The organism is Ekhidna sp. (assembly GCF_965221965.1).
Taxonomy (GTDB): domain Bacteria; phylum Bacteroidota; class Bacteroidia; order Cytophagales; family Cyclobacteriaceae; genus Ekhidna.
The window spans coordinates 3,858,089-3,915,759 of sequence record NZ_OZ244926.1 but is presented as its reverse complement, the minus strand read 5'-3'; the positions used below and the strand labels follow the sequence as shown (position 1 = coordinate 3,915,759).

The window sequence follows — 57,671 nt, the reverse complement described above, 5'->3', positions numbered from 1 at the left end:
TTGGAAAGCCTATTTTGCCGGAAACATTTACGCGTGATCGATCGGATATGAAATGGGCTCAGTGGGTTAAAGGAGAAGTTTATAAATTAAGGGAGTGAATGATTCTGCCTTTTTAAATTCCTCCCTTGAGGCGGTCCGACGAGTCGGAGGTTAGGAGGGTGTTTCAGTAAAGAAGTTGATCAAAAACACCCCTGTAGTCTCGTAACGACGGACCGCCTCAAGGGGACATTTATACAAAAAACATAATGCAGAAAAGTAAAGAAATCATGGCACCCATAGACCGGGACCTGATCGAGCAGGAGCTCAATGAGGAACGGTTTGTGCGCGATACCAACAAGGGCGGAAACAAGATATTCATCCTTAATCACCACAATGCGCCCAATGTGATGCGTGAGATCGGACGCTTGCGTGAGGTGTCTTTCCGATATGCCGGAGGTGGAACAGGCGAGGAGCTGGACATTGATGCGGCAGATACTAAGGAGCGTTGCTATGAGCAGTTGGTCGTTTACAATCCGGAAGACCGGGAGATCATCGGTGGCTACCGGTTTATTACCGGGGAGAGAGCCCGCAACCCCGAAACAGGTGAATTCGAGCTCTCCACTGCTCACTATTTCGATTTCTCCGACCGGATGAAAGAAGAATTTCTGCCCTACTCCATTGAGTTGGGACGATCATGGGTACAGCCGGACTACCAGCCGGCCAACAACCCAAGAAAAGGCCTCTTCGCCCTGATGAATATCTGGGACGGACTGGGCTGCCTGGTGACGCAATACCCTGAGATCAAATACTTCTTCGGTAAGGTGACCATGTACACAAGCTATAATGCTGAGGCACGAAACATCTTGTTGTCCTTTATGGCGCATTACTTCCCCAACCGTCTGGGGCTTTGCGAGCCGAAGAAAGAACTCTTTGCCGGATTTGATGATGCCTTATTCAAAAAGCACTTTGACAAAGACCTTAGTTTTCAGGAAGGATTTAAGCTGCTAAATAAGCTGCTGAAAGAGCGGGGCGAGTTTGTCCCGCCACTAATCAATATCTACATGAGTCTCTCAGACACCATGATGACGTTTGGTACGGCTCAAAACCCTGACTTTGGGGATGTGGAAGAAACAGCCATCCTAGTCACCATCGATGACATCCACCAGGAGGTGAAGGACCGGCATATTAATTATTAGTGTACAAATCATTTTTTTTAATACTCACATTGTTTTAAATTTGTAACCTGATACGTAACGATTAACAAAAAACTGAAATCAACAATGAACAAACCACATGGTAAGGGGAAACCCTAGAACAAATTTATTGACATGATTGAAACGTTTAAGAATAAAGAACTTGAGAAGTTCTTTAAAACGGGTGATGGTTCTAAGTTGAATCAGGCAAATCTGAAAAGAATAAGGAGGATTCTATTCGTTCTGAACAACGCTAAGATATTGGAAGATATAAATCTTCCCGGCTGGAGGTTGCATTCATTGAAAGGAAAAATGAAAGGGCATTATGCAGTTGATGTTAGCGGAAACTTCAGGATCATTTTCAGGTTTAATAATAGTAAAGTAACAGATGTAGACTATCTGGATTATCATTAAACAGAAAGAAAGGAACAAAATGATAATGTTTAATCCACCACATCCTGGTGAGATATTAAGAGAAGAATTCGTTGAGCCAAAGAATTTGTCAGTAACGAGGTTGGCAGAGATATTAGGGGTTTCAAGAAAAAACTTATCAACAATTCTTAATGAAAAGACCGGCATTAGTGCTGAAATGGCTATCCGCTTGTCTAAGGCTTTTGGCACTACACCTGATTTATGGATTGGGATGCAAAAAGAGTATGAGCTTTTTCGCGCACTTCAAAACGAAAAGAATATTCACGTTGAGAAGGTAGCATAGTTTAAAAGAAAAAGAGCTTGAATTTGGTATTGCAAATTTCAATGGTTCATATAAATTTGCAGTCCTTTTCAAAGTAAGAGGATGAGCGAGAGTAGCTCTCCCGATAGTTATCGGGAGGTAGAGCACAACAAAATGCTCACTACTTCTCATCAAGCGAGAGTAGCTCAGCTGGTAGAGCACAACCTTGCCAAGGTTGGGGTCGCGGGTTCGAATCCCGTCTCCCGCTCAAAGGGCCGCACTAGTTGCGGCTTCTTTATTTCACGCCCTGTCTGCCGACAGGCAGGCTCGGTGGTGGAACCACACGCCTCGGTGGTGGAATTGGTAGACACGCAGGACTTAAAATCCTGTGGACATTGCGTCCGTACGGGTTCAAGTCCCGTCCGAGGTACTCATAAGCCTGATAGTCGATTGATTGTCAGGCTTTTTTTGTTTGGATTCAAAGAAGATTCGGTACTCAGGCTTTTGCATCTGAGTTCAGGCTTCACCCGTAACAACCTTTTTTATTTTTGACGGCAATTGCTTAGATTTGCTTAAGCCGCGAGAAAAAATAAACCACTCTTAGGCTGTATCCCGAGACTTAAAAAGTTTTAGTGCAGGTCGTTTGATCATGTACTTAAGTTGGATATGGCAAATATTCATGATTGGTTTATTTGCTTACACTCAAACTTAATTTAATCCAACTTTAGTATCAACCATTGCCTGCATCAAGTTTTTGCTGTAGAACTAAACGTTGTATTATGAATATGCAAGCTATACTGAGCAATAAATATTTTCGCACCAAAACCCATCCTAATCATGGCTTTCAGGAGGGGTGATAAGGTATTAGTCGTAGATGTCTGGAAAGATGAATCTGGATCAATTCAGAGAAAGGATAGACCCGCAATAATCTATGATGTAATTGGTGACGACCATTATAGTATATTACTATATGGCAAAGATCGAACAGGCAAAATACCCGGGTTAAAAGTAGATCAATTTTCTGAAGAGGGTCAAAAGCTTCAGCTACAGAAAGATTCTTTTCTAAACCTCTCTAAAATCATACCACTAAAACGATACGCAATTGTTAGATTATTACGTGGGAATTGTTCCGAAAAGTTATTTGAGATGATTGAGAAAGTAATTGAACAGGAAGGAGTCAAAAAACCTTAAACTCTTTCAAAACCATCATAGGCAACAAGTAGCTCATTGATTTGTTCTTCTGACAATTCCTTGTCTCTATTTGGATAAACCCTGTTGTTTATTTTTTCAATTGCTTGGTCGGTTAAGGAAAGACATTTATCCAAGCCGGACCCAAAAAATACTAAGAAATAAAACCTGCTGACTTTCCCACCTTCATTGATGCTTCTTTTAGCCTTATGCATATAGTTGCTCAACTCTTCAAGAGATATAATAGATTCCATTAATTCCCTTTCGTCTGCATTATCAATTTTAGGTATAGAATTCTTTAATGATTTTGCTGCTTGAATAAAAGCAATTCTTGAGATTACTGTAGTGAAAGCAACAAGCAATAATGCAAATGGAGCGAGTAATATTAACGCAAATATTCCTAGAAAGAACCTTGATAAGGTTCTTAAAAAGCGACCAAAACTTCTATTAAGTTGATCACCGTACCTTGCCAAGGAAAAGAATTGATTATCCTCTAAATAGATGTGACCCCCGTTTTGCATAGCAATAATGAAACGAAAAAATTAATATTTTGATTTAAATATTAGTACAAATATATGTTAATAGCCAGAACATGATCAAATTAACCAATTGATATCAAATTAGTTCGTTAACAATGTAACCAACTGAAAACACTACCCCAAATTCCGACAAACTGCAACATATTTCGCTGACTGGTCGGTTCGGATCGATGAAATGCACGCTTTGATCGAGGGCTCAAATCCCGCAAAAAACGGCTAGTAATATTGCTTAATTCAATATCGAGATTTACACACGCAGAATCCGCACTTCTACTGTTCATCTTTGTATTGTCGCTAATGACAAAAAATACAAACCACTCTAAAAAGATACCATTATGTTGAACGAAGAACTTGATATGACGCTAGAATGTGCTGTTAAAATCAGAAAGCATTTGGTGAGACTACTGGACGGAAGAAGCGATGAGGCGTTAGAGTCCAAACTTCAATATGTAAACAGCCTGATCATGGAAGCTGATTCCATGCAATACGAAGTGATGGCGGTGGCTTAATTGCCTTTCAGCACATCCTTTAACTCATTCAACTTTAGCAGGGCCTCCACCGGGGAGGTCGTATTCACATCAATGTTTCGAAGGATATCCAGCATGCGCTCCATGCGAGGGTCCGCTTCGAACAAATTCATCTGGAACTGCTGCGTAGGCAGTTCTTCCAGCTTCTGGCGGTCACTGTCCGTCAGCTTTTCTTTCTCCAGGTGTTTTAAGATCTCATTCGCACGGATCACAATCTCATTCGGCATGCCGGCCATCTGCGCCACATGAATTCCGAAGCTGTGCTCACTGCCTCCCTCGACCAGCTTCCGCATAAAGATCACTTTGTTATCAAGCTCCTTCACGGACACATTGAAGTTCTTCACTCGAGGTAAATCTTTCGCCAGCTCATTCAGCTCATGGTAGTGTGTCGCAAACAGGGTCTTGGCTTTCGCTTTCGGGTGATTGTGTAGATGCTCCACAATGGACCAGGCTATCGAAATCCCGTCATATGTACTTGTTCCCCGACCGATCTCATCCATCAGCACCAATGAACGATCGCTGAGGTTGTTCAGGATACTGGCGGTCTCTGTCATCTCCACCATGAAGGTGGATTCTCCACGTGAGAGGTTATCGGAAGCTCCTACACGGGTAAAAACCTTGTCCACCAACCCGATCTTGGCATAACCAGCCGGCACAAAAGAACCCATCTGAGCCATCAAGGTAATCAGTGCCGTTTGCCTCAATAGTGCCGACTTCCCTGCCATGTTTGGTCCGGTTATGATCATGACCTGCTGAGATTCCGTATCCAGGTATAGATCGTTAGCGATGTAGTCTTCCCCATCTGCAAGGTTTCGCTCAATCACCGGATGACGACCTTCTTTGATGTCGATGATCTTTTCCTCAGAGATGTTCGGGCGACAATAATTGTAGGACTGTGATTGCTGTGCAAAACAAGACAGGCAGTCAAGCTGCGCTACAACCTTGGCATTCTGCTGGATCGCATCGATGTAGGAGTGCGCAAAGACGACCAACTCCGAATACAGCTTTTGCTCCAATACACCAATCTGAGACTCGGCATTCAGAATTTTTTCTTCGTATTGTTTAAGCTCTTCCGTGATGTAACGCTCCGCATTTACAAGCGTCTGCTTCCGGATCCACTCTTCCGGCACTTTGTCTTTATGGGCGTTTGAAACCTCCAGGTAGTAGCCGAATACTTTGTTGTAAGCGATCTTCAACGAGCTGATTCCGGTTCGCTCAATCTCACGATCCCGAATCCCGGACAGAAAATCCTTACCTGAAGTGGAGATGGCTCGCAGCTCATCCAGATCTGCATTTACTCCTTTTTTAATGACGCCTCCCTGATGAAGCTGAAGCGGTGCATCGTCATTGAGGTCACTCGTGAGTTTCTCAATGAGTTTTTCACACGGGTTCAGTAGGTCATAAAACGCATTCAGCGCTTTCTTCCCTTTGATCAGTTCACGGATCGGCTCCAGTTGAAGCAGGCTCTTTTTGAGTTGGAGCAGCTCCCGTGGATTGACCCGGCTAGTCGCTACTTTTCCTACCAGTCGTTCCAGGTCGCCAATTTTTTCCAGGTGCTCGCGCAGCACATCCTGCAGTTCCTCCTCTTGTGTCAACGTTTCCACCACATCCAGTCGCTGGTCGATCTCGGGCTTGCTTTTCAGCGGTAGTACCAACCACTTTCGCAGCAGCCGTCCACCCATCGGTGTGAGTGTTTGGTTGATGGTTTCGATCAGTGAAATGCCATCAGGCTGGGCAGACTGGATCAACTCCAGGTTTCGGATGGTGAAGCGGTCCAGCCACACGTACTTGTTCTCATCAATTCGGGAGATCGACTTGATGTGATTGGTTTCTTTATGCTCCGTTTCATCGAGGTAGTAAAGAATCGCACCGGCAGCTAAAATGCCTTCTGATAATTCTTCAATGCCATACCCTTTAAGGTTCGGCACATTGAAATGTGTGGTCAGTTTTTCGTACCCGTATTCCTTGCTGAAAATCCATTCTTCCAGCGCGAACGAAGCAAAGTGCTCCCCGTAACGCTGACCGTACCAGTCACGGTTGGGTTTAGGGTAGATGATCTCCGAAGGTTGAAATCCACGAATGAGTTTGTCTGCATAATCCTCCGTTCCGGAAGAGACCATAAACTCCCCGGTAGACAAATCGAGGAATGCGACACCACATTTATCCTTACTGGGATAAACCGAAGCAAGGAAATTATTTTTTCGTTGGTCTAATACATTATCGTTGAGCGAAAGGCCGGGTGTCACGAGCTCCGTTACACCTCGTTTTACAATGCCTTTAACCGACTTAGGGTCTTCCAGCTGATCACAGATCGCTACGCGGTATCCGGCGCGTACCAGTTTGGGCAGGTAGCTGTCCATGGCGTGGTGAGGAAATCCGGCAAGCTCCATCTCGGAGGCCGCTCCATTGGATCGCTTGGTAAGGACGATATCCAGCGTTTTGCTGGCTTTGACTGCATCTTCGCCGAAGGTTTCGTAGAAATCGCCCACCCGGAACAACAGCAACGCACCGGGGTACTTGCTCTTGATCTGATTGTATTGTTTCATCAGAGGGGTTTCCTTACCTGCCTTACTTCCGGCCATGAAGTTGTAGTGTTTAATTTTGGACTTCCAAAAGCAATATTAATAGTTAGTAAGTGACTAATAATGACTTTATAAAAAAGTCTTCAATCTAAAAATGAAGAAATTAAAAAACGAAGAGCTGGGCCGTTTATCCCCAGAGGAATTTAAAAATGCAGAAAAAATACCTGCGGTATTGGTCCTGGATGATGTCCGTAGTGCGATGAATGTCGGATCGGCATTTCGCACCTCTGATGCGTTTCGTATCAAAAAAATCTATTTGTGTGGGATCACTGCTAAGCCGCCCCATCGGGAGATCAACAAGACAGCATTAGGCGCACAGGATTCTGTGGATTGGGAACATGTAGAAACCATTTCAGAATGCGTTGATGAACTAAAGAAAAACGGATACCAGATCGTGGCAGTGGAGCAGGCAGGTGAGAGTACTTCCCTGCTTGATTTTCAAGTTGAAGGTGAAAAGAAGTATGCGTTTGTTTTTGGAAACGAAGTGTTTGGGGTGAATGACAAGGTGGTGGAAACAGCGGACACGGTTTTAGAAATTCCGCAGTATGGTACCAAGCACTCGCTAAATATCTCGGTAAGTATTGGGGTGGTGCTATGGGATTTTGTGAGTAAACAAAAAAAGCTTCCCTGATAGAGAAGCTTTTCAGTTTTCTTTTCTTGTCATTCCCAGCGAATGCGAGGAATCCTTTTTCTCAATTGGTATAGACTTCTACCTCCGGTCGAAATGACACTAAAGGTGAAGCTTTACCCTTCGTCGTATTCGATATCCAGAATACGTTCTTCGAACATACCTAAGGCAATCTTATCCTCACCAAGAACATCGAATAGCTCGAGCGCTCTTCTAGCCACATATTCTTCTTCGATCTGCTCTTGAACGAACCATCGCATGAACTCTTCTGTGGCAATATCATTGTACTTTCTGCACTCTCCAACAATTTCATGAATGGCATCAGAAACAGCGATCTCATGCTCCAAAGCTTTTTCGAATACTTCTCTTAGTGATCCGAAATCATGCTGACTTTCGCCTACTGTCGGTGAAACAGCATCGCATTCCATGTCGCATAGGTAATGGAATAATTTCAGCTGGTGCTTTCGCTCCTCATCCGATTGCTTAAAGAAAAATTCAGCACTGTTATCGTACCCACGCACGTCACACCAGGCAGCCATCGCGAGGTAGGAAGCTGAAGAATGTGCTTCCATTTTAATTTGTCTGTTTAGTACATCAACAATCTCGTCTTTGAGTACGTGATGTCTTCTCAGAATATCTTTCATATTGATGAATTTTCGGTTTTAAGTCTTAACTAACTAACCGATCAAAAGTTGAATACGTTCTTTCGCAAAATCTTCTGAACGGCACTGTTTAGTGCTAAGGTATCAAACGTTCCGTTTAGAAGCTCTCTAAATTCAAGTATCTCACGGAGCGAAAGAACAAGGAAACGATCACAGTGCGGAAGGTGCACGACCTCCACGTCAGGAGATGAACTTTCCAGTAGTTCGATGATATCAAATGACATGATCTTTTTGCGGAATGCATACAGGTCGCACAGCTTGAAGCTGATCTCTTCCTGATCAAACTGCAGCAAAAACGAGTCTGTAAGCCCGCATTGGGCTATTTTCGCACTTTTTGTTTTATAGATCTCTTCCTGCATGTTGGCACATTGCGTGTAATGTTGGACAAGATTTACAGTATTTACCTTTTTTCTTCATGTACTTAAAACAACACTCCGCCTTCAATTTTTTCCCCTTCTTTTTTTTCTTCAGAAGGTGCTCTTCATAGAGCCGGGAAGTCGGAAGTGATAAAGGAATACTGCTCATCGATCAAAATTCTTATTTAGATAGATTCTAAATAGAATGCAAACGTAATTCCGAATCAGAAATGTTCCAAGGTTATTTAGAATTATTCTAAATGATTTTTGTCAGTTTCTACATCCACTCAAAGATCGAAATTCGCAACCGTGAAAATCAATTGAAACATTCTTTATTTAGATTGATTCTTAATAGTAACTTTGTCGCCTGTGCAGACATAACATAAACTGTGCAACCCCGGAAAAATGAGCAGACTATCTTCGGTACAATCCAACATTCAGCACACCATTGATAGAATCGATGAAAGCGATGTGAAAGATCGATTGTATGAAATGGGGATCTACCCTGATCAAACCATTCAAATTGTTCGAAAAGCCCCATTTGGAGACCCGCTGATTGTGAAGGTTGGCGGTCAGGAGATCATGCTCCGGATAAATGAAGCAGACTTAATCACCATCAAGGAAAATTAGTACGTTGATCAGGAAGATAGCATTAGTAGGGAACCCAAACGTTGGTAAAAGCACCATCTTCAACTTATTAACAGGTCTGAACCAGAAGGTGGGCAACTACCCTGGAGTTACCGTAGACAAAAAGTACGGATCATTTAAGCTGGATCAACAAACAGTGGATGTGGTTGATCTTCCGGGCACTTACAGTTTACATCCCAAAACAGAAGATGAGCAGGTCGTTCGCAATTATCTAACCGGGGAAACAACTCCTGATGTGGTTGTCGTAATCGCAGATGCGATTAATCTCCATCGGAACCTGTTGCTATTTTCACAGGTATATGATTTGAAAATCCCCGTTATCCTAGTACTCAATCGCATCGACCTGAGTCAGAAAGACAAGGAAAACATATCCACTGAAAAGCTAAGTTCATTGCTTGGTGGCGTGCCAGTCATCCCATTGAATGCTCGACAGGGGAACGTCGACGCTTTGAAATCCGCAATCGCCTCTTTCAAAGCCAATGACAACTGGCAGCCTTTCTACCAAAGTAACAATGGCGTTGACTACCTGAAGGAAACAGAAGCAAGACATCAGAAAATTCATAAGCTGATGAAGTTTCTGAACAAGGGCGATAAAAAGACTGATACTTTCTCAAGCAAGCTGGATAAGCTACTTCTACACAAAGTGTGGGGTTACGCCATCTTTTTGGCTATCCTGTTTGTGATCTTTCAGTTTATCTACGTTTTCGCAAACGTCCCGATGGACCTGATTGATAATTTCTTCATTAGCTCGAGCTCTTTTCTATCGGAAAAACTTCCTGTAGGACCCCTGAGCTCGCTGGTTACCGAAGGTATTATCCCGGGTGTTGGCGGAGTGGTTATTTTCATTCCCCAAATCGCTTTCTTGTTCTTGTTTCTCACCGTGCTGGAAGAGACCGGATATATGACAAGGGTGGTCTTTCTAATGGACAAAATCATGCGTCCGTTTGGACTGCATGGCAAAAGTGTGGTGCCATTGATCTCCGGGGTTGCCTGTGCAATTCCAGCCATCATGTCCAGCCGTTCCATTGATCAACCCAAAGAACGATTGATCACGATATTAGTCACACCACTCATGAGCTGCTCGGCTCGGCTGCCTGTATACATCCTGCTTATCGCGCTGACTGTACCTGACAAACTGGTAGCAGGTTTCATCAACATGCAGGGATTGGTACTGTTTGGCATGTACATGTTGGGGATTATTGCGGCTTTGGTTTTTGCCATCATTTTTAAAGCGATTCTTCTGACCAAATCGAAGAGCTTTTTGATCATGGAAATGCCACGTTATCAGCTGCCCAAATTTCGAAACGTGGTTTACAATGTATACGAAAAAAGTAAAGCGTTTGTCTGGGGTGCAGGGCGTATCATCCTGGCCATTTCGATTATCCTTTGGGTGCTGGGGTCATACGGGCCTGATTCATTCACATCTACTAAGGAAACAGAGGAAATCCTTCCTCAAACAACATTAGAAACTTCATTTATTGGTATTCTGGGAAAACAGATCGAGCCGGCAATCAAGCCTTTGGGATACGACTGGAAGATCGGTATTTCTTTAATTACCTCATTTGCGGCCAGGGAAGTATTCGTAGGTACGATGGCCACCATTTACAGCATTGATGAATCAGATTCAGAAGCTTCATTGTTGGAAAGGATGAACCAGGAAATCAATCCGGATACGGGGGAGCGAGTTTATGGGCTTGCGACCGGCATTTCTTTGATGATTTTCTATGCGTTTGCCATGCAATGCATGAGTACACTGGCTGTGACTAAGCGTGAAACCAAAAGCTGGAAATGGCCGTTGGTGCAGCTCGGTTACATGACGGTGCTTGCATATGTTAGTTCACTTATAGCTTATCAAATACTCGTATGATCCAATTGATAATAGTAAGTATTCTTTTTCTCTCATCGTGCTACTTTCTGGTTCGGTCATTCTTCGGACCAAGTTACAAGCAACCTGCTTGTGAGAAGTGCGGGAAGTGAGTTGAATAAATATAGGAATCTACTCCTCCCTTGAGGGAGGTTAGGAGGGTGTTCCATCACACTTAGGTGGTGTTCAAAAACACCCCTATAATCCCCTCAAGGGGATATTTACACACCTCAAAACTTAACCTGCAAAGTCAGATAATAATTCCTCGGCTCGGAAGGGATAATGCCTGGGCCCGGATACCCTGTCGCTCTTCGGGTGAAATACTTTTCATCCAGCAGGTTGTTTATTCCGGTCTCGATCTTAAATCGACTGATGACATATGAAAAAGATAGGTCCATGATGCTGTAAGCAGGAATAGTCCCTATGATGCCATTTCGGTTATTGGTCTCATCCGGAATAGCAGAATTCTCCACATCCGTATATTGCTCGGAAAGATGGGTGAATTGAAAGCTTCCAAGCAGATTTTTGTAGCCAAATCGTATGCCCGTTTTTACATTGAGAAGTGGGATAAACTCCACTTTCTTTCCTTCTACATTGTTGTCATCGGATTGAAGGTATTCTGATTCAGTAACTGCCCCATTGACAAACCAATTTAGCTTGTAGGTATCTGCTGAAAGTTGAAATGATTTAGCAAGATTCCAGTCCGTGAAAAACTCGAGACCAATGATCAAGGCATCTCCAATATTTCCTCTCACACGTTTTGCCCGATCATCAAAAACTACACCTATGCGATCCTCATAAAGCAAGCTAAAAAATCCTACATCATATGAAATCAGTTCTCGCCATTTTCCTCTCATCCCAAAATCAAATGTGTAGCCTCTTTCGTCAGTAATGTTTGGGTCTACAGAAAAAGTAGGGTTTGTAATTCTGATATCTGAAAAAGTGACTGACCGATAGTTCTCAGAAATATTTCCATACAGCTCAAACTCATCCGAAGGCGCATAGCTCAGACCAATGCCTAATAGAACAAAAGATCGCTGAAAGGTGCGATTGTCTGTGCTATCGCCCAGGGCGGTTACGTTTCTGGCAAGATCTATATCCTCCACGTTGTATGTACCTCTGCTAGCTGTCCTAATAAATTCATACCTGAAACCTGGAGTAATAGAAAGTTGATCATTGATAAAAATGATGTTTTCACCAAAGAATGCGAGGTTCCTGTTTGGAAACTCAAAGTCCGATTGATTGACATAGTCAGGGTTTTCATTTAGTGCAAAAGAAAAATCAGCACCCGTTCCCCGACTACCAGGTCCCTGTCGACTTGTATTATTTGCATGATAGTATTTTGAACCGATCAGGAAAACCGCATCTTTTCCAGCCATGGCATACCGTGTTAGGAAGCGAGCTTCAGCTCCCCAGTTGTTAAACTGGCCTTTGATCAAATCCCGAGAGAATGTGTAATTCCCATCCGTCTCCTGCTCGTCATTCTGAGTAATTGGATTTGCATTTAGCTCACGTGGATCACCTCTAAACCCAATCGCGTTTCGCTCAGCATCCAACCCAAACAATGTCACACTCAAATCGGATCGGGTGGAAAGTTTATGTTCTAATTTCAATGCATACAGTTTCCAGTCTACCTCAAACCAATTCCTTGATCGATTACTTACTGTGTAGGCAGAATCCGACCGGAACCATGGGTCAGTCAGCCCACCTGGCTGCTGTGCGAGGTAGTCAAGCGAAGTAAATTCGAATGTGGCGGAGGTCCTTTCTGAAAAATCATATTTAAAACTCCCAAAGAAATTTTTGGAGTCGAACCCGGAATTAGGTCTGAAGCCATCGCCCCGCTTAAGGTTAAAATAGGTGTAATACGAGAATTTCCCTACCGTACCACTTAGCGAGTTAAAGGAATTAAGTAATCCGAATGACCCAACGGATTGACGAGTTACTAATTCAATTGGTTTGTTTGCCGGTTGTTTCATTTTGAAATTAATCAGTCCACCAAACTGCGTCCCGTATTGCAAAGATGCAGCTCCTCGCACCACCTGGATTTCACTCAAAGCTTCGGCAGGGGGTGTGTAGTAGCTCTCCGGATAGCCCAGCACATCCGCGCTGATGTCGTATCCATTTTGGCGGGTATTGAAATTTGAGGTTCGATTTGGATCCAACCCTCTGCCTCCGACATTGAGCTGCAACCCGGCATCTATGCTCTCATAGATATTCAGCCCCACGACCTGGGAATAGATTTGACGGGCGTTGTTGGTGGCCGCATTACCTACCATCTGATCCAGTAAAACCACTTCGGATTTTTTGCCGGCGTAAATAGCCGTCCCCTCCACTGGCTGCAGTCGATTAAGGGCAAAGATTTCTTCTCGCTTCCTGCTGATAACCACTTCTGAAAGCTCTTGCTGAAAGGCTTCCATACGAATGGTAATCTGTTCATCGTCCTGAAGTTCAACCTGAAGTTCTTGTGTCTGAAATTCCAGCGATAGTACCACGATGCTATGGGTTTCCCCTTCCAGATTACTGAGCTCAAAATAACCTTTGCTATTTGTGTTCGTCAACTGACTGGAGTTTCGATCATAGACCTCCGCATTCGGTATTGGTTTACCGGTCTCAGCATCCATGACGTTCCCGGACAGGGTGAACTGTGCCATTATGGGCGCGACCAAAAGCATTATTATGCATGTAAACCATGCACGTGTTTTTATTCCAAGTGGTCGTACGACTTTCTGATCATCAGAAAACTCTCCTTTCACCATTCGGTTATTTGAACTACACCAGTCGTCCGACCACTTCACGTTATATCCCTTTAATCTCATCTTTGAATGGCAGTATCCAGTTTTTATGTTTGAATGAATCTTTTTGTTTGGTCAGGTCAACTGACGGGTCGATATAAGGTTGACTTCTTCGCCCGTTTAATGCAACAAAGCTCTCCACGTATATTTCTACTTCCTTACCTTGAGAAGCAAAATGATCTTGAAGGTGATGAGCATACTCCAGAATAAAGTCCGGCTGAAAGGACATTTGCTTTTCCTGAAATGACGTCAGAAAGTCGGTATTGTCAATGTAAAACGTCTCATCATTGGTTCGATCTACAATTTTGAAATTGGCATAGCCCGCCTTTTCCATTAGCATCACGCGCCAGGAAAATCGAAAGCCTTCCTCAGTCCAGAAAAGCTCATCGGGGTACAAGAGGTAGCGCCATGGGAGTAAGAGTTGAATGGTGAAGAAGATGGTTAGGAGGGTGAGTTTCCACTTTGGAGTCTTCGAATTCTCTCTGCTTGTCATCTTGAGCCTGCCTGACCGGTAGGCAGACGTAGCGAAAGATCTATCCTCCTTATTGGTAGAATCTTTCTTATCGAGAAGATTTCTCACTGCGTTCGAAATGACACTAATAATTTTGTTAATGGTTTTCAGGATTCGCTCATGCAGGTTGGAGTCAAAAAAGATCAGTGCGCTCACGATCATAATGTAAGGGAACATGCCAATCGGAAATAACACGCGGGTGAGCACATGGAAGACCACCACCAGAGCAAAGGCAATCAACCTTGTTCTTCTCCAAAGCAGAAGGAACGGAATACATAAATCGTAAATAGCCCCTCCCCAGCTGAAGGCATAAATGATCCATTCCTGATGTAGAAAATCGCCCAGAATGGGAATGTCGTATTTTCCTGGCAGCCATATTTTAAGCGGCATGGCTCGAAACAGCCAGTCAGAGTTGAGCTTGGCTAATCCCGCATAGAAATAAACGATTCCAAGCAAAAGCTTGATGCTATCAAGGCTCCATTTTGGCACATAATCCTGTGAACCATTTCTTCTAGCATCCACAGAAAAGCATTGACCTGCCGGTAAAAAGATCATCAAAAAACTAAGCAGGCTGATGAAATAGTAGTGGTTCAGATAGGTCGTTTTATCCATCAGCTCGATATAAGTGAAGCTGAGGAAGAAAGCGATGATCGATAGCCTGTATCGAAAACCCACCATGACAGCCAATGCAGAAAGGCCACAAATGATAAAAAGCAGATAGGTATAATTTCCAAGTGGCTTCACCCACTCAAACCCATAGTATGAAAAGAAAAAAGACGGCTCGATATACAGCTTTTCGATCCAGCCATTGGCCCAGAACCGGATGATGCTTGCGCACATCATCAAGCCAAAGAAAATACGAAAGACTGCCAGTGGAGCAGCCTTTGTGGTTTGGTTAAAAAAACTATTTATCATCGTCATTCTGAACTTGTTTCAGAATCTATTTCGACTTGTTCCAGACCCTGAAATAAATTCAGGGTGACACCTATACTTTGAATGATTTTAATCTCCATCGGCATCTACATAGTCGACACGGATATTAAGTGCCTGGAGCATATCCACCTTCATGTTTATGACATTTTCCTGAAGTTTTTCATAGACCTGAACCATCTTCAAATAATCATTTTCCACCTGTGTAGAGAAGCTATCAGGTAAAGTTTCAGCCTCGGTTCTGGCCTGGTCAAATTGGGCATTGATTAATGTCCCTAAATCTTCTCCCTCGCTTATGTCTTGCACAAAATCGAGATAGGTCTTGAGCCCTTCTCCTTCCACTGTGAGGTTGGAGTCTGCTGACCTGCCGTTGAAGAAAGCCTGCATAGCATCTAAGGATGCATTAAAAAGAACTTTCGATTTTCCACTATAGTAACCCTCTACTTTTTCCGGGGCAATAGACCCTGAAAATACCCCTGATGGAATGCCGACTTTACCTGCCCGAAGATGCTTTTCATAATAAAAAATATAATCGTTAACCAGCTTATTAACCGATGATGTTGCTTCAGATCCATCATTATTCACAAACGTGTCTCTATAGCCATTCTTCCAGTCATCCAGTACAGATGTTGCAAGTGTTTCCAGTCTCTCGATCAGATCCAGCAAAAAGATTTTGTATGGGTGGTTTGCCATCTCTTGAGAATACAAATCAACGATCTCCTGATCTGTCTCTCTTACTCCATAAAGCAAATATTCAATGGCAGGGAAACCTTGCTCGTCTTGTTTGTTGACGGATGTCAAATCGTAATCACCAGACTCAATCGTATTTATGAGGTCGCTCGTATTTGTGGGGTAAATATTGGTGAAATTGATCAGTGTAATCGCCTCTGCTTTCCCGATCTCAAACATGCCCACTTTTTGCCAGGCTAGATTTGCATTCAACCACGCTTCTCTTAAGGCGGTCAGATTTTCACTTGAAGGGGAAGAAGTAAAGGTTTGAGCTGCCGTATTTAGAATCTCTAATTTGGATATATAAGATTCATAACCCGGAACAATAATGTTATCTGCCCAGTTTACAAGCATCGCTTTACGGTCAAAATTGTCGGTAGCAACACCCCCTTCATCATCTGAACATCCAATCAGCAAAATGCCCACCAAGGCAATTGAACCAAAAAACAAATGTGCTTTCTTCATTATTCCCATTTAGTTTTAAAAACGTAAAGGGGACTCTATCAGCCCCCTTTTATATTTTATCTATCAGCTTCCCGCTTCCTCCACAGTGAAAGAAAACCTCGCCGCTATTTCATTTGAAACTTCATCAAGTTTAGCTGGCGTCACATCCCAGAATCCATTTCCAGCCATCAGTTCATCTATCATCGCATTCACTTCCGCATTTGAAAAAAGCGGTAAATCACTACCCGGCAGTCTGGTAAACTGCAAGCTATAGATGAAACCATATCCTTCCGATAGATCGTGGAATACTGCTGCATAATCGATTGTACTGGCTTCCAAACCTGCTTTACCTTGTTGCAGATAGTAAACCGCTCGTATTCCAATGATCATGGAAATTTTCTCCCTGATGATCTCCGCTTGCGCATCACGTGTTTCATAATCACCTGACACGATTGCCGCTCTGCCTCGCTTGAATGCATTGTAGATGTCTGCTGCAATCCCTTCGAAATCAGCATCACCTTCTACTCTCCCGATGTATTTAAATAGGAAGCTGTCACCTTCTCCAAGTGTTGCATTTGGATCTGCCTCGTTGGCTGCTTTCGCATACGCATAGCCATACGCCTCGTCCCATTTATGCTCCATGTTTGTGTAGCTCTTTCCATCGGCCAAGATACCAGCATCATTGTCTTCTCTATTTGTTCCTGCATCAAGTACGGAAGTACTTACATAGTTATTGAGGATTTGATCCACCATGAGTGCTCCGATCAATCCTTTCCCGAATGCCTGGTTGTATTCAAGACCTTTCGCGTTAACATATCGAACTGAACCTCCGCCAGCTTCCTGTATTTGCCCTGCTACACCAGCACTCGCATCCGTCTCCCAATTAGGAAACACCTCAGTTATCTGGTTGGCAATCCAGCTATCAAAATCTGCTTTGATTTCAGCCGAAAGTGTCGCATTAGAAGAGAAAAAATCGGCCGAGGCAGCTGTCTTGCTTTTTACATTTTTATCAGAGGCATTAAGTCCAAAGTTGGTTTCATCCGCAAAATCGCTATCACCTTCTGCATGCGAAAACATTGCATCGATTTCAGCTTCAGTAAATGCCGTGTTACTAAGAGCACTGACAATTTCTTCAGCCATTAAGGTTCTTGTGGTCTGTCCACTAAATGATACAGTGGATTCTCCATCTCTTGTAAATGCATAAGTAGATGGTTCGTCAATAACGATACCCGGATCATCGTCACTCCCGCAGCTGGTTGAAAGTATTGTTATCCCTATCAAAAGGGAGAAAATGTTAAAGTTTTTATTCATCATGTTATCAAGGTTTGCAAAAATAGTTTTTGATCTACTGTTTAGAATCATTCTAAACAATGCAAAATTGAAAGTTGGACTCTTTTTGCACAATCGCTATCGATGGGGAAATTTTTTATCACTAGAAGTAGTGATATAGCTAGCTAGGAGTAGCTACCTAATAGCTAGTTCTAGCTAGCTTCTGCCTGACTTTTTACAATGCCAGATTCCAAAGCATACACAATAAGCTCGGCAGGAGAGTTCATATTGAGTTTGCGGAGAATATTCTTGCGGTGGGAGTTAATAGTATGAATGCTCAAGTGAAGCTCTTCGGCAATTTGAGCCGTCGTTTTTCCACGGGTAATTAGCTCAAGCACTTCGTATTCACGAGGAGTAAGATTAGTTGGATCACAATTCTCTTCTTTGTCCGGACCTTCCACCACGAGATCAAGGATGTTATTACAGAAAAAACGATTGCCTTGTGAAACTGCTCTCAAGCCATTAATGATTTCTTCCTCGCTGCAATTTTTGGTGAGGATTCCCTTAATTCCCATGGAAAGTAATTGCTGGATTGATTCCTTGGTCTGACTATTTGAAATGACTAAAAAGCTTGATGAAGTATTTTCTTTAAGTTGCTTCAGTTTTGGGATTAATTCCCGGTCCTTATCAGATATATCTATGACTACCAGTTTCGGTTGAGTTCCCTCTACTGTCTCTGTCAGCTGATTCGAAGAGTCAACCACCTTCACTAAATCGAATCCCGGCATGGCTTTAATCAAGGAAGCCATGCCCTGACGGGTCAAGTACTGAAAGTCTGCTAATAGGACGGTAGTTGCCAACTGGTCTTATTTAGAATAATTCTAAACAAAAGTAGGTCGGGAAATTTGATTACACAAAAACTGGTTATTTGAAATTCAAAAGGGGCTGCCCTTGTTAGATTTGTATCGATAAAATTCAAGACATGGAATACCGCATAGAACATGATACCATGGGCGAAGTAAAAGTGCCCGCAGATAAATATTGGGGAGCGCAAACTCAGCGATCCCGAGACAACTTCAAAATAGGTGGTGAAAAAAACCAAATGCCGATGGAAATCATCCGTGCATTTGCCATTTTGAAAAAATCAGCGGCCGAGACCAATATGGAACTCGGTGTTTTGCCAAAGGAAAAAGCAGAACTCATTGGCAAAGTGTGTGATGAAATTCTGGAAGGAAAACTGGATGATCAGTTTCCATTGGTCGTATGGCAGACTGGTTCCGGAACACAATCCAATATGAATTCCAATGAAGTGATAGCAAATCGCGCGCATGTCATGAATGGAGGTTCTCTATCAGACGATAAAAAAATCATCCACCCAAATGACGATGTGAATAAGAGTCAAAGCTCGAATGATACTTTCCCTACAGCCATGCACATTGCGAGCTATAAGATGGTGGTTGAAACTACTCTCCCTAAGGTGAAAAAGCTAAGAGATACGCTCCATAAAAAATCAGAAGCTTTCATGGATGTAGTGAAAATTGGTCGTACGCACTTCATGGATGCCACGCCATTAAGCCTTGGCCAAGAGTTTTCCGGTTATGTATCTCAGCTAGATCATGGATTAAAGGCATTAAATAATACACTTGATCATTTGTCAGAACTGGCCCTGGGTGGGACAGCCGTTGGAACCGGGCTAAATACGCCGGAAGGATATGCCGAACTGGTAGCGAAGAAAATTGCTAAGCACTCTGGCATGCCAATGCGATCCGCAGAAAACAAATTCGAAGCACTGGCAGCTCATGATGCAATTGTAGAAACACATGGAGCACTGAAACAACTGGCTGTCAGCCTGATGAAGATAGGGAATGATATCAGAATGCTATGCTCCGGACCGAGAAGTGGAATCGGAGAAATTCTGATTCCGGAAAACGAGCCTGGCTCTTCTATTATGCCGGGAAAAGTGAACCCCACACAGTGCGAGGCTTTGACCATGGTATGTGCGCAGGTCATAGGAAACGATGTGGCAATATCTACCGGAGGAGCCACAGGTCACTTTGAGCTCAATGTTTTCAAGCCGATGATGGTCTTCAACTTACTTAATTCTGCACGTTTAATCGGTGATGCATGCGAATCGTTCAATGATAATTGTGCAATCGGAATTGAACCAAATCATGAAGTGATTAAGGAAAAACTCGAGAACTCATTGATGCTGGTAACAGCCCTAAACACACATATTGGCTATGAAAATGCGGCTAAAATTGCCAAAAAAGCGCATAAAGAAGGAACTACGCTCCGAAAAGCAGCCATTGATCTGGGACTTGTTACGGATGAACAGTTTACGGAGTGGGTGAAACCCGAGGACATGATCGGATCGCTAAAAAGTTGATTTATTATCCATTATCTAGAGTTTTTTGTACTTTAGTAACATTAATGATTGCAGAAAAAACCAATTTCACAGGAAAGATGAAAAAATCAATATCACTTATCGCGCTGGCACTCTGCTGTGTATTTGCATTTGAGGCAAACGCCCAAATGGACAAAAAAGAGAAAAAAGAGTGGAAGAAGAGAATTAAAAAATTAGAGCCAGAGCAATACAAGCAGTTGCTAGACGAAAACAAATCGTTGAAAGGTCAGGTGACTAGCTTGAAAACGGAGCTTGGAAATATCGACGATAGACTTGCGGAAAAAGACGAGCAAATCCTTACGTACCAATCGCAGATTGGCGACTTACGAGAGGAACTCTCAAGACTTCAGAGTAAGCAACCTACGGATAATGTGGCCTCACGAAGCACTGGCGGAGGAATTGATGAAAACAAAGGCCTTGTTTTTAAGGTGCAGATTGGAGCATATGGCAAGAAAGAAGATTTATCGAAGTATGATAACTCTTCGAATTTCGGAGTTGAAAATTCAGATGATCTTCAAAAATTCACAATTGGCGTTTTCAGAGATTATTGGGAAGCAAGCACCTTTAAAAAGTACCTAAGAGAAATGGGCGTTAAGGATGCGTGGGTTGTGTCATACAAAGATGGTAAGCGTGTTCCGCTAAAAGAAGTACTGGAGGATGTGACTAAAAAGTCATAATATTTAAAGCATAACTCTAAACCCTGGTTCTCATAAGGAGCCAGGGTTTTTTGTTTGTATTTTTGCATTCGCATGATAAAACATAAGACACAAGAAGAAATAGAAATCATGAGGGAGAGTGCCCTCATTGTCTCAAAGACATTGGGACTGATGGCGGAAAAGATTGAGCCTGGAGTAAATCTCCTGGAGCTTGACAAAATTGCTGATGAATTTATACGTGATCATGGTGGAGTTCCGGCTTTTTTAGGATTGTATGACTACCCAAAATCGATCATTACATCCGTAAATGAACAGGTAGTACACGGAATACCAACAGATCGTCCACTTAATGAGGGTGACATAGTTGGGGTGGATATCGGGGTTTTGAAAAATGAATATTATGGTGATCATGCGTACACTTTCGCTGTAGGTGAAATAGATGATGAAGTGAAAAAGCTTCTTAGTATCACCAAAGAGTGTCTTGATAAAGGAATTGAACAATTAGTAGCAGGAAATCGAATTGGAGACCTTAGCTATGCGATCCAACAGCACGCAGAAAATCATGGCTATGGAGTGGTGCGAGAGCTCGTTGGCCATGGTTTAGGGAAGAAAATGCATGAAGCCCCTGAGGTTCCAAATTTTGGTAAGCGTGGCAGAGGGCCAAAGATTAAAGAAGGGTTGGTAGTGGCCATCGAACCAATGATCAATATGGGTACTCGAAGAGTTATCCAGCTGAATGATGGTTGGACTATTGTGACCGCAGATAAGAAACCTTCAGCTCATTTTGAACATGATGTGGCTGTAGTGGAAGGCAAACCAGAAGTTCTATCTACTTTTAAGTTTGTAGAAGAAGCACTTGAAAAGAAAAATGCGGTAATCATTTAGTGCTTTTATCGGCTAAAAGTAAAACCTACCTTTGCCGAATCTTTGAAAATGGCAAAACAGGATAAAAGCACATTTAGCACCTTGATGATGAAGTTTCTGGTGTGGCGAATAAAGCACATCAGTGACAACAACTTCCTGCTAGTAACAGCAGGTCTGATCGGTCTGTTTTCAGGGCTTGCAGCTGTCATCCTAAAAAGCACGGTTCACCTCATTATCAAATACCTGGAGCTTAATCTGAACATATTTAGCTTCAACTATCTCTATCTTGGATACCCTCTCATCGGTATTATTCTCACGGTTCTCGTAGCGAAATATCTTTTCAAGGAAAATCTGGGTCATGGTATCACTCAGATTCTTTACTCCATCTCAAAAAACTCAAGCATCATTCGGCGGACAAGAATGTATTCACGTATGGTCACCAGTGCCATTACTGTGGGTTTTGGAGGATCGGTTGGTTTGGAGGCTCCAATTGTCGTTACCGGCTCTGCCATTGGATCCAACTTAGCCAGACTATTCCACTTAGGGTATAAGAATAGAACCGTTCTCCTTGGATGCGGCGCAGCTGGTGCCATCTCTGCTATCTTTAACTCACCTGTTACTGGGGTGATTTTCGCTATGGAAGTCATCTTAACTGAAGTAAAGATCAGTCGATTTATTCCTTTACTAATAGCCTCCGTCTGCGGCCAATTAGTTGCACTGGTATTATTGGGTGAAGATATCCTATTCTCATTTAAGCTTACTGAGAACTTTATTGCCGGAGAAACCGCCTATTATCTGCTATTAGGTGCTGTTTGTGGGATTATCTCGCTGTACTTCACTCGAATCATGTACTTCTTTGAGGGTAGGATCAGAAAGCTAAAAAATGATTTTGGAAGAGCAGCCGTCGGTGGGATTTCACTAGCGATCATCATTCTTACCTTTCCACCCATATATGGGGAAGGATATGAAACGATAAAGAGTCTACTCCAGGGAAAATCAGCCGAAGTATTTTATCACAGCTTCTTTTATCAGCTTTCCGAAAATCAGGCCTCACTGATCATTTTCTTATTCCTGATTCTTTTGGTCAAACCAATCGCAACGGCTCTGACAATTGGTGCCGGTGGTAGTGGTGGGATTTTCGCACCTTCCCTTTTCATGGGGGGACTGACAGGCTTTGTTTTTAGCTCTACCTCAAACTCTTTGCTTGGCACTTCATTGAGCACAAGCAATTTTACACTCGTAGGCATGTGTGGGGTGATGAGCGGTGTGCTACATGCCCCACTAACAGCTATATTCCTCATTGCCGAAATAACCAGCGGATATGTGTTGTTCGTGCCGCTTATGCTCGTTTCAGCTATCTCATTTAGTACTATTTCGTACTTTGAAAAGCATAGTATCTATACCAAAAGCCTGATCGAAACAGGAGATCTTATTCAGTATGACAAAGATCGCATTGTTTTGAGTCTCATTGATTTGAAAAAAATCATTGAGAAAGATTTGCTCACCATCAAGCCTGAAGCAACACTGGATGACCTGGTAAAGCTCGTAATGAAAAGTAAACGAAACATTTTTCCCGTGGTAGACGAAAATAAAGAACTACAAGGAATAGTAACCCTTGATGATATCAGGGAGATGATGTTTGATGATGAGGCCCGCAGGAATGTTCTGATTAAAACCATTATGCAAAAACCACCAGCCAGTGTATCCACTCAAGAAAAAATGCAATCAGTGATGAATAAATTTGAGGTAACACAAGCATGGAATCTTCCCGTCATAGACGATGGAAAATATGTTGGTTTTATCTCCAAGTCACGTATTTTTAACGCTTATCGTAAAAAGCTGATTCGTCAGACTGCAGAATAATTATCATTTGATAAATGGCTGATTTTCAAATGGTTAAACAGCTCCTATTCTAGTTATCAACAAAATAAATAAAACAAGCATTAATTGTAAGTATTTGAAAAACAGCAACTTACATCAATATCAAATGCAAGTGTGGATAAGTTTTTCATTTTGTGGATAAGTTTATCCTGAATCGTTTGGATTGAATTTTTCTAACATTTTCAAAATGAAGTTTGCCTAGGTGAAGCATTTCATTCCTGTCTAGCGACCTAACATAATTACCTTCACTGAATGTTATTTGAAGATTACCGCTTTAAATCAAAGCAACTGCAAAAATCAGACAATTTCTTGGTTTTGTACAAAATCAATTTTAACTGTATAAATAGAGAAAACCTGATTGTAGTAAATTCGTATTCCTTATGATGAAACAACTGGCTCTGGCTTTATGCATAGTGGCTTCCATACACCTTTCTGCTCAGGAAGTTGAAGTCGTGAAATTTGCGGACCTGCAAAAAAAGATGTTATACACAGAAGCACCTTTAACCGTATTTAATTTTTGGGCCACTTGGTGTGGCCCATGCATTAAAGAACTTCCTCACTTCGATAGTCTTGAGGATAACAAAAACATTAAAGTTTATTTAGTTAGCATCGACTTTCAAAGCGAGCTGGAGAGAGTGAAGAAGTTTGTGGCAAAAAAGTCGCTAAAATCGAATGTGCTTTTTTTAGATGAAAAGGATCCAGACGACTACATGGGGAAAGTAAGCCAGGAGTGGTCGGGAGCTATCCCAGCTACGTTGTTTGTCACAGATCTTGGTAAAACGTATTTCCATGAAAAAGCGTTTACTAAAGAAGAATTAGAGAAAACCGTAGAAAAATATTTGAACTAACAAATGTCCAAAACCATGAAACGAACATTTATTCTTATTGTAGGTGTGATGGCCGTAGTTGCTGTCCTGTTTATGAACGCTTCTGAGCCTGTGGCAGGATATGGAGTAGGCGATTATGCTCAGGACTTCAAGCTTCCAAATGTAGATGGAAAGATGGTATCAATGGCAGACTACAATAATGCTGAAGGATTTATTGTAGTATTTACATGCAACACCTGCCCCTACGCTAAAGCTTATGAGTCTAGAATTATAGACCTTGATAAAAAATATGCAAGCCAGGGATTTCCGGTAATTGCTATCAATCCAAATGATGTAAAGCAGCAACCTGGCGATTCTATGGATGAAATGAAAAAGCGAGCCAACAATAAAGGCTATTCATTTCCTTACCTTAGAGACGACAGCCAGGAAGTGGCTAAAGCTTTTGGAGCGACCAAAACCCCGCACGTTTATGTCTTAAACAAAGAATCAAACGGAAAATATAGGGTCGAATTTATTGGTGCCATCGACGATAGTCCAAATGATCCTTCTGATGTTTCCGAGACCTACGTGGAAGATGCAATTGACGCGATCAAGGCTGGGAATAAACCAACCGTGACTGAGAAGCGAGCGATTGGATGCACCATTAAATGGAAAAGTTAATACTCCAAGCATCAAAAAAATTAAGCCCCACCTGCGAATGCAGATGGGGCTTTTTCATTTTAAAGATTTTGTGATAGTTTCTAATGCGCCATCACTTTTTCTTTATGCTTTTTCAGTTGCCTCCTGAGTGCTTCTACAGCTGCATCTGTCCCAGCTTCAAAGGAACGTGCCTTTTCTTTTGAAAAGAACTGGTTTTTAGGCCCATTCAATTTAATCTCTACTATTTTATTTTCATTAGATTCATCTTTCTCCACCCGGAGAAAGACCTCACCATCGATGATTCGATCATAAAAAGTTTCAAGCTTATCAACTTTCTTCTGGATGAAATCGAGCAGCTTAACGTCTGCGTCGAAGTGAATAGAATGCATCTGTAACTTCATGTCTGTCACGTTTAAAAGGTTATACATTAAGCCTTCGGGTGCGCCTGATCAAAGGCGGCCTTTAGCTTCTCTATCGAATTATGGGTATAGATCTGAGTAGCTGCCAGACTGGTATGACCCAGCAAATCTTTGACGGCATTCAAATCTGCCCCTTTGTTTAATAAGTGAGTTGCAAAAGTGTGGCGCATCACATGCGGACTCTTTTTGCTCAAGGTGGTCACGGCACTCAAATATGCCTTTACCTTACGATAAATGAACATGGGATATAGTTTTTCTCCAGCATCGGTGACTAATAATTTTCCCTCGTTCATACCCATCTCTTTTTTTAGGTTTTGATAGTTACCTATCAATTGTATTAACGAATTTCCAACAGGTATGATGCGTTCTTTATTCCTTTTTCCGAGTACACGGATGGTTTTTTCATAAACATTAACATCCGTCTCCTTTAAGCCTTGAAGTTCAGCCAAACGGATACCTGTAGAGTATAAAAGCTCAAGGAGAAGTTTATCTCGTTGGCCTGAGAAATCAGCTGAAAAATCCACCCTGTCTAACAAGTTTGTTATCTCCTCCTCTTTCACAAAAGAAGGCAAATCTTTCTGGGTTTTGAGTGGCTTAATTTGATTAGTCGGGTTGACCTCCAAATACTCCCTTGCCAGTAAAAATTTATAAAAGGATTTAAGTGTGGCAAGTTTTCTATTGACTGATTTTGGAGATAAACCATCATCCATCAAGGTCACTACCCATCCTCGTATCTGTGGGTGCTTTACTTGTAATAGGTCGTTGATTTCAAAATCAGACGCTAAATAGACTGAAAACTGATGTAGATCTTTCCGATAGGCCTCTACGGTGTGTTGGCTGTAGCGTTTTTCGAAGGAAAGATATTTCAGGAAGGTCTCCACCATAAGCAGCACCATCCCGAAGGTTCGGGATGAATACTAAACTTATTAAAATCTTAGGTGAAGAAGAAGGAGAAAAGGTTATTTATTTTCCTCGTCTCGAATTTGCTGGATGTACTTTGCTTTGATGATCTCTTCTCTTCTAGCAACTGATGGCTTCTTGAAGTGAGTTCTTGATCTTAACTCTCTAAGTACACCTGTTTTCTCGAATTTCTTCTTAAATCTCTTAAGCGCTCTGTCTATTGACTCGTTCTCTTTAACGTTGATTATTAACATTTCAGATTTTTTAATTGGGCCGCAAATATAGCAGCTATTTTATTCCATTACAATTATTGGTTCAACAAGGTTCGAGAAATAACTACTTTCTGAATTTCAGAAGTCCCCTCTCCTATAGTGCAAAGTTTCGCATCACGATAGTATTTCTCAGCGGGATAGTCTTTGGTGTATCCGTAACCGCCAAAAATTTGAACACCATCATTGGCAACTTCCACTGCAATTTCAGAGGAATACAACTTGGCCATCGCTGATTCTCTATTTACACTTTTACCTTGATTTTTAAGCTCAGCTGCCTGATAGGTCAAAAGTTTTGCTGCTTCAACTTTCACTGCCATATCAGCTATCTTAAAAGAAATGCCCTGGAAATTGGAAATTGACTTTCCAAACTGCTCCCGCTCCTGAGAGTACGCGATAGCCGCGTTAAGTGCACCTTCCGCGATACCACACCCTAAAGCTGCGATAGATATTCGTCCTCCATCCAGCACTTTCAATGCCTGAACGAATCCATCTCCAACTTCACCAATCAAGTTTTCGGAGGGAATTCTGCAATCTTCAAAGATCATTTCTGAAGTTTCCGATGCACGCATGCCAAGTTTATCTTCTTTTCTTCCCTGTTTAAACCCAGGGTTTGTTCTTTCCACAATAAACGCACTTGCATTTCTTGATTTGGCTGGTTCTCCAGTTCTTGCAATTACTACAGCAACTTCGCCGGAGTTTCCATGGGTAATGAAATTTTTGGCTCCATTAATCACCCACTCATCTCCATCTTTCTCAGCAACGGTTTTCATATTGCCGGCATCTGAGCCAGTGTTAGGCTCTGTTAGCCCCCAGGCACCAATCCACTCACCGGTAGCAAGTTTTGGTAAATACTTTTGCTTTTGCTCCTCACTTCCGTGCTGTAGAATATGCCCCGTACAGAGTGAGTTATGAGCAGCCATGGAAAGGCCAATTGATCCATCAACCTTGGAAAGCTCGATAATGGCTGTTACATATTCATGATAGCCAAATCCCGCACCACCGTATTCCTGAGGAACAAACACCCCCAAAAGACCAAGCTCACCCATTTTATGAAAGATCTTTTTAGGAAACTCCTGGCTTTCATCCCATTTCATTTTATTAGGCTCAATTTCTTTTGCACAAAAATCTCGAACCATTTGTGCGATCATTTCTTTGTTCTCGCTAACCTCTTGGGGTGGGGTCATTGTTGCTGTAGACATATTTAAAACGTTTGCTTTAATTGGGAACGCAAAATTACTAATGTTGTTTGTCTAAAAATAGTTGCATTGTGGATTTGGTAAAGAAACTACGTTTACTTTTGCGGCCTCAAAAGATTTAAAAAGTAAGTATTCATGAAAATTGCAGTCGTTGGAACCGGGTATGTGGGGCTTGTAACCGGGACATGTTTTGCTGAAACCGGCAATCACGTTACTTGTATTGATATTGACGAAAAGAAGGTTGAGAAGCTTAGAAATAAACAAATCACAATCTATGAACCTGGCTTGGAGGCACTTTTTGAAAGGAATATCAGACAAGGACGATTGGAGTTTACAACCAATCTTGAGGAGGGAATTAAAGATGCAAAAATCATTTTCTTAGCGCTACCAACACCTCCTGGTGAAGATGGATCTGCTGACCTGCAATACGTCCTCAAGGTTGCAGAAGATTTAGGTCCGATGCTAAAGGATTTTACGGTGATTGTTGATAAAAGCACCGTCCCTGTTGGCACTGCTGAGAAAGTAACTGCCAAAGTGAAAGAGGGAGCTAAAGTTGATTTTGAAGTTGTTTCAAACCCTGAATTCTTGAGAGAGGGCGTAGCAGTAGATGACTTTATGAAGCCAGATCGCGTTGTGATTGGAGCTGAGTCTGAGAAATCCATCAAGCTTATGGAACAGCTCTATGCTCCATTCGTAAGGCAAGGGAATCCAATCCTTTTCATGGATGTGCGGTCTGCCGAGCTAACTAAATATGCGGCTAATTCCTTCCTCGCGACAAAAATTACTTTCATGAATGAGATCGCCAATCTATGTGAACTTATGGGTGCTGATGTCGATAAAGTGAGAAAAGGGATTGGAACAGATACAAGAATTGGAAATAGGTTTTTGTTTGCCGGGATTGGTTATGGAGGAAGCTGCTTCCCAAAAGATGTTCAGGCATTGGCAAAGTCGTCCACTGAGGTTGATTATGACTTTAAGATTCTGAATTCAGTGATGTCGGTGAATACCAACCAGAAAAAGAAATTGATTGAACCACTAAAAAATTATTTTGGTGGAGATATTTCCGGGAAAACAATCGCCGTTTGGGGACTTGCATTTAAGCCATATACCGATGATATCAGAGAAGCACCTGCATTAGAGAATATTAAAACCCTTCTTAGCCTTGGGGCAAAGGTCAAAGCTTACGATCCAGAGGCAATGGAAAATGTGAAAACTGTTTTCGGTGATGATATTTATTTCGCCGATGATCAGTACGATGCATTGGAGAATGCCGATGCATTAATGATCATGACCGAATGGCCAATTTTCCGAACTCCCGAATTCGAGAAGATCAAAGATGCATTAAAAAACAAAGTGATTTTTGACGGACGTAATCTTTATGACCTCAATCAAATGAAAGAGCTGGGTTTTGAATACCATAGCATTGGTCGAAGAATTGTTAAATAAGCATCAACACATTTAGATTAGAAACCCGATCACTTGATCGGGTTTCTTGTTGCATTTCATTTTGATGCATCGGAGGTTATTAGGCTTTCCAAACTCTATCTCTACTCATTTAGCGCCCAATCATAATCCTTCCAATCGATATTAGCATCATTGCTGAGTTCTGTAGGAGCATATTGATTGATAAACTCGATCAACGTTCCGTTATTATTGAAATCTCCACCATACCAATTAAAGATTTTGGACAGGGTGGCCTGACTGGAGCCTTTGAAGCTATTTTTTGTGGGGTCAGCAAGAAATTCCTTTGCTGCTTTTGTTAACTGTTGGTCAAGTCTATCAGGCTGAAACGCCCGATTTTGAAGCTTTGGGCAGGACACAGCAGCGCATACCAATGCAAAGTGAATTCTGGGCTCTTCAAATTCCTTTCTGATAATCCCATGTTCAATATTATTCAGATCATACTCCTCCTCACCAATATTTATAAATTTGATGTCCCAGGGAGTATTAACAAACGGAATTTTAATCGCAGAGCCAATATCCTTAATACTTCCCACCGGGTAATGCTCCAGTATTAATTCAAGAGTGAAAGCATTGTAAGCGTTAATCCAGTAAGCAAGTTTTTGATCTCTTGTCCAGGTATTCGTCGGAGCATTTGCCTCCAGCATACTTAGGTAAGATTTAAGTTTAGCTCTATTCTGTTTTAACCCCTTGTAGTCGACCATTCCTTTTTCATCGACATATTGTTGAAGGAGCTCATCATACATTTTATGTGACACACCCACTTGGGATAAAGTGATTTGACTAATCAATAGAACTACTATTAAAACCGACAATTTCTTCATATCCATATTTTTCTTAAGCTACTAATCAACGTACTTTCTTTCATTATGGATTCCTATCAGTAAGGAATAGCTACTAGATGTTCACAGGAAGACATATCTGAATTTACACAAAAAGCCCGCCAACTGATCTCAAAAGATTGAAGGAAATATATCTTTGCGGGCTATGAGCAATACACCTGACGGAGGATCACTAAAAAATATTGTTTCTCACTGTAAAGAGTACGGTTTTATCTACCCATCTAGTGACATTTATGATGGTCTGGGAGCTACTTATGATTACGGGCCCAATGGATCTGAATTAAAAAATAATATCAAGGAATATTGGTGGCAGGCGATGGTGCGCATGCATGAAAACATTGTGGGTATCGATGCGGCAATTTTCATGCACCCAACCACCTGGAAAGCTTCCGGTCATGTGGATGCATTTAATGACCCGTTGATTGATAACAAAGACTCCAAAAAACGCTACCGTGCAGATGTGCTCGTGGAAGAGTACATCGCCAAGATTGAAGGGAAAATAGATAAAGAAGTCACAAAAGCCGCTAAGAGATTTGGTGATGATTTTGATGAGGAGCAGTTTGTTACTACAAACCCTCGGGTGGTTGGCTATAAAGAAAAAATTCAATCAATAGAAGATCGGTTGGGGAATGCGCTCAATACAGGAAACCTGGCTGATGTAAAAGCATTAATAGAAGAGCTGGAAATCGCTGACCCTGTTTCAGGCTCCAAAAACTGGACGGATGTACGTCAATTCAACTTGATGTTCTCAACAGAAATTGGTTCACTGTCTGATGGCGCTGAAAAGATTTATCTCCGACCAGAGACAGCACAGGGAATTTTCGTAAACTATCTAAACGTGCAAAAAACGGCACGAATGAAACCTCCTTTCGGGATTGCACAAATTGGCAAAGCATTCAGAAATGAAATCATAGCCCGGCAATTTATTTTCCGAATGAGGGAATTTGAACAGATGGAAATGCAATTCTTCGTGAAGCCAGGTGAAGAAATGAAATGGTATGAGCATTGGAAACAAAAAAGAATCAACTGGCACAAAGCTTTGGGGCTCGGTGACGAAAATTATCGCTTCCATGATCACATCAACCTCGCACACTATGCGAATGCTGCAGCGGATATTGAGTTCAACTTCCCAATGGGTTTCAAAGAACTGGAAGGCATACACTCGCGAACAGACTTTGATTTGAAGGCACATGAAAAACACTCTGGAAAAAAGCTTCAGTTCTTTGACCAGAACACCAATGAAAGCTACGTGCCATATGTTGTGGAAACTTCAATTGGACTAGACCGAATGTTTCTGGCAATTATGTCTGCCGCATACAAAGAAGAAAAACTTGAAGACGGAACTGAGCGAACAGTGCTCAAAATTCCACCTGCTCTAGCGCCAAATAAAGTAGCCATTCTCCCTTTGGTAAATAAGGATGGATTGCCGGAAAAAGCCGAAGAGATTCTCAATGAATTGAAATTTGATTTTTCTTTTCAGTATGACGCAAAGGATGCGATCGGGAGAAGGTATCGGAGACAGGATGCCATTGGCACTCCATTCTGTGTGACGATCGACCATCAAACGCTGGAAGATAATACTGTTACTATTAGAGAAAGGGATTCAATGAATCAGGAGCGGGTCTCTGTCGAGGAGTTGATCCAAAAACTTCATGATAAAGTTGACATGAAGCATTTGCTGAAAACCATCTAGCAATTGGAATTAGTACTCATATTATTAATCCCGTTTATTGCAAGATGGGTTGTTAGGTTTAATCAAACAGGAAGCTTATTCCCAGCCTTTTTTCTTAGCGCAAAACACAAAGATTTTCTCTTAAAGAATTTTGCGTTTTACCAAAAGCTTCCTCCAAAATCAAAAAAAATATTTGAGCGGAGAGTCGCGCTTTTTATCAGCTCAAAAAAATTCATTCCCCGGCAAATGGACCATGTGACCTGGGAGATGAAAGTATTGATATCATCTTCGGCCGTGCAACTTACTTTCGGTTTCCCTAAAGTGAATCTGAGCTGGTTTAGATATATTCTTATCTATCCTGATACATTTTTCAGCAATGCAAACCAGCAACACCATAAGGGGGAAGTCAATCCAAAAGCAAAGACCATTGTTTTGTCCTGGAAATATTTTGTGGAAGGATATTTAAAACCGGATGGTCGTAATCTGGGCCTGCATGAAATGGCACACGCACTAAGGTTAGAAAACAGAATCATGAATGAAGAATATAATTTTCTGGATCATGAGATCTTGGAAGAATGGGAAGCAAGAGCAAAGCACACCATGAGGGAAATAAAATCCGGATCAGAGAATTTTTTCCGAAAATATGGAAGTGCAAATAATGAAGAGTTTTTTGCCGTTGCTGTTGAGAATTTTTTCGAACGCCCGGTCGAGTTCAAAGAAAAGCATCATAAGACCTACAACACAATGTGCCGATTGTTAAGACAAGACCCGGTATTGCTGGAAAACACCTAATTTTTCGTTATGAACTGGCTTCAACTTCTATCACACAAAAGACCTGGCGAAAGCTCTACCACCTCCCACGATCAAACACGAAGTAGATTTGAACAGGATTTTGATCGGATTATTTTTTCTCACCCATTTCGAAAGTTACAAGATAAAACCCAGGTCTTTCCCCTACCTGAAGATGACTTTGTTCATACTCGATTGACCCACAGTCTGGAAGTTTCTGTTGTTGGCAGGTCCCTGGCCAAGAATGCTGGAACGTATCTATTAGAGAAACACAAAGAGCTTCGAGAAGAGGGGTATACCCTCCATGATTTTGGAGGAATCGTTGGGGCTGCCTGTCTCGCTCACGATTTAGGAAATCCTCCTTTTGGTCATTCAGGGGAAGACAGCATTTCATCCTTTTTTCTTACAAACAAAAAAGGTCGTTTCTTTCAAGAAAAAGTATCGGAACAAGAGTGGGAAGACCTGACCACTTTTGAAGGGAATGCTCAGGGGCTCAGGATTCTAAATGGAAAAGGTAATGGAGGCTTAAAACTCACATTCGCAACATTAGGTGCTTTTACTAAATATCCACTCTCCTCTTATTGTGAAAAGGAGAAGGGCAGGAAAAGCCAAAAAAAATTCGGTTACTACCAATGCAACGCAGAGCTCTTTCACGAGATGGCCAGCGAAATGGGGTTAGTTTCCGTAGGCAAGGATAAATGGTGCCGACACCCACTTGCTTTCTTGGTAGAAGCAGCAGACGATATTTGTTATCATATCATAGACCTTGAAGATGGCTGTCGGCTGGGCCTGGTTCCATTTGAAACAGTAAAAGATTTACTCGCTGAAATTATTGGAGACTCCTACTCGGAGGGAAAAGTGCAGAAAATTGCCTCTCATAATGAACGATTGGGGACTCTACGAGCGCTGGCTATTGGCCAGCTGGTGCAGGAATGCTCAGATGTGTTCATTGCCAATGAAGAGGGCATGCTGGATGGAACTTTTGATCAGGATCTGACAAGCTTGATCCCATCAGCAGCAGCCATGCAAAAAATTATCAAACTTTCAATTGAAAAAATCTATCGGTCAAAGTTGGTTCTGGAAAAAGAGGCCGGTGGATATGAGGTGATTGATAATTTGATCGAAGCATTTGCAACAGCCGTGTATGCCGATAAATTTGATCAAGCCAGACCAAAACACAAATCAATTCTCCGATTACTTCCGGAAGAATACACTGTTCAATTGAATGAGAAAGTATCCGTTTATGAAGCTCTTCAGATCGTCATTGATTTTGTCAGCGGTCTCACGGACTCCCATGCTGTTCGTTTTTATAAGACAATCAAAGGATATCGGCTTCCTGTTTAGTCGTCAACGGACTTGCCATCCTTGTCTAATATTTCCCACGACATCAGGTAACTCGCTGTACTATCTCGTTCAAGTAGTGTCATGGAAGTGGAGTATTTGCCAGGTGTATCATCTACCTTGAACTTAAAAACACCAAGCTTGTCATTTAGGCTCACATAATCATAGTCCCATACCTCCACCTCATTCCATCCTTCATTTACATCCAGCACTAAATCCACTTTTTCCACATCCCCCGTATCCACTCGGTGATATCGTTCCCCTTCCGGCCAGATTTTATGGCCATCCTTTTTCAGGTACATTTCGTCTTTGTCTATTTCGTCAGGAGTAGTGCATTGCACAGAGTTAATTCGAATCTTTGGCATGATTGGCTCAATTTATCCAATAAAAATAAACAAAACAGTCAGTTATTTGTCTGCAGCGATTTTGTAGTTCACACCAATGCTCCAAATGAATGTATTACTCAATTCTTCCTCCACCACCTCATCTCCAACCGAAATAGACCTGGGGTTAACTGGAAGTATGTAAGAAGGCATGAAATCGACTTGGAATTGATTTAGTGACAAAGAAATTGGCAATGAGATTTCAAAATTTGTAATCCTGAAAGCTGAGGCTTCTTCCACGCTGATAGTTTGTGTGGTTGCGACAGGAAATTTGCCTTTTCCTTTCATCTGACCCTTTCGCTCAGCTTGCTCCACTAAATACGTTTGGTAATAGGAAATGGAACCTACACTCATAGCAAAAGTAGGATTGAATATGAGTTGATTCTTCAGCGTATAAATATTCTTGTTAAAGTCAAAATAAATCATTGGATCAACAGTACCTGAAGAAAAAAATGCACTTGCACCAAGGTAGGATTCTATCCAGCCAAAATCATAGGTGAAATACCCGGATCCGCTAAAGTTGACCGGGGATAACACATTGAAGCTATTGTCATTATAATAGTACGCTGAACTGCTCACTCCTGATTGCCACACACCTTTTGAGAGGGTATATCCAAGCATAGCAGAAAAAATGTCAAGCTGCTGTACATCTTCGCCGGTCAAATAGGACAATGAAATTTTTGCAAAAACACCAGATTTGTGACCATATAATAGATACCCCACAAGATATGGGTTTGGCAATGAGTCCGCACGCCCCATCCAGACAATATCATTGATGTAAAAGACACCTGGAGTGATAATGGTTTTTCTTGTGTCTGAATCAGGAACAGAATCCTGTGATGCCTGAGCCATCAAGGAAACCGCGGCAATAACGACAACCGCCATGGTCGTTCCGATGTGGCGCAACAATTTCATGATGTTGATTCTTGAAGAAAATGTCGCCCTTGCGGGGCGACATATCCGAGCCCTAATTGTTGCCGCCTTTTCCCTTCTTACCTTTCATTTGGTTATTAGGGCGATTTAATTTGTTCTGATTTTTGTTTTGACGCTGGTTCATCGCATTTCTCTTTTCGATGCGTTGCATAAGCTTATCCTGAGACCTGTACTTAAGTCCCTCCATGTCAAAACACTCTCCATTCCTTAACTGCTTTTGTTTCCCATTTTTCAATTGATAAGAACCATTGGGGTTAACCATTGTTCCATTCTGAAGTTTCAATTGGGTCTGCAGTTGAGTTTGCACACCATTTTTCACCTGCACCATCTTTCCATCTACCATCATCAAATGAACCTGTTCTCTCACCTGTTCACGATTTTGTTGTTGGACTTGTGGTGGCTGATCCTGAGCAAAAAGCATGTGGCCCATTGACAGGATCAATAAAATTACAAATACCCTTTTCATGATCGTATTCTCTTTATATTTTCTAACAATTTCAACCCCTTGAATTTAAAATAATGTATAACAAGACACTATGATATCTGTCATTGGATGCTATGATTAAGGATACTTATTTAAGGGAACTATTTGAAGCGTCTCCAAAAAGCGATAACTCCAAGCTGAAATAGAACAAATGGAATGGTTATGATCAGTAATTGCTCCCAGCCAAATGTATAGACAATCCAGCCGGCTGAGAGTGCGGCCATGGCTTGCGAACTAAACAGAAAAAATTCATTGAAGGCTTGAACCTTAAAGCGCTCACTTTCTCTGTAAGTCTTTGGTAAAAGAGACGTCCCTGCCACAAAAAGAAAATTCCACCCTATCCCCAAAAGAACCAGCGCAACCCAGTAATTGTGGATAAAGTGACCTGCAAACGCAAATGCAATACAAAATAGGTAAGCTATCAATCCAGCTAACATAATTTTGGATGGGCCAAATCTCTCAATCAAACTTCCAGTAACAAGCGAGGGCAAAAACATTGCTACAATGTGACTTTGAATAACCATCTTAGTATGAGATAAGGAATGACTATCCATGACATGCATGCTTACAGGTGTGGCCGTCATTATAAAGCTCATGACGGCATATCCTATTGTTGCCCCAAGCAGTGCTACCCAAAACGTACGCTGACTGATGATCTCCTTCATGGAACGAGGAGATTCGTTTGTTTCAATATTGGGTGGAATAGTATTTTCATAGAAAAGCAGAACAATTAACCCAACCACAAAAAGTCCTGCGAGCAACAAAAAAGATCCGGCGTATTCCCAAGGCAGAATGTTTCGCCCTAAAAGTGCTACTTCCGGCCCGATAAACGCTGCAGCGATTCCCCCAAGCAAAACATAAGAAGCTGCCTTTGGCATCAATTCAATGGAAACACTTTCCATTGAGGCAAACCGATACTGCATGATGCTAGCTGCATTTACTCCAAGTAAAAAGGTACAAAAGGAGAAGAGATAAAAGCTGCTAATGGAAATGGCATAGGTGGCTAAAAGGGCCACTACTATTGAGTAAATGGAAATGAGTAGAAACGTTTTCTTTCTCCCGAACTTTCTCATCAACATTGTGACTGGTACGGTTGCTAGTGCAGTGCCAACCACAATACTTGCCACTGGCAATGTGGCCAACTTTTCGGAAGGAGCAATGAGTGTTCCAACAAGTCCACCTACAAAGACATTGAGCGAATTCATAGACATCATGAAAGCCTGCGCTATGGTCAGTATCCAAACATTGCGATGCATGGGCCGCAAGATAGATTTAATCCACAAAAAAAATCATGACTGATTAGTGCTTAGAAGACATTGAGCATACATAGATTTTGCAAACACCCAAACTTCCGAAAACAAATACTTATCATATTGAATCATAAAGCCCTGAAAATCTTGCCCCTAAGCCTTATCTAATTACCTTTGCGCACTATTTTATATGTGGTCCAAGCTCGCTCATAACATCCTTCGATTTCGTGTCACTTTAATGGTCATTTTAGCGATCATTACTGTGTTTATGGGATACAAATCCCAAAACATTAAATGGTCTTACGACCTTGCCAACATTGTTCCGGAAAGTGACCCGGATATGGTCTACTTCAGGCAGTTCCGTGAAACGTTTGGAGAAGATGGCAATATCATGGCGATTGGCGTTAGTGATAGTGCTATTTATCAACTAGGTACTTTTAAAAAATTTAGAGATCTCACTTACGAGTTGGAGAACATGGATGGCATCAGAAACGTGCTTGGTCTTCCAAACCTCCAAAAGCTCGAAAAGAACAATCAGAAAAGGGCTTTCGAATTGCGGCCTGTTTTTCCTGAAATGCCAGCAACCCAGGAAAAGCTTGATAGTTTACTTCGTGGAGCTGCTAGTTTGAAATTTTATAGTGGGCAACTCATTAATTCTGATAATGGCTCTACGTTAATCCTTATCACCATTAAAAAAGAAGTTCTTAATTCCAAGAACAGGGATCAACTGGTTAACAATATTATAAATGCCGGCAAGCAATTTGAAGAAAGTTCGGGCGTAGATGTTCATTTCGCGGGATTACCATACTCACGCTCCATCACCACCAGCAAGGTAAAAGCCGAGCTGAATATGTTTCTGGTTCTATCATTGATTGTTACCGGAATCATTCTTTTCATGTTTTTCCGTTCATTCAAGGCAGTGTTTTTCCCTTTGATCATTATCGGAGTGGTGGTGATCTGGGTAATGGGAACGCTGGCGTTGCTTGAATATAAGATCACGCTATTGACTGGATTGATCCCGCCGATAATCGTTGTAATTGGCATTCCCAATAGCGTGTACATGCTCAATCGATATCATCATGAGTTTAGTCAGCATGGTGATCAGATGAAAGCTCTTAGCCGTATAATTCGAAAGATAGGAGTGGTTACTTTCATCACCAATCTTACAACAGCTGTGGGCTTCTTTGTGCTGGCGACTACTCAGATCAATGTGCTCGTTGAGTTCGGAATCGTTGCAGGCATTAACATCATGGCCACCTTCGTGGTGAGCATTATCCTAATTCCAGGTGTCTTTTCATTGTATAAGCCTCCGACTCAAAAACACCTCAAACATCTTAAATTCAAGATGCTGGACTCAGTGATCAGATGGCTGGATGACATTGTCCATGAATTAAGGCCGGCCATTTTTGCTATCACCATTGCAGTGGCTGCCGTATCAGCCTACGGACTAAGTCAAATCAAAGCAGTCTCTTACATGGTTGATGACATTCCGGAAAACAGTCCTTTGAAAAAAGACCTTGAGTTTTTTGAACAAAACTTTAGCGGCATTATGCCCCTGGAGGTGATTATAGATACGGGAGACAAGAAAGGGGTTCAAAATCTGAGAAACCTGAGAAAAATCGATGAGTTTGAGTCTTTCATTTCCTCCATCGATTATATCTCTCAACCTGTTTCGGTCGTAAGTTTCGCAAAGGCTGCAAGACAGGCATTTTATAATCAAAGCCCGGCTTTTTATTCACTTCCAACTAATCGGGATATGGCGTTTATTATGCGCTATCTCAGCGAAGGCGAAACGGAAGAACTCTCACAATCATTCATCGATTCGACCGGCAGGTACGTGAGGGTATCACTTAAAATTGCTGATATCGGATCCAATCGACTGGACTCATTAGTTAATGGAGTTATTGCACCAAAGATTGATTCAATCTTTGTTGACTCAAAAATGGACGTCAACCTCACGGGTACAACTTTGATGTTCATTAAAGGCAATAAATTTTTAATTGAAAACCTTCTGACCTCAATGGTCATCGCATTTTTCATCATCGCGTTGATTATGGGAATGCTTTTCAGGAACATCAAAATGATCATTATATCGATCATTCCAAACATCATCCCTTTATTGGTTACGGCAGGAATCATGGGTTATTTTGGTATCCCGTTAAAACCCAGCACTGCCTTAATTTTTAGCATCGTATTTGGGATTTCGGTAGACGACTCCATCCACTTTTTGGCTAAATACAGACAAGAACTATTTGCGCATAAGTTTGACGTTTCAAAAGCAATCAGCAAAAGTATTCGAGAGACCGGATCTAGTATGATCTATACGTCAATCATTCTGTTTTTCGGATTCATCATTTTCGTATTATCTGAGTTTGGGGGCACTATCGCATTGGGTAAGCTTACCTCTATTACCTTGTTTTTTGCAATGATCACCAACGTTGTGGTACTACCTGCACTTATCCTTCAGTTTGATAGTGGTAAGCGAGATAAATCAAAACACCCACTAATCGAGAGCGTACCAGAACTTGCAGAAGGAATCGATGATGAGGATGAAGACCAGAGTAAGAAAAAGAAATCAAATAAAGTTTAGTTATTAAGGACCGTGAAATATCCTGAATTTAAAAAAGTCAGCTATTCTGAGATCGCTAAAGACATCCTGAAATTTTGGGAGGATGACAAGATTTTTGACAAATCAGTAACCTCTCGTGACGGGAACGATACTTTTACATTTTACGAGGGACCTCCTTCCGCAAACGGCACTCCGGGAATTCATCATGTAATGGCGCGGACGGTTAAAGATATTTTCTGTCGTTATAAAACCCTGCGAGGTTATCAGGTAAAAAGGAAAGGTGGGTGGGATACACACGGACTTCCTGTTGAGCTTCAGGTAGAAAAGCAGCTTGGAATCACCAAGGATGATATTGGCAAAAAAATCTCGGTTGAGGATTACAATGCCAAATGCCGAGAGGCAGTAATGAAATACAAAGGTGAATGGGATGACCTGACCCGACAAATGGGTTACTGGGTTGATCTCGATAACCCTTACGTGACTTTTGAAAAAGAATACATTGAGTCAGTCTGGAACCTGCTCAAAAGGCTTTTTGATAAAGATCTTTTGTATAAAGGCTATACAGTTCAGCCCTATTCACCCGCCGCAGGAACAGGATTAAGCTCCCACGAACTCAACCAACCGGGAACCTACCGGGATGTAAAAGATACTTCGATCGTTGCGCAGTTCAAGGTCAAAAAGGATGACCGATCTTCTTTTCTATTCGAGAATGAAAATGAAGATGTGAGGATTCTTGCCTGGACCACTACGCCATGGACGCTCCCGTCAAACTGTGCACTGGCTGTCGGAGAAAAGATCAATTACGTAAAGGTTAAAACCTTTAATCAATACACCGGGGAGCCGATTTCAGCGATTATTGCTAAAGACTTGGTTGGCAAATTCTTTTCAGACAAAGCCAAAGAAATTTCACTGAGTGATTATAAATCAGGGGATAAACTAATCCCTTTTGAGATTGCACAGGAATTCAAAGGAACAGATATCGTTGAAGTGCGATACGAACAATTGATGCCTTACGTCACTAATAGCGATCTTGAAGAAAAAGCGTTCAGGGTAATCCCAGGAGATTTTGTTTCCACCGAAGATGGTACTGGTGTTGTTCACACTGCTTCTGTATTCGGTGCGGATGACTTCAGGGTAACCCAGCAAGCGGGCGTGCCATCAGTGATGGTTAAAGATGAAAAAGATCAGGATGTGCCTCTTGTTGATAAACAGGGACGATTCGTAAAAGAAGTCACCGATTTTGCGGGAAAGTTTGTCAAAGAAGAGTACTACAGCGACGAAGAACGAAAAGATCCGGACTTTAAACCAACGGATGTCTTGATCGCTATCAAACTAAAGGAAGACAACAAAGCCTTTAAAGTAGAGAAGTACGAGCACTCCTATCCACACTGCTGGAGAACCGATAAGCCGGTATTGTACTATCCCCTGGATTCCTGGTTCATCAAAACCACCGCTCTGAAAGACCGATTGGTTGACCTGAACAAAACGATCAACTGGAAACCTGCATCAACCGGAACCGGACGTTTTGGAAACTGGCTGGAAAACCTGGTGGACTGGAACCTTTCAAGGTCCCGGTTCTGGGGAACACCTCTGCCTATTTGGGTAACGGAGGACCGAACAGAAATGAAATGCATCGGAAGCATTGAAGAGCTGGAAAAAGAAGTGCACAAGTCTGCCGAAGCAGGCTTCATGGATGCTGATTTACCCGAAGATTTTGACTTACACCGTCCATATGTTGACGATGTGATATTAGTCAGTAATACCGGACAAAAAATGATGCGAGAGCCTGACCTTATTGATGTTTGGTTCGACTCTGGCGCTATGCCTTATGCGCAATGGCATTATCCGTTCGAAAACGAAGACATCTACAACGCAAACTATCCGGCTGATTTTATCGCAGAAGGAGTCGATCAAACGAGGGGCTGGTTCTTTACGCTTCATGCTATCGCGGTGTTATTAAATGACTCAGTGGCTTATAAGAACGTTATTGCGAATGGACTGGTGCTGGATAAGAATGGAAATAAAATGTCCAAGCGACTGGGCAATGCGATCAACCCGTTCGAGACACTTGAAAAGTACGGAGCTGATCCTACCCGTTGGTACATGATCGCCAACGCCAATCCATGGGACAACCTTAAGTTTGACCTGGATGGTGTAGCTGAAGTTCAACGAAAATTCTTCGGAACCCTAACCAATACATATTCATTTTTTGCGCTTTATGCGAATCTGGATGGCTTCCAGATGAATGAAAGTAATACCACTCCCGTGGCAAATCGTCCTAGGTTTGACCGATGGATCATATCAGAATTACAGATCCTGATCAGGGATGTGACTTCATTTTACGAGGATTATGAGCCCACCAAAGCGGCCCGGGCAATCCAGGATTTCGTTAATGATCAGCTATCCAACTGGTACGTTCGCCTTTCAAGAAAACGGTTCTGGAGAAGTGAATTAAACGATGATAAGAAAGCTGCATATGAAACCCTTCATGAGTGCTTAAGTGTCACCGCACAACTTATGAGTCCAATCGCTCCGTTCTATGCTGAGTGGTTGTATAAAAACCTCAATGTTGGGGTAGAAGGGAATTCAGAATCCGTACATCTAAGCTTACTTCCTGAGGCAGATGAAGATAAGATTGATATGTCGCTCACGGAAAGCATGCACTATGCACAAAACGTTTCTTCACTGGTTCACTCTCTGCGAAAGAAGGAAAAAGTAAAAGTTCGTCAGCCATTGCAGAAGGTGCTGATTCCGATTCTCAAGCCGGAAGTGAGAGAACGGATTGAGGCAGTGGAGGAATTGATCAAAACAGAGATCAATGTGAAGGAAGTTGAATACGTAGATGATGCTTCAGGCATATTGGTGAAAAATATCAAACCCAATTTCCGTAAACTCGGACAGCAATACGGACCAAAAATGAAAGCGATTACCGGAATTATCAATGGATTTGGTAAAGAGGAGATTGCAGCAATTGAGCGGGATGGAAATATGGAGATTGAAGCAGAAGGTGAAAAGATCAACCTCACACTGGAAGATGTGGAAATCACCTCACAGGATATTCCGGGATGGCTGGTGGCATCCGAAGGAGGATTGACGGTAGCGCTTGATATTACCATTTCAGAAGAGCTTCGAAAAGAGGGACTAAGCAGAGATATGGTAAATCGAATTCAGAACCTGAGAAAAGATCAGGGGCTGGAAGTGCAGGATAAAATTGCCATCAAATATGCCACAAACGATAACATGATGAGTTCTGCAATTTCCGACTTTGCAGATTACATCAAAACGGAAACTCAGGCGCTTTCCCTGGAATCAAATGGGGCCACCGGGGGAGAGACGTTTGATATAGATGGAATTGAAATAGATGTCAAAATTGAAGTGGTAAAATAATCAGCCTGTATAGTTTGCAGACCAAAATAAGATCAATGAAAAATCAGGTTCTAAAATATTTTCTAATAAGTGTTCTTGTAATCATTGTTGACCAGATCGTGAAGGTGGTGGTTCACTACAACATGGATATGGGCACCCAGGGACAAATCCTGATTTTTGGAGATTGGTTTAAACTTCATTACCTCACCAATCCGGGTATGGCCTTTGGAATGAAGCTTGATTTTGAATTCGGAAAGCTGATTCTGACTGTCTTTAGAATTGGTGCCATGATAGCCATTGGGTATTACCTTTATACCATTATTCAGAAGCAGGCCAATTCCGGCTTGATCATCTGTATTGCGTTGATTCTGGGAGGTGCTATCGGAAATCTTGTGGATTCCATTTTTTATGGAATTTGGTTTGATAATGCTCCTTATGATGCACCCAGTCCATGGTTTCATGGGCAGGTAATTGACATGTTCTACATCGACATTTGGGAAGGCTACCTACCAAACTGGATTCCATTACTTGGTGGTGATTACATGGCCTTATGGCCGGTTTTCAACATTGCGGATGCCTCTATTTTTGTAGCAATCTGTTTCATCATCATCTTTCAGAAAAGGTATTTTAAGAAGGAGGAAAGTGAGACTAAAGCCGAAAAAGCTGAATTAGAAACCCAAGACTCATAGTTTTGAACGCTTTCCACATCCTCAACGGCGATGCGCTAAAAGATCAATTTCCTGTTGATCGTATAACTGGGGAAATCATTGTGGCTAGGGAATGCATGGTTGACGGCCCTGTTAATGCGAAATCACTGAAAGAACTATTTCAACTACGCGATGAGTTCATCACCGAAACGTTTGGCTTAGATGATTATGCTTCGCTTACAATTCCTGAAATATCAAAAATCACCAATATTCAAGAAGGTGAGGTAAACTTATGGTTTGAAGATGATCTCTTCTGTCAGGTGAACTTTTGGTTTGTATGTAGCCTCCTATACCAGAAAGATGTTAAAGTCTACTTAGTTCGACCGAATACTTCTTTAGAGTATGGTTTTGGAGGATTAGACCGGAATGGTCTTGTTAATGCCTATCAACAAAAACAACCGATGACAAAGGTCAACGTCAATCAGTTTGCTCTTTTATGGTTCGCATACAGAAAAAATGATATTGAGCGATTATTAAAGCTCGGCGTACAGGTTCATTCAGATTTCCCTTTTGTAATGAAAGCCATCGAAGCACATTTCGAAAGTTTGCCGAATGGAGAAGATCCCGGACTACCGGAAAGAACAATTGCAGAGATCATTGAAGAGAGTCCCAACCATGATTTTGGTACGATCTTTCGGGAGTTTCATAAGCGGATACCAATATACGGCTATGGTGACTTGCAGGTAAAAAGGATTTATGATAAGGTCCTGAGCTCAGGATCCTGAAATTTTTCGACAAGAAGAAGTACATAAATCTTGGGATGTAGCTGAGGCTCTTTTATTTTTCTGAAAAATTTCTACTTTAGTCCCATGAATAATAAGCCTCGCGTACTAAAAGCCTTTGAAGCATTGGATACTGAGATCCAGGAGCAAATCAAACTTGCTTATCCGGAAGGATTTAAAGATCACCTGATCAAATTCATGAACAAAGATGGAGAGTACCAAAGCGGACTTCCCTTTGAAACAGATGATAAATACTATTTGGTGAAAATGACTGTGGCGGAAGCTAAAGAGTTAATCGCTGAGGATGACGACTATGATGATGACGGAAATTTGAGAGATGATGTCCGTGAAGAATTCGAGGAGCGCTATGAAGATGATGATGATTTTGAATAATCGAGATCATGTTATGCATATCTACTAAGACATCCAACCCACGCTATTTTATATCTCTTCCGTCACAATTTCCGGTTTCCCCTCCAGCGTTTTATGCACCGGACATCTATTAGCAATTTCAATCAATCTTTTTCTTTGTTCATCTGTCAGATCACCGGTTAGTTTGATCTTACGTTTTATTTGATCAATCTTTCCTTTTGAGCTTTCACTGTTTTCCCCATCCTTCATGTGTATCTTATCGTGGGTCAGTTTCACTTCCACTTCCTGAAGGTCAATCTTTTTGTGATCTGCGTACATTCGTAAGGTCATGGCGGTGCATGCACCCAATCCGGACAAAAGATAGCCATAAGGAGTTGGACCATAGTCATCTCCGCCAACGCTTGGCGGTTCATCAGCAATCATCTGATGACGACCTGCAATTACCTCCGTGGTATATCCTTTTTCGCCGACACGTGTCCAAACTTCACCTTCAGGGGTCTCCTCCCGATCTTTCACCTCGATGTATCTGCTTGCCCAGCTGGAAATGATGGAACCAACATATTTTGCATCTTCCTCCTTTTGCATCAAATGATCAGCACCATCTAATGAAATGAAACTTTTTGGATGCATAGCTTGCTCATAAATTTCTTTCGCATTGTTGATGCCTACGATGTTGTCCTGAGGTGAATGAATAACCAACAATGATTTTTTCAGATTCTTAATAACGTCATCCCTTTCCCTGTTTTCCAGATCATTAAGGAATTGCTTCTTCATTTTAAAGGTACGCCCTCCAATATTCACTTCAGCTTCTCCCTTTTCCTCTAAATCTTTTCTACCATTGTTTAATAAATGTGTAACATGATCCGGTGTTGAAGGGGCTCCAATGGTTGCTACTGCTTTAATATTTTTCAATTCTCCAGAAACATGTAGGACAGCCGCACCTCCGAGAGAGTGCCCAACCATGATTTGTGGGGCCTCATAATTCTCCTCCAGAAACCCATAAGCATCATTTAAGTCCGAGAGGTTTGAGGAAAAATTAGTGTCCGCAAAGTCTCCTTTGCTTTGGCCTAAGCCTGTAAAGTCAAATCGGAGAATGGCCATGCCTTGCTGTGTAAACGCATGACTAATATGATCGACCGACTTCAGGTTTTTAGAGCAGGTAAAGCAATGAGCAAAAAGCACATAAGCTTTAGGTTTACCAATCAATGGAAAATCTAATCGACCTGAAAGCTCTTGTCCATCCGAATTTTCAAAACTTACTTTTTTATATCGCATGAGTTGGGAGATTTTAATCTATCTTGAGCGGAAACAATTTGAAACCATTTGTGTCATTAAGCTAATGATTTCAATTCAATGAAAAGTTCACTAACCACATTAATCTTTCTAATTGTCAGCCATGCAGCTATTGCGCAGACCCTTCACTATGAAGTAGTGAAAGGAAGTAAAAAGCTAGGTGATATGTATGTGGATCGTCAGCAGTCTGAAAATGAGGTGAAATATGAAATCAATAGCGAGGTAACTTTTCGAATCCTGTTCTCATTCACAGTAAACTATGAGTCTACCAGTGAGTATCAATATGGGAAGCTTATCAAAGAATATACACACAACAAATTGAACGGAAACACTCAAAAGAAATCAACCATATGGTTTGATGGAAAGAAGTATACCTTGGATCTGGATGGAAGTAGGTCCACTTTAGACCCCCCAATTAAATACTCCGTCGCTGCGATTTATTTCCAGGAACCAGCCGACGGGCAGAAGGTATTCTCACCTCAGTTTGGTAATTACCTGACCTTTGAGAGAGTAGGGGATCATGAATATGAAATGGAATCACCTGACGGCACCAATGTCTATTCATATACCAATGGCATCTGCTCGGAAGTGAAAGTATACAGGGATTTTGCCAAGTTTTCTTTCGTGATGACTCCTGAATCTCTGGTTGCGGTAAAGGATAAGAAAATTGTAGGTGGCTCCACTGCCGTGGATTAATCTTTCAGGAATTTATTTAACATTGCTTTTTAAGCAATGAAAAAATGATCACCTGTATTGCCATTGATGACGACCCTCTTTTCCTGCAAACGATCGAAACATATTTATCTGAGTATGAAGAAATTGATCTTTTAGGCACATATAATAACCCGGTAAATGGCATCATGCAAGTGGTTAAAAAGAAACCAGACGTTTTGCTTTTGGATCTGGACATGCCATACCTGGATGGTTTTGAGACACTGGACACACTGGACAAAAAGCCTAAAATCATTATGATTTCTGCCCATGTGAATCAGCCGGTAAAGAAACAAATAATCAAAATTGATAAATACCTTCGAAAAGTGGCCTTTAACAAGGAAGTCTTAAGAAAAGCAGTTTTAAGTGTGATGAACAATTAAGCATTTATTTTCTCCTGCATTTTCTGGACTTTATCAAAAAGCGGGAGTTTTACAGTGAAACTAGTCCCGGCTCCCTCTTTACTGTCGACCTGAATTTCCCCTCCATTCATTTTAACAAACTCATAAACGAGTTGCAACCCCAGCCCCAGTCCTTTTTCACCTGCAGTCCCGTAAGTTGATCGCTCTCCCGTTAGGTTGAAAATCTTATCCAGGTTGCTTTCAGATATTCCAATGCCTGAATCTTTCACCTCTATTTCAGCAAAATCCTCCGACATGTTAACCCTTATGTCAATTTCTCCATTTTCTCTGGTGAATTTTATTGCGTTATTAACCAGGTTCCTAAAAACCGTATGAATAGAGTTTCGATCCACCCAAACATTAGTAATCTCCGGGATATCAAGCGAAATTTCAATTTTCTTGCCAGCTGCCATATTTGAAAACATTCCTACAATTTCATGGATCATAGATGTCATTTCTACTTTTTCCGGAACATTAGGAAAATGTCCTTGCTGCTGCATGGCCCAATTCAGCAAATTGTCCAACAAAACCGTCAGCTGCTCAACAGTCATTTCCATATGGTCAGCCATTTTCAACAGCTGCTTTTTGTCGTCATCCTCAACAAAATGCCTGATCAGGTGACTAACACCCATAAGGGAGCTGATAGGACCTCTCAGATCATGAGAGATGATGGAAAAGAATTTATCCTTGGTTTCATTAAGTCGCTCGAGGGAGGCTTTCTGTCGTTCCAATACTCGATTAATTCGAAGCTTAGACCGATAGTATATGAAAATAACAATGATCAGAATCGCGAAAGCAAAAATGACAAGAGTCGATATAACAATCACCGACTGCTGATTTTTTCGCTGTGCTTTTAAAAGTTGTACTTCCGTCTCTTTTTGAGAAAGTTCAAACGCAGATCGTTGCTGAGCCATCTGCCTGATCACATTCTTGTTTTCAATTGAATCCTTAAGCGTCGTGTAAGCAAGGTGATAGTTCAGTGCTCCCTCAAAGTTTTTCTCTTTTTGACTGATCTTGAAAAGCAACAAGTTGAGGTCTCTTCTAAGCTCTAGCAATTCATAAAGCCTTGTCAATTCCAATGCTTCTTTTGCATGTGTTTTTGCTTGATCCACATTTCCTATTCGGAATTCAATTTCGCCTAAAAACTTCATGAAATCCGCCACCGCATAGTAGTCATCGATTGACCTCAAACTGGATATGCTGTTTTTCAATGCTTCTATCCCTAAATCTTCTTCTCCAAGTGCCGCTTGAGTGATTCCCATATTACCTCTGATATAAGCAAGCAAGGCTTCTCTTCTCATGTCGCTCAACTCAGAAAAATTGGTAACCAAATGTTCTGCCTGCTTCCCATAAAGCATGGACGAATCAAGCTTATTGATTGTATAGTAATCGTAGGCAGTGTTAAGTAAAGCGATAGAAAGGTTTAGTGTATCATTACGATTTTTGAAAATAGCAATAGCCTTATTGGTAAATTGGACGGATGTAGGTACATCCCCCTGACTCGCATAGGTAGCGGCTATCTCTCCATATGATGAGCCTATGAGCTTTTCATCATTATTTGATCTAGCTATTTCTAAAGATTTGAGTAAGTGTTTAAGACTTTGCGATAGGTCTCCCATAAACCGAAAACCAATGCCTAACTGTAATTCCGCGGCATGCTGAAAAAAGTATGAATCATTTTTAATTGCCAGGTCAAGCAATTCATTAGCCAATTCAATTTTTCTGCTTGTCTCAGGTTCTTCCCGAGTGATCGACCTAAGCAAGGTCATCTTCTCCTCCACATTGGAAGAAGATCGATATTGACTTTTAAGACTATCGAGGTAGTCATCCTGACCGAACCCTGAGAATGAAAAAGTCAGGAAAATAAATGAGATGAGGGTGGTGAAAAAGAAGGCATACCTTTTCATGATACCCACAAGGTAAGCTTTAATTTTTGAAAAAGGAATCGACGAATTCAGTCTTATTGAAAACCTGAAGATCTTCCACTTTCTCCCCAACACCAATGTACTTAACGGGAATTTTAAACTGATCTGAAATACCGATAACCACTCCTCCCTTGGCTGTTCCATCGAGCTTTGTAACAGCCAAGGAGGATACTTCTGTTGCTTTGGTGAACTCTTTAGCTTGAATAAAGGCATTCTGTCCGGTACTTCCGTCCAGCACCAGCATCACATCATGTGGTGCTTCAGGAATGAATTTTTGAACCACATTTTTAATCTTGGAAAGCTCGTTCATCAGGTTCACTTTGGTGTGAAGTCTGCCCGCTGTATCAATGATCACCACATCAGCATTTTCTTCTTTGCCTCGCTTTGCTGCCTCGAAAGCCACAGCAGCAGGATCTGTATTCATCCCCTTGGATACCACGGGTACACCCACTCTTTCCCCCCACCTGATCAGTTGATCAACCGCAGCAGCTCGAAATGTGTCCGCAGCACCGAGAATCACATTCTTTCCCAAAGCTTTGAACTGGGCAGCAAGTTTCCCGATGGTCGTGGTTTTACCTACTCCATTCACACCCACTACCAGGATGACATAAGGGCCATCTACCTTAGGTATATCAAAGTCGATCAGGTCTTTGGTATTATTCTCTGCCAGCAACCCAGCGATTTCCTCCCGGAGTATTTGATTAAGCTCAGAAGTATTAAGGTATTTATCTTTTGCAACCCGATCTTCGATTCGATCAATGATCTTTACGGTAGTTTCCACCCCCACATCTGAGGTAATCAGCACCTCCTCCAGTTCATCCAATACATCGGCATCTACTGTGGATTTTCCCACAACAGCTTTATTGAGCTTTGTGAAAAAGTTCTGCTTTGACTTTTCAAGTCCTTTATCAAGCGACTCTTTTTTGTCTTTGGAGAAAAAGCTTTTTAGACCCATTGATTTACAGGATTAGGTGAGTGTGAATATAAAAAAAGCCACCCTGACTTGGTAGTCGGAGCGGCCTTCCTTCTTTTAGGATTTAATTTCTTATTTCGCTAAGGTATCTTTCACATCACCTTCGAGAACCATCTCTTCTCGGTATGTGTAAGATCCGTTATCGCCTTTGATCGCCTTGATCACTTTGGCATATTTCGCTCCACCTGGTTGCTTAAGAGTTGCTACTACTTTCTTTGCCATGGTTACTTAATTTCTTTGTGTACGGTATACTTTCTCATGATCGGGTTGTATTTCTTCAACTCGATTCGATCAGGAGTGTTTTTTCTGTTCTTGGTGGTAATGTACCGGCTAGTGCCAGCAAGACCACTGTTTTTGTGCTCTGTGCACTCAAGAATTACCTGGACTCTATTTCCTTTCTTCGCCATTTTATTTTGTCTTTTCCAAAAAGGAGTGCAAATGTAGAAAATTTCAAGCTTCTAATGAAACATTCAGAAAATTAATCTCTTATATATTTCACTCCGGTACTTTGTTGATCTTCACCTCATTGACATAGATGTAATAATCATCACTTATGGACAAGTTCTTATCGGTAATTTCCATCAATTGAAATGAAGAATTAGGGTTTAGTACCGCTTCTTCACCCCCAACCTTGACCCTTACCGGCATATCGAATGATGCAATGCAGTTCGTCCATCTGTAAATCAACCGGTTACCCATTACAGCATATTCGAAAACCGGAATTCTGGCATCTCTCAGATATTGGTCAAACACATTTGAAAGATCCATTCCGGATTGATCTGAAATATAAGATTCCACATCTGAAGTTGTTACGGTCTGGTGATAGAATTTCTTATTAAGCCCTCTCAAAATTTCTCTCCACTTACTGTCATCGTTTATGACCTGTCTCACCGTATGAAGCAAGTTGTTTCCTTTCGGATACATATCCTTCGAGCCCTCACTATTGACATCATAGTCTCCAATTATGGGTTCACTATTTTGGATACCCAGCCTTAATCCCTGAGTATAAGATGATGCTGCTTCCTTGCCATAAAAATATTCTATGAATAAGCTTTCTGAATAGGTAGTAAAGCCCTCATGAATCCACATATCAGCGACATCTTTATAAGTAATGTTATTCGCAAACCACTCATGGCCGGTCTCGTGAATGATGATATAATCCCACTTCAACCCCCATCCGGTACCACTAAGATCCTGCCCTAAATAGCCTTTCAGGTATTGATTACCATAGGTCACAGAACTTTGGTGCTCCATTCCCAAATAAGGAACTTCAACCAGCTTATAGCTATCCTCATAAAACGGGTAGGGTCCAAACCAGTGCTCCAGTGCTTCAAGCGTTCGAAAGGCGTCTTCAAAATGCTCTTTTGCTTTATCCTCATTGTAGCTGAGCACCCAAAAATCAACATCAAGGTTTCCTTTCTCTCCTTTGTATTTTGATGAAATATTTACGTAATCACCAATATTCACATTTACACCATAGTTATTGATTGGATTCACCACTTTCCAAATGAAAGTTCGAGTACTGTCTTTATTCTTTTTGATTTTCTCCAGCCTGCCGTTCCCTACAGCCGTGAGTTTTTCTGGTGCCTGAATGCTTAGCGTCATACCATTATCTGGCTCATCGTACATGTGATCCTTGCATGGCCACCACAAACTTGCTCCTATTCCCTGATTTGAGGTGGCAATAAAGTGATTGCCATTTTCATCCTTTTTCCATGAATAGCCACCGTCCCAAGGAGCTCGTATTGCTGCTCTCGGGTTACCTTCAAAGTGAATAGTTACTTTCCCTTCCGATCCTTTGGTTTGAGTTGGTAGCTGAATGAAATGCGCATTGCCTTCATTAGTGACTTCCAACTCAGCTTGACCCTGAGTCACTTTGGTGATTTGCATTGGCTCCTGTAGGTCAATTTGCATGACATTAGCCGATTCCAACACTTCATACGTGATGGTATTACTTCCGGAAATGAACTTCTTTTCCGGATCTACAGAGACAAACAAATCGTAATATTTGAGATCCCACCATACTCGCTCTGGCGTAATGGATCCTCGTAAGGAATCCTGTCTGGTGTAGGTTTCTTGTTTATCAAATAATTCGGTTTGAGCATGTAGCTGAAAGCTGGCTATGATGATTGAAGCCGTTACTAATTTTTTCATGGATGATTTTTATTGGTGAGTATATTTTTGAGGAACAAATTATTCCTCATCCAGGTCTGGCAAAACAAACGAATCGAGCGGACTTGACTCTTGCATCATTTTTTCTATCTCATCACTTTTTCTCGGAGCAATGTCCGATAGCAGCTCATAACCATCTTCTGTTATTAATACATCATCCTCGATACGAACGGCAATTCCCCACCATTTCTCATCACATTTTGCACCCTCAGGAATGTAAATTCCTGGCTCAATGGTGATCGCCATGCCGGGCTCTAGATATTCATAGTTTCCCTTGTCATGAACATCCAGGCCGATATGATGTCCCAGACCGTGCGGATAATAAAGGTGACGTTGATTCGCACTGTCAATGATTCCTAATTCCGCCAGACCTTCATTGATGATTCTTCTTGCTATTCCAAAATCCAGATCCCTGGTAATATTCACACCTGGCTTACATGCTTTGATTGCTTCATCCTGTGCTTTATAAACCAAGTCATAAATGGCCTTTTCTTCCGTGGAAAATTTTCCATCTATCGGAATGGTACGTGTTACATCCGCTGTATAGCCATGATATTCAGCTCCCAGATCCATCAGTATCATTTCATCACTGGATATTTCCGGCTTATAATTTTCAATATAATGAAGAATGCATCCATTATTTCCTGCACCCACAATAGATGGATAACCCTCGTACTCTGCTTTATACTTCTTGAAAATGAACTCATGAAGCCCTTGAATTTCAAATTCGCTCATGCCTGGTTTCATGGCTTTCATAACCTCCACTTGTGCTATGCAAGAAATGTCAACCGCCTTCTTAGTAGATCCCGTTCTTCTTCAGTTTTGATCCCCCTCAGATCTTTCATGATCTGATCAAGTGTCTCAACATCCAGATTATTAGCTGATGATTCGATCGTCAAATCTCCTTCTGTAGGATAACCTGCCTTCTGCTTAAATAATGCTATGAGATCATACAAATCACCCTCTGCATTCGTGTCACGCACATCATTAAAGAAATCATAAAAGAGAACTTTGTCGAAATTCGAAAAATCAATATTGTAATCTGCGAATGCTGTGTTGTTGAAAACCTGGTTGAACGCCAGCTTTTCTTTTACGCCAGTGATCCCCATCCTTCGTCCTGTCCACATTTCTGCCATCGCATTTCGAGGTTGGATGAAAATGATTTCGTTGTAGTTTCCTTCTGGTCCCTCTTGTTCTCCTTTGAAAACCAAAAGAACGGCATGTGGCTCTTTATAACCCGTTAGGTAATAGAAGTTAGGGTCCTGATGATAGATGTAGTCTACGTCATTGGCTCGATTTCTTACCGGATTTGCGAAAAATACGGCCACTGAATTAGCTGGCATTTTTTCCCTTACAAGAGCCCTTCGCTCTTTATGAAATTCGGTTGATAAAAAATCGTTCGGCAGATTTTCCTGTGCAAGTACAAGAAAAGAAACTGTCAACAATATCAATGTGAAAAACTTCTTCATAACGAAATCATATTAGTTTGGGATTAAATATAACATGCAGTGCACCTACTGCAGAAGTCGAATCCAGCATTGGTTAGATTACAGGATAAAAGGCAAAAAAAATCCCGACGAAACTCGTCGGGATTCAATTTCTTTTCAAAACCAATTTATTTGATCACCATGCCATTGGCACGTGCTTGCTTTAGCACAGAAGTGATACCATTTTTATTGATTGTTCTTAGTGCAGAAGTAGATACTTTCAAAGTAATCCACTTATCTTCCTCAGGGATGTAAAATCTCTTCTTCTGAAGATTCGGATTGAATCTTCTTTTGGTTTTATTATTCGAGTGAGAAACATTGTTCCCTACCTGAGGTCTCTTACCGGTTATATCGCAAACTTTTGACATCTTTCTCGTCCGTTTTCAAAAATGGAGTGCAAATATCGGGATTTCAATCCAATATGCAAACTATCGCTTGACATTTTCGTGATTATATGGACAATGGAGACAGGCGTTCCCACAGCAATAGCCTCTTTTCAAATGATATTGCTCTGTGAACACCATTAATCCTGCTTCGTTAATATAGTAGTCTTCGGGTTGTAAAGTCACTTTGTATTGTGCCTCAAAGGCGAAATGATTATTCTTGCAATCGATTGATAAACAGCAAAACTATGATAGAAAACAAAACCCTTTCCAGTGAAGAATTGATCAGCTTAGAAGATAAGCACGGGGCGCATAATTATCATCCCCTGCCGGTAGTTCTTGCTAAAGGTGATGGCGTGTATGTGTGGGATGTAGAAGGAAAGCAATATTATGATTTTCTATCTGCATATTCTGCGGTAAATCAGGGGCACTGCCATCCAGCAATTATTGGCGCAATGACCCGGCAAGCTGAGACACTAACACTTACTTCTCGAGCTTTTTACAATGATGCACTAGGACCCTATGAAAAGTTCATCACAGAATACTTCGGATTCGATAAAGTGCTGCCAATGAATACAGGGGCTGAAGCAGTAGAAACAGCCATAAAGATTTGTAGAAAGTGGGCGTATGAGAAAAAAGGCATTCCGGAGAATCAGGCTCAAATCATTGTGGCTGATAACAATTTCCATGGTAGAACAACTACCATCGTCTCATTTTCAAGTGACAATACTGCAAGCACTAACTTTGGACCCTATACACCGGGATTTATCAATATTGAATATGATAACCTTGATCAGTTGGAGGAAGTGATTAAAGGTTCGAATGTCGCCGGGTTTCTGATTGAACCCATTCAGGGTGAGGCTGGCGTTATGGTTCCCCATGAAAACTACATAAAGAGAGCTAAGGAACTTTGCGAAAAGTACAATGTGCTTTTACTCGCCGATGAGATCCAGACCGGAATTGGGAGAACAGGTGCGCTACTAAGAGTATGTGGCGATTGCACATGCGAAGGACATTGTGAAAAACAAGAAACGTATACCGCTCCGGACGTTCTAATCCTTGGTAAAGCACTTTCCGGCGGAGCTTATCCGGTATCTGCCGTTCTCGCTAATGATGAGGTCATGAACGTAATACAGCCAGGTACTCACGGATCTACTTTCGGTGGAAATCCTGTTGCCGGAGCAGTGGGGATAGCCGCACTGAATGTGATTCGAAATGAAAAGCTCACCCAAAATGCACGAAGATTAGGTGAAATCTTCAGAGATCGGATGAACAAAATGATCGAGAAAACAGATTTGGTGAAGCTGGTCAGGGGAAAAGGTCTTCTTAATGCCATTGTAATTAATGACTCAGAAGACAGTTCGACAGCATGGGATATTTGTATCAAGCTTAGAGATAATGGGCTGCTAGCCAAGCCAACTCATGGCAACATCATCCGTTTCGCGCCACCATTGGTAATGACTGAAGAACAACTTCACGATTGCTGCGATATTATTGAAAAGACCATAATGAAGTTCGGTAAATAAAGAAAAACAAATACTTCAAGGCCTGACTGTATTCCCAGTCAGGCTTTTTTATTCACCATCCACAACTATGTATCTAGGTCCATCTGCTGTGGATATTTGTTTTTCATTTGATGTAGAATCGCTCACATAGAGGATTGTTGCAAGTACAATAGCTGCTGAATAAAGAATTGTGTTCATACTTCAGAGTTTAAATCTTTAAATTAATTTTCTTTTTCAAAATCACCAACTGATGAAAGTTATCGCAACGATTTTCTTAACACTCTTTTCTGTTCTGTTATATGCTCAATCTGATACTGTAAGGATTATCAATACAATTGATTCTGCCTTTACTCTGAATCTAAATGAAGCCCAACCTCTGTTAGAAACGGCATTAAAAAAGTCAAAAGAAATAGGCTTTAAAAGAGGTGTCTTTGAGAGTCAATACAAGCATGCCAGGTTGTTAGCCAGAAATGGCGACTTTCTTGGAGCAATTGAGTTGCTAAAAGAAGCACGAACTACATCTGAGCTTACATTGAATGATGAAAGTGTTTTTTACAATTTCACTGGTATATGCTTTGTATACATGGGGGAGTATGATAGCACAGAAAAATACTTCCTAAAAACTTTAGCGATTAAGCAGGATATATCGGATAGTGTGGGAATAGGGACTCTTCTCAATAACCTCGGAAACGTTAACATCAGCAAGGGTAATTTAGAGAAATCAACCTCCTATTTTCTAGATGCTTTGCGAGTCAGAACCGCAATCCGAGATAGCGCGGGCATAGCATCTACAACCAACAATTTGGGTATCGTCTTTTACAAAAGAAAAATGTTCAAGGAGGCCATTGATAATTACTTGATTGCATTAAGCTTGAACAGAGATTTTAAGGATAAAACAAAGGAAGCTCTAATCCTAAATAACCTTGGTAACGCCTATGATGAAAGGGGAATCCTTGACAGTTCCTATGTCTACTATCAGTTGGCTTTTGCACTTTCCGACAGCCTGAAAGATGCTCGACTTATTGGAATCTCAGCCAGTAATTTAGGTGTGGCTGAGTTGAGACAGAAAAATTTCAATAGGGCTGAGGATCTCTTTCTCACTTCTCTAGAGGTTAGAGAAGCGTCTGAAGACAAGCAAGGAATGGCCGAAATTTACAATGAACTAGCAAGCCTGAAACTGGAAACCAATGAGTTGAAAATTGCAGAGGAATACTTCAAAAAAAGTTTATCATTGGCGCAAGAGATAGGATCATTAGAAATAATAAGAGAAGACCATTTGGGCCTTGCGGAGACTTATTCAAAAATGAAAGATTTTGAAAGTGCATTTTTGAGTCACAAAGAGTTTGTAGTATTGAAAGATTCAATTCTAAACATTGAAAATCAATCAAGCTTAAATGAACTTGTCACACAATACGAAACAGAGAAGAAGGAGCAACAAATTGAATTGCAGGAAGCGAAGCTTGCCGAGCAAGAAGCGACCATTTCCCGAAATCGACTCGCATTATTTGCTTCCATAGCAACGCTTCTTTTGCTTATCATTATTGGAGCCCTGTGGAGAAACCGAATTCGTAAAAAGCAGCAGTTGAAGTTGCAGGAAGCTAAGCTTGAGGCAAGAGAAGCTGAAATCAATGCCACCATATCATCCCAGGAAAAAGAACGGGCACGCTATGCCCGCGACCTGCATGATGGGTTTGGTCAAATGATCTCCATATTAAACATGAACCTTAAAAATCTTAATAGTGACACCAGACCGGATGAAAGACATAAAGTATTCGAAGCTTCCACACAGGTAATTGATGACATGTATAGTGAGCTCAAAAACATTTGTTTTGACCTCATGCCGCAAACATTAATCAAGCATGGACTGGAGAGTGCCTTAAAAGAGTTTTCAGATCGTATTAATCAGACAGGTAATATTGCAATAGAACTTAACATTTTTGGACTTGGTCAACGTCTGGAAGAAGTTCAGGAAATCTCACTATATCGCATTTCGCAGGAGTGGATCAACAATATCATAAAATATTCCGATGCTGATAAAGTCACCCTCCAAATCACGAAAGACGAGGGGGAAATCACGCTACTAATTGAAGACAATGGAAGTGGATTTGATAAAAATCTACTGATATCCGGTAAAGGAAATGGCTGGAAGAACCTCAATACTCGCTCAAACCTGATTCAGGGAACTCTTGAATTGGAAACAGCGCCCGGAAAAAAAGGAAATGTGCTGATTATAAATGCTCCAAGTAAGTTGAAGGTCAAGCAGGAAGGGATAGTGGCCTAAATAAGCACGATAATCCTTAAATACGCCTATTTAGACGAAAAGGCCTATCAGGTAGTTCCTTTCCAACCATTATTTTG

At 41.5% G+C, this 57,671-nt stretch carries 57 protein-coding genes and 2 tRNA genes (1 of these 59 cut by a window edge); 30 read left to right on the top strand and 29 right to left on the bottom strand.

Annotated elements, in window-relative coordinates; all coding sequences use genetic code 11:
• The 7 genes from ACOQON_RS18290 to ACOQON_RS18260 form a co-directional block, all read left to right on the top strand.
• On the top strand, positions 1-98 hold the 3' portion of the coding sequence (locus ACOQON_RS18290) for a 1-acyl-sn-glycerol-3-phosphate acyltransferase (protein ID WP_420576871.1). 715 nt of this gene lie to the left of the window's left edge; 98 of the gene's 813 nt are visible here — the last part of the coding sequence; its start codon lies beyond the left edge, outside the window; its stop codon occupies positions 96-98.
• Positions 99-245: 147 nt separating this feature from the next.
• Entirely contained in the window at positions 246-1,175 is a 930-nt protein-coding gene (locus tag ACOQON_RS18285) for a GNAT family N-acetyltransferase (protein WP_420576870.1), read from the top strand.
• Positions 1,176-1,307: 132 nt separating this feature from the next.
• Positions 1,308-1,586, top strand: coding sequence for a type II toxin-antitoxin system RelE/ParE family toxin (locus tag ACOQON_RS18280; protein WP_420576869.1), 279 nt, complete (start codon positions 1,308-1,310; stop codon positions 1,584-1,586).
• A 25-nt stretch (positions 1,587-1,611) separates the two neighbouring features.
• Positions 1,612-1,887, top strand: a complete 276-nt coding sequence (locus tag ACOQON_RS18275) for a HigA family addiction module antitoxin (protein ID WP_420576868.1) — start codon at positions 1,612-1,614, stop codon at positions 1,885-1,887.
• Positions 1,888-2,040: 153 nt separating this feature from the next.
• Positions 2,041-2,113 (top strand) — tRNA-Gly (locus ACOQON_RS18270).
• Positions 2,114-2,190: 77 nt separating this feature from the next.
• Positions 2,191-2,275 (top strand) — tRNA-Leu (locus tag ACOQON_RS18265).
• Between the two features lie 407 nt (positions 2,276-2,682).
• Positions 2,683-3,036 (top strand): hypothetical protein, encoded by a 354-nt coding sequence (locus ACOQON_RS18260; RefSeq protein ID WP_420576867.1) that lies wholly within the window; start codon positions 2,683-2,685, stop codon positions 3,034-3,036.
• Here ACOQON_RS18260 and ACOQON_RS18255 read toward each other — a convergent pair.
• The gene (locus tag ACOQON_RS18255; protein WP_420576866.1) at positions 3,033-3,506 is read right to left on the bottom strand and encodes a hypothetical protein; all 474 of its coding nucleotides are present in this window, start codon (positions 3,504-3,506) and stop codon (positions 3,033-3,035) included. The two genes, ACOQON_RS18260 and ACOQON_RS18255, sit on opposite strands and share 4 nt — an antisense overlap.
• 401 nt (positions 3,507-3,907) lie before the next feature.
• On the opposite strand from ACOQON_RS18255, the gene ACOQON_RS18250 reads away from it, so the two are divergent.
• Positions 3,908-4,081: a hypothetical protein gene (locus tag ACOQON_RS18250; protein ID WP_420576865.1), complete on the top strand. Its 174-nt coding sequence runs from the start codon at positions 3,908-3,910 to the stop codon at positions 4,079-4,081.
• Here the strand turns inward: ACOQON_RS18250 and mutS are convergent.
• Positions 4,078-6,681 carry a DNA mismatch repair protein MutS gene (mutS, locus tag ACOQON_RS18245; RefSeq protein ID WP_420576864.1) on the bottom strand — a complete coding sequence of 868 codons (2,604 nt, stop codon included), beginning with the start codon at positions 6,679-6,681 and terminating at the stop codon, positions 4,078-4,080. The two genes, ACOQON_RS18250 and mutS, sit on opposite strands and share 4 nt — an antisense overlap.
• A gap of 94 nt (positions 6,682-6,775) precedes the next feature.
• Here mutS and ACOQON_RS18240 point away from each other — a divergent pair, with 94 nt between their 5' ends.
• A complete protein-coding gene (locus tag ACOQON_RS18240) occupies positions 6,776-7,312 on the top strand; it encodes an RNA methyltransferase (protein ID WP_420576863.1) in 537 nt (178 codons plus the stop codon).
• 113 nt (positions 7,313-7,425) lie between these two features.
• On the opposite strand, the gene ACOQON_RS18235 is transcribed toward ACOQON_RS18240, so the two are convergent.
• Together ACOQON_RS18235 and ACOQON_RS18230 are read right to left on the bottom strand one after the other, a co-directional pair.
• Positions 7,426-7,953, bottom strand: coding sequence for a ferritin (locus ACOQON_RS18235; protein ID WP_420576862.1), 528 nt, complete (start codon positions 7,951-7,953; stop codon positions 7,426-7,428).
• 41 nt (positions 7,954-7,994) lie between these two features.
• Positions 7,995-8,330 (bottom strand): hypothetical protein, encoded by a 336-nt coding sequence (locus ACOQON_RS18230; RefSeq protein WP_420576861.1) that lies wholly within the window; start codon positions 8,328-8,330, stop codon positions 7,995-7,997.
• A 402-nt stretch (positions 8,331-8,732) separates the two neighbouring features.
• Between ACOQON_RS18230 and ACOQON_RS18225 the strand changes: the two genes are divergently transcribed.
• On the top strand, positions 8,733-8,957 hold the full coding sequence (locus ACOQON_RS18225) for a FeoA family protein (protein WP_420576860.1): 225 nt from the start codon (positions 8,733-8,735) through the stop codon (positions 8,955-8,957).
• A gap of 4 nt (positions 8,958-8,961) precedes the next feature.
• Complete coding sequence (gene feoB / locus ACOQON_RS18220) at positions 8,962-10,842, top strand: ferrous iron transport protein B (RefSeq protein ID WP_420576859.1); 1,881 nt, start codon at positions 8,962-8,964, stop codon at positions 10,840-10,842.
• A 227-nt stretch (positions 10,843-11,069) separates the two neighbouring features.
• On the opposite strand, the gene ACOQON_RS18215 is transcribed toward feoB, so the two are convergent.
• From ACOQON_RS18215 to ACOQON_RS18195, 5 genes are all read right to left on the bottom strand, one after another.
• Complete coding sequence (locus tag ACOQON_RS18215; protein ID WP_420576858.1) at positions 11,070-13,655, bottom strand: TonB-dependent receptor domain-containing protein; 2,586 nt, start codon at positions 13,653-13,655, stop codon at positions 11,070-11,072.
• Positions 13,636-15,063, bottom strand: a complete 1,428-nt coding sequence (locus tag ACOQON_RS18210; RefSeq protein ID WP_420576857.1) for an HTTM domain-containing protein — start codon at positions 15,061-15,063, stop codon at positions 13,636-13,638. Before ACOQON_RS18210 ends, ACOQON_RS18215 begins: the two co-directional genes overlap by 20 nt.
• Positions 15,064-15,144: 81 nt before the next feature.
• Positions 15,145-16,266: an imelysin family protein gene (locus ACOQON_RS18205; protein ID WP_420576856.1), complete on the bottom strand. Its 1,122-nt coding sequence runs from the start codon at positions 16,264-16,266 to the stop codon at positions 15,145-15,147.
• Positions 16,267-16,329: 63 nt separating this feature from the next.
• The gene (locus ACOQON_RS18200) at positions 16,330-17,559 is read right to left on the bottom strand and encodes a DUF4856 domain-containing protein (protein WP_420576855.1); all 1,230 of its coding nucleotides are present in this window, start codon (positions 17,557-17,559) and stop codon (positions 16,330-16,332) included.
• A gap of 167 nt (positions 17,560-17,726) precedes the next feature.
• Complete coding sequence (locus tag ACOQON_RS18195) at positions 17,727-18,374, bottom strand: response regulator transcription factor (RefSeq protein ID WP_420576854.1); 648 nt, start codon at positions 18,372-18,374, stop codon at positions 17,727-17,729.
• Between the two features lie 122 nt (positions 18,375-18,496).
• Here ACOQON_RS18195 and fumC point away from each other — a divergent pair, with 122 nt between their 5' ends.
• From fumC to ACOQON_RS18165, 6 genes are all read left to right on the top strand, one after another.
• Complete coding sequence (gene fumC / locus ACOQON_RS18190) at positions 18,497-19,900, top strand: class II fumarate hydratase (RefSeq protein WP_420576853.1); 1,404 nt, start codon at positions 18,497-18,499, stop codon at positions 19,898-19,900.
• A gap of 77 nt (positions 19,901-19,977) precedes the next feature.
• Positions 19,978-20,595 carry an Ezrin/radixin/moesin family protein gene (locus ACOQON_RS18185; protein ID WP_420576852.1) on the top strand — a complete coding sequence of 206 codons (618 nt, stop codon included), beginning with the start codon at positions 19,978-19,980 and terminating at the stop codon, positions 20,593-20,595.
• 72 nt (positions 20,596-20,667) lie between these two features.
• Complete coding sequence (gene map, locus ACOQON_RS18180) at positions 20,668-21,459, top strand: type I methionyl aminopeptidase (RefSeq protein WP_420576851.1); 792 nt, start codon at positions 20,668-20,670, stop codon at positions 21,457-21,459.
• 48 nt (positions 21,460-21,507) lie between these two features.
• The gene (locus ACOQON_RS18175; RefSeq protein ID WP_420576850.1) at positions 21,508-23,301 is read left to right on the top strand and encodes a chloride channel protein; all 1,794 of its coding nucleotides are present in this window, start codon (positions 21,508-21,510) and stop codon (positions 23,299-23,301) included.
• A 398-nt stretch (positions 23,302-23,699) separates the two neighbouring features.
• Positions 23,700-24,167: a TlpA family protein disulfide reductase gene (locus ACOQON_RS18170; protein WP_420576849.1), complete on the top strand. Its 468-nt coding sequence runs from the start codon at positions 23,700-23,702 to the stop codon at positions 24,165-24,167.
• Between the two features lie 15 nt (positions 24,168-24,182).
• On the top strand, positions 24,183-24,806 hold the full coding sequence (locus tag ACOQON_RS18165) for a thioredoxin family protein (RefSeq protein ID WP_420576848.1): 624 nt from the start codon (positions 24,183-24,185) through the stop codon (positions 24,804-24,806).
• Positions 24,807-24,886: 80 nt separating this feature from the next.
• Here the strand turns inward: ACOQON_RS18165 and hpf are convergent, their stop codons facing one another.
• From hpf to ACOQON_RS18145, 4 genes are all read right to left on the bottom strand, one after another.
• Entirely contained in the window at positions 24,887-25,186 is a 300-nt protein-coding gene (gene hpf, locus ACOQON_RS18160) for a ribosome hibernation-promoting factor, HPF/YfiA family (RefSeq protein WP_420576847.1), read from the bottom strand.
• Positions 25,187-25,212: 26 nt separating this feature from the next.
• On the bottom strand, positions 25,213-26,100 hold the full coding sequence (locus ACOQON_RS18155; RefSeq protein ID WP_420576846.1) for a tyrosine-type recombinase/integrase: 888 nt from the start codon (positions 26,098-26,100) through the stop codon (positions 25,213-25,215).
• A 63-nt stretch (positions 26,101-26,163) separates the two neighbouring features.
• Positions 26,164-26,358 carry a 30S ribosomal protein S21 gene (gene rpsU / locus ACOQON_RS18150; protein WP_349565705.1) on the bottom strand — a complete coding sequence of 65 codons (195 nt, stop codon included), beginning with the start codon at positions 26,356-26,358 and terminating at the stop codon, positions 26,164-26,166.
• A gap of 53 nt (positions 26,359-26,411) precedes the next feature.
• The gene (locus ACOQON_RS18145) at positions 26,412-27,575 is read right to left on the bottom strand and encodes an acyl-CoA dehydrogenase (RefSeq protein ID WP_420576845.1); all 1,164 of its coding nucleotides are present in this window, start codon (positions 27,573-27,575) and stop codon (positions 26,412-26,414) included.
• A gap of 132 nt (positions 27,576-27,707) precedes the next feature.
• On the opposite strand from ACOQON_RS18145, the gene ACOQON_RS18140 reads away from it, so the two are divergent.
• Positions 27,708-29,018, top strand: a complete 1,311-nt coding sequence (locus ACOQON_RS18140) for a UDP-glucose dehydrogenase family protein (RefSeq protein ID WP_420576844.1) — start codon at positions 27,708-27,710, stop codon at positions 29,016-29,018.
• A gap of 101 nt (positions 29,019-29,119) precedes the next feature.
• On the opposite strand, the gene ACOQON_RS18135 is transcribed toward ACOQON_RS18140, so the two are convergent.
• Positions 29,120-29,857 carry a DUF547 domain-containing protein gene (locus tag ACOQON_RS18135; protein WP_420576843.1) on the bottom strand — a complete coding sequence of 246 codons (738 nt, stop codon included), beginning with the start codon at positions 29,855-29,857 and terminating at the stop codon, positions 29,120-29,122.
• Between the two features lie 163 nt (positions 29,858-30,020).
• Here ACOQON_RS18135 and ACOQON_RS18130 point away from each other — a divergent pair, with 163 nt between their 5' ends.
• Genes ACOQON_RS18130 through ACOQON_RS18120 form a run of 3 tightly spaced genes read left to right on the top strand, consistent with a single transcriptional unit; the run spans position 30,021 to position 33,680 of the window.
• Positions 30,021-31,568, top strand: a complete 1,548-nt coding sequence (locus ACOQON_RS18130; RefSeq protein WP_420576842.1) for a glycine--tRNA ligase — start codon at positions 30,021-30,023, stop codon at positions 31,566-31,568.
• Positions 31,569-31,571: 3 nt separating this feature from the next.
• Positions 31,572-32,339 carry a zinc-dependent peptidase gene (locus ACOQON_RS18125; RefSeq protein WP_420576841.1) on the top strand — a complete coding sequence of 256 codons (768 nt, stop codon included), beginning with the start codon at positions 31,572-31,574 and terminating at the stop codon, positions 32,337-32,339.
• A 9-nt stretch (positions 32,340-32,348) separates the two neighbouring features.
• Entirely contained in the window at positions 32,349-33,680 is a 1,332-nt protein-coding gene (locus tag ACOQON_RS18120; RefSeq protein ID WP_420576840.1) for a deoxyguanosinetriphosphate triphosphohydrolase, read from the top strand.
• Here the strand turns inward: ACOQON_RS18120 and ACOQON_RS18115 are convergent.
• From ACOQON_RS18115 to ACOQON_RS18100, 4 genes are all read right to left on the bottom strand, one after another.
• A complete protein-coding gene (locus ACOQON_RS18115) occupies positions 33,677-34,042 on the bottom strand; it encodes a hypothetical protein (RefSeq protein WP_420576839.1) in 366 nt (121 codons plus the stop codon). The two genes, ACOQON_RS18120 and ACOQON_RS18115, sit on opposite strands and share 4 nt — an antisense overlap.
• Positions 34,043-34,084: 42 nt before the next feature.
• Positions 34,085-34,975 carry a hypothetical protein gene (locus tag ACOQON_RS18110; protein WP_420576838.1) on the bottom strand — a complete coding sequence of 297 codons (891 nt, stop codon included), beginning with the start codon at positions 34,973-34,975 and terminating at the stop codon, positions 34,085-34,087.
• Between the two features lie 52 nt (positions 34,976-35,027).
• Positions 35,028-35,459, bottom strand: coding sequence for a DUF6799 domain-containing protein (locus ACOQON_RS18105; protein WP_420576837.1), 432 nt, complete (start codon positions 35,457-35,459; stop codon positions 35,028-35,030).
• Between the two features lie 119 nt (positions 35,460-35,578).
• Complete coding sequence (locus ACOQON_RS18100) at positions 35,579-36,733, bottom strand: MFS transporter (protein ID WP_420576836.1); 1,155 nt, start codon at positions 36,731-36,733, stop codon at positions 35,579-35,581.
• A 262-nt stretch (positions 36,734-36,995) separates the two neighbouring features.
• On the opposite strand from ACOQON_RS18100, the gene ACOQON_RS18095 reads away from it, so the two are divergent.
• From ACOQON_RS18095 to ACOQON_RS18075, 5 genes are all read left to right on the top strand, one after another.
• Positions 36,996-39,317, top strand: coding sequence for an efflux RND transporter permease subunit (locus ACOQON_RS18095; protein WP_420576835.1), 2,322 nt, complete (start codon positions 36,996-36,998; stop codon positions 39,315-39,317).
• Between the two features lie 12 nt (positions 39,318-39,329).
• Positions 39,330-42,683: an isoleucine--tRNA ligase gene (gene ileS, locus ACOQON_RS18090; RefSeq protein WP_420576834.1), complete on the top strand. Its 3,354-nt coding sequence runs from the start codon at positions 39,330-39,332 to the stop codon at positions 42,681-42,683.
• A 35-nt stretch (positions 42,684-42,718) separates the two neighbouring features.
• Positions 42,719-43,351, top strand: coding sequence for a lipoprotein signal peptidase (locus ACOQON_RS18085; RefSeq protein WP_420576833.1), 633 nt, complete (start codon positions 42,719-42,721; stop codon positions 43,349-43,351).
• Positions 43,352-43,353: 2 nt separating this feature from the next.
• Positions 43,354-44,094: a DUF1835 domain-containing protein gene (locus tag ACOQON_RS18080; RefSeq protein WP_420576832.1), complete on the top strand. Its 741-nt coding sequence runs from the start codon at positions 43,354-43,356 to the stop codon at positions 44,092-44,094.
• An 84-nt stretch (positions 44,095-44,178) separates the two neighbouring features.
• Positions 44,179-44,484 (top strand): hypothetical protein, encoded by a 306-nt coding sequence (locus ACOQON_RS18075; RefSeq protein ID WP_420576831.1) that lies wholly within the window; start codon positions 44,179-44,181, stop codon positions 44,482-44,484.
• Between the two features lie 48 nt (positions 44,485-44,532).
• Here the strand turns inward: ACOQON_RS18075 and ACOQON_RS18070 are convergent, their stop codons facing one another.
• Positions 44,533-45,738, bottom strand: a complete 1,206-nt coding sequence (locus ACOQON_RS18070; protein WP_420576830.1) for an alpha/beta fold hydrolase — start codon at positions 45,736-45,738, stop codon at positions 44,533-44,535.
• Between the two features lie 78 nt (positions 45,739-45,816).
• Here ACOQON_RS18070 and ACOQON_RS18065 point away from each other — a divergent pair, with 78 nt between their 5' ends.
• Both ACOQON_RS18065 and ACOQON_RS18060 read left to right on the top strand, forming a co-directional pair.
• Positions 45,817-46,452: a DUF6134 family protein gene (locus tag ACOQON_RS18065; RefSeq protein ID WP_420576829.1), complete on the top strand. Its 636-nt coding sequence runs from the start codon at positions 45,817-45,819 to the stop codon at positions 46,450-46,452.
• 44 nt (positions 46,453-46,496) lie between these two features.
• Positions 46,497-46,850: a LytR/AlgR family response regulator transcription factor gene (locus tag ACOQON_RS18060; protein ID WP_420576828.1), complete on the top strand. Its 354-nt coding sequence runs from the start codon at positions 46,497-46,499 to the stop codon at positions 46,848-46,850.
• On the opposite strand, the gene ACOQON_RS18055 is transcribed toward ACOQON_RS18060, so the two are convergent.
• The 9 genes from ACOQON_RS18055 to ACOQON_RS18015 all read right to left on the bottom strand — a co-directional run bounded on the left by ACOQON_RS18055 (position 46,847) and on the right by ACOQON_RS18015 (position 53,949).
• Positions 46,847-48,775: a tetratricopeptide repeat-containing sensor histidine kinase gene (locus ACOQON_RS18055; protein WP_420576827.1), complete on the bottom strand. Its 1,929-nt coding sequence runs from the start codon at positions 48,773-48,775 to the stop codon at positions 46,847-46,849. The two genes, ACOQON_RS18060 and ACOQON_RS18055, sit on opposite strands and share 4 nt — an antisense overlap.
• A gap of 19 nt (positions 48,776-48,794) precedes the next feature.
• A complete protein-coding gene (gene ftsY, locus ACOQON_RS18050) occupies positions 48,795-49,748 on the bottom strand; it encodes a signal recognition particle-docking protein FtsY (protein ID WP_420576826.1) in 954 nt (317 codons plus the stop codon).
• 90 nt (positions 49,749-49,838) lie between these two features.
• Positions 49,839-49,988 (bottom strand): DUF4295 family protein, encoded by a 150-nt coding sequence (locus tag ACOQON_RS18045; protein ID WP_089355257.1) that lies wholly within the window; start codon positions 49,986-49,988, stop codon positions 49,839-49,841.
• Positions 49,989-49,990: 2 nt separating this feature from the next.
• Positions 49,991-50,173: a 50S ribosomal protein L33 gene (gene rpmG, locus ACOQON_RS18040; protein ID WP_370088773.1), complete on the bottom strand. Its 183-nt coding sequence runs from the start codon at positions 50,171-50,173 to the stop codon at positions 49,991-49,993.
• An 88-nt stretch (positions 50,174-50,261) separates the two neighbouring features.
• Positions 50,262-51,920, bottom strand: a complete 1,659-nt coding sequence (locus ACOQON_RS18035) for a M1 family metallopeptidase (protein WP_420576825.1) — start codon at positions 51,918-51,920, stop codon at positions 50,262-50,264.
• A 39-nt stretch (positions 51,921-51,959) separates the two neighbouring features.
• The gene (locus ACOQON_RS18030; protein ID WP_420578702.1) at positions 51,960-52,685 is read right to left on the bottom strand and encodes a M24 family metallopeptidase; all 726 of its coding nucleotides are present in this window, start codon (positions 52,683-52,685) and stop codon (positions 51,960-51,962) included.
• A 23-nt stretch (positions 52,686-52,708) separates the two neighbouring features.
• Positions 52,709-53,407: an aminopeptidase P N-terminal domain-containing protein gene (locus ACOQON_RS18025; protein ID WP_420576824.1), complete on the bottom strand. Its 699-nt coding sequence runs from the start codon at positions 53,405-53,407 to the stop codon at positions 52,709-52,711.
• A 146-nt stretch (positions 53,408-53,553) separates the two neighbouring features.
• Positions 53,554-53,793 carry a 50S ribosomal protein L28 gene (gene rpmB, locus ACOQON_RS18020; protein WP_420576823.1) on the bottom strand — a complete coding sequence of 80 codons (240 nt, stop codon included), beginning with the start codon at positions 53,791-53,793 and terminating at the stop codon, positions 53,554-53,556.
• 60 nt (positions 53,794-53,853) lie between these two features.
• The gene (locus ACOQON_RS18015; RefSeq protein ID WP_420578701.1) at positions 53,854-53,949 is read right to left on the bottom strand and encodes a DUF5522 domain-containing protein; all 96 of its coding nucleotides are present in this window, start codon (positions 53,947-53,949) and stop codon (positions 53,854-53,856) included.
• Between the two features lie 107 nt (positions 53,950-54,056).
• Between ACOQON_RS18015 and rocD the strand changes: the two genes are divergently transcribed.
• On the top strand, positions 54,057-55,334 hold the full coding sequence (rocD, locus tag ACOQON_RS18010; protein ID WP_420576822.1) for an ornithine--oxo-acid transaminase: 1,278 nt from the start codon (positions 54,057-54,059) through the stop codon (positions 55,332-55,334).
• Positions 55,335-55,382: 48 nt separating this feature from the next.
• On the opposite strand, the gene ACOQON_RS18005 is transcribed toward rocD, so the two are convergent.
• Positions 55,383-55,511, bottom strand: coding sequence for a hypothetical protein (locus tag ACOQON_RS18005; protein WP_420576821.1), 129 nt, complete (start codon positions 55,509-55,511; stop codon positions 55,383-55,385).
• Between the two features lie 52 nt (positions 55,512-55,563).
• On the opposite strand from ACOQON_RS18005, the gene ACOQON_RS18000 reads away from it, so the two are divergent.
• Positions 55,564-57,594, top strand: coding sequence for a tetratricopeptide repeat protein (locus ACOQON_RS18000; protein WP_420576820.1), 2,031 nt, complete (start codon positions 55,564-55,566; stop codon positions 57,592-57,594).
• The last annotated feature ends 77 nt before the right edge of the window (positions 57,595-57,671 follow it).

Excerpts from the sequence above, each read along its gene's own strand:
- ACOQON_RS18235 (WP_420576862.1), bottom strand. The coding sequence starts at position 7,953 with ATGAAAGATATTCTGAGAAGACATCACGTACTCAAAGACGAGATTGTT.
- ACOQON_RS18275 (WP_420576868.1), top strand. The coding sequence starts at position 1,612 with ATGTTTAATCCACCACATCCTGGTGAGATATTAAGAGAAGAATTCGTT.
- hpf (WP_420576847.1), bottom strand. The coding sequence starts at position 25,186 with ATGAAGTTACAGATGCATTCTATTCACTTCGACGCAGACGTTAAGCTG.
- ACOQON_RS18105 (WP_420576837.1), bottom strand. The coding sequence starts at position 35,459 with ATGAAAAGGGTATTTGTAATTTTATTGATCCTGTCAATGGGCCACATG.
- ACOQON_RS18095 (WP_420576835.1), top strand. The coding sequence starts at position 36,996 with ATGGGATACAAATCCCAAAACATTAAATGGTCTTACGACCTTGCCAAC.
- ACOQON_RS18015 (WP_420578701.1), bottom strand. The coding sequence starts at position 53,949 with ATGGTGTTCACAGAGCAATATCATTTGAAAAGAGGCTATTGCTGTGGG.
- ACOQON_RS18060 (WP_420576828.1), top strand. The coding sequence starts at position 46,497 with ATGATCACCTGTATTGCCATTGATGACGACCCTCTTTTCCTGCAAACG.
- ACOQON_RS18055 (WP_420576827.1), bottom strand. The coding sequence starts at position 48,775 with ATGAAAAGGTATGCCTTCTTTTTCACCACCCTCATCTCATTTATTTTC.
- ACOQON_RS18165 (WP_420576848.1), top strand. The coding sequence starts at position 24,183 with ATGAAACGAACATTTATTCTTATTGTAGGTGTGATGGCCGTAGTTGCT.
- ACOQON_RS18120 (WP_420576840.1), top strand. The coding sequence starts at position 32,349 with ATGAACTGGCTTCAACTTCTATCACACAAAAGACCTGGCGAAAGCTCT.
- map (WP_420576851.1), top strand. The coding sequence starts at position 20,668 with ATGATAAAACATAAGACACAAGAAGAAATAGAAATCATGAGGGAGAGT.
- ACOQON_RS18250 (WP_420576865.1), top strand. The coding sequence starts at position 3,908 with ATGTTGAACGAAGAACTTGATATGACGCTAGAATGTGCTGTTAAAATC.
- ACOQON_RS18005 (WP_420576821.1), bottom strand. The coding sequence starts at position 55,511 with ATGAACACAATTCTTTATTCAGCAGCTATTGTACTTGCAACAATCCTC.
- ACOQON_RS18110 (WP_420576838.1), bottom strand. The coding sequence starts at position 34,975 with ATGAAATTGTTGCGCCACATCGGAACGACCATGGCGGTTGTCGTTATT.
- ACOQON_RS18210 (WP_420576857.1), bottom strand. The coding sequence starts at position 15,063 with ATGACGATGATAAATAGTTTTTTTAACCAAACCACAAAGGCTGCTCCA.
- rpmB (WP_420576823.1), bottom strand. The coding sequence starts at position 53,793 with ATGTCAAAAGTTTGCGATATAACCGGTAAGAGACCTCAGGTAGGGAAC.
- ACOQON_RS18230 (WP_420576861.1), bottom strand. The coding sequence starts at position 8,330 with ATGCAGGAAGAGATCTATAAAACAAAAAGTGCGAAAATAGCCCAATGC.
- ACOQON_RS18200 (WP_420576855.1), bottom strand. The coding sequence starts at position 17,559 with ATGATGAATAAAAACTTTAACATTTTCTCCCTTTTGATAGGGATAACA.
- ACOQON_RS18215 (WP_420576858.1), bottom strand. The coding sequence starts at position 13,655 with ATGAGATTAAAGGGATATAACGTGAAGTGGTCGGACGACTGGTGTAGT.
- ACOQON_RS18135 (WP_420576843.1), bottom strand. The coding sequence starts at position 29,857 with ATGAAGAAATTGTCGGTTTTAATAGTAGTTCTATTGATTAGTCAAATC.
- ftsY (WP_420576826.1), bottom strand. The coding sequence starts at position 49,748 with ATGGGTCTAAAAAGCTTTTTCTCCAAAGACAAAAAAGAGTCGCTTGAT.
- rpmG (WP_370088773.1), bottom strand. The coding sequence starts at position 50,173 with ATGGCGAAGAAAGGAAATAGAGTCCAGGTAATTCTTGAGTGCACAGAG.
- ACOQON_RS18065 (WP_420576829.1), top strand. The coding sequence starts at position 45,817 with ATGAAAAGTTCACTAACCACATTAATCTTTCTAATTGTCAGCCATGCA.
- ACOQON_RS18045 (WP_089355257.1), bottom strand. The coding sequence starts at position 49,988 with ATGGCAAAGAAAGTAGTAGCAACTCTTAAGCAACCAGGTGGAGCGAAA.
- ACOQON_RS18030 (WP_420578702.1), bottom strand. The coding sequence starts at position 52,685 with ATGAAACCAGGCATGAGCGAATTTGAAATTCAAGGGCTTCATGAGTTC.
- ACOQON_RS18075 (WP_420576831.1), top strand. The coding sequence starts at position 44,179 with ATGAATAATAAGCCTCGCGTACTAAAAGCCTTTGAAGCATTGGATACT.
- ACOQON_RS18115 (WP_420576839.1), bottom strand. The coding sequence starts at position 34,042 with ATGCCAAAGATTCGAATTAACTCTGTGCAATGCACTACTCCTGACGAA.
- rocD (WP_420576822.1), top strand. The coding sequence starts at position 54,057 with ATGATAGAAAACAAAACCCTTTCCAGTGAAGAATTGATCAGCTTAGAA.
- ACOQON_RS18100 (WP_420576836.1), bottom strand. The coding sequence starts at position 36,733 with ATGCATCGCAATGTTTGGATACTGACCATAGCGCAGGCTTTCATGATG.
- ACOQON_RS18085 (WP_420576833.1), top strand. The coding sequence starts at position 42,719 with ATGAAAAATCAGGTTCTAAAATATTTTCTAATAAGTGTTCTTGTAATC.
- ACOQON_RS18155 (WP_420576846.1), bottom strand. The coding sequence starts at position 26,100 with ATGGTGCTGCTTATGGTGGAGACCTTCCTGAAATATCTTTCCTTCGAA.
- ACOQON_RS18000 (WP_420576820.1), top strand. The coding sequence starts at position 55,564 with ATGAAAGTTATCGCAACGATTTTCTTAACACTCTTTTCTGTTCTGTTA.
- ACOQON_RS18240 (WP_420576863.1), top strand. The coding sequence starts at position 6,776 with ATGAAGAAATTAAAAAACGAAGAGCTGGGCCGTTTATCCCCAGAGGAA.
- ACOQON_RS18225 (WP_420576860.1), top strand. The coding sequence starts at position 8,733 with ATGAGCAGACTATCTTCGGTACAATCCAACATTCAGCACACCATTGAT.
- ACOQON_RS18140 (WP_420576844.1), top strand. The coding sequence starts at position 27,708 with ATGAAAATTGCAGTCGTTGGAACCGGGTATGTGGGGCTTGTAACCGGG.
- ACOQON_RS18035 (WP_420576825.1), bottom strand. The coding sequence starts at position 51,920 with ATGAAAAAATTAGTAACGGCTTCAATCATCATAGCCAGCTTTCAGCTA.
- ACOQON_RS18185 (WP_420576852.1), top strand. The coding sequence starts at position 19,978 with ATGAAAAAATCAATATCACTTATCGCGCTGGCACTCTGCTGTGTATTT.
- ACOQON_RS18070 (WP_420576830.1), bottom strand. The coding sequence starts at position 45,738 with ATGCGATATAAAAAAGTAAGTTTTGAAAATTCGGATGGACAAGAGCTT.
- fumC (WP_420576853.1), top strand. The coding sequence starts at position 18,497 with ATGGAATACCGCATAGAACATGATACCATGGGCGAAGTAAAAGTGCCC.
- rpsU (WP_349565705.1), bottom strand. The coding sequence starts at position 26,358 with ATGTTAATAATCAACGTTAAAGAGAACGAGTCAATAGACAGAGCGCTT.
- ACOQON_RS18025 (WP_420576824.1), bottom strand. The coding sequence starts at position 53,407 with ATGAAGAAGTTTTTCACATTGATATTGTTGACAGTTTCTTTTCTTGTA.
- ACOQON_RS18260 (WP_420576867.1), top strand. The coding sequence starts at position 2,683 with ATGGCTTTCAGGAGGGGTGATAAGGTATTAGTCGTAGATGTCTGGAAA.
- mutS (WP_420576864.1), bottom strand. The coding sequence starts at position 6,681 with ATGGCCGGAAGTAAGGCAGGTAAGGAAACCCCTCTGATGAAACAATAC.
- ACOQON_RS18280 (WP_420576869.1), top strand. The coding sequence starts at position 1,308 with ATGATTGAAACGTTTAAGAATAAAGAACTTGAGAAGTTCTTTAAAACG.
- ACOQON_RS18145 (WP_420576845.1), bottom strand. The coding sequence starts at position 27,575 with ATGTCTACAGCAACAATGACCCCACCCCAAGAGGTTAGCGAGAACAAA.
- ACOQON_RS18285 (WP_420576870.1), top strand. The coding sequence starts at position 246 with ATGCAGAAAAGTAAAGAAATCATGGCACCCATAGACCGGGACCTGATC.
- ACOQON_RS18130 (WP_420576842.1), top strand. The coding sequence starts at position 30,021 with ATGAGCAATACACCTGACGGAGGATCACTAAAAAATATTGTTTCTCAC.
- ACOQON_RS18170 (WP_420576849.1), top strand. The coding sequence starts at position 23,700 with ATGATGAAACAACTGGCTCTGGCTTTATGCATAGTGGCTTCCATACAC.
- ACOQON_RS18205 (WP_420576856.1), bottom strand. The coding sequence starts at position 16,266 with ATGAAGAAAGCACATTTGTTTTTTGGTTCAATTGCCTTGGTGGGCATT.
- ACOQON_RS18175 (WP_420576850.1), top strand. The coding sequence starts at position 21,508 with ATGGCAAAACAGGATAAAAGCACATTTAGCACCTTGATGATGAAGTTT.